Origin of the sequence: Paenibacillus sp. J23TS9 (assembly GCF_018403225.1) — a bacterium.
In the GTDB taxonomy this organism is placed as follows: domain Bacteria; phylum Bacillota; class Bacilli; order Paenibacillales; family Paenibacillaceae; genus Paenibacillus_AQ.
This window is the reverse complement of the sequence record NZ_BOSG01000002.1, coordinates 115,344-173,014: the sequence shown is the minus strand read 5'-3', so window position 1 is coordinate 173,014 and position 57,671 is coordinate 115,344. Positions and strand designations below refer to the sequence as shown.

The 57,671-nt window shown below is 47.6% G+C and carries 58 protein-coding genes and 1 riboswitch (2 of these 59 cut by a window edge); of the genes, 40 read left to right on the top strand and 18 right to left on the bottom strand.

Features of this window, described 5'->3' with window-relative positions; translation table 11 throughout:
* Positions 1-397: the start of an ATP-dependent helicase gene (locus KJS65_RS16385; RefSeq protein WP_213650976.1), read on the bottom strand. Its footprint begins 1,754 nt before the window's first position; only the first 397 of its 2,151 coding nucleotides appear in the window; its start codon is at positions 395-397; its stop codon lies beyond the left edge, outside the window.
* 307 nt (positions 398-704) lie between these two features.
* Here KJS65_RS16385 and KJS65_RS16380 point away from each other — a divergent pair, with 307 nt between their 5' ends.
* Positions 705-1,520: a zinc ribbon domain-containing protein gene (locus KJS65_RS16380; RefSeq protein ID WP_213650975.1), complete on the top strand. Its 816-nt coding sequence runs from the start codon at positions 705-707 to the stop codon at positions 1,518-1,520.
* Between the two features lie 125 nt (positions 1,521-1,645).
* On the top strand, positions 1,646-2,485 hold the full coding sequence (locus KJS65_RS16375; RefSeq protein ID WP_213651357.1) for a TrmB family transcriptional regulator: 840 nt from the start codon (positions 1,646-1,648) through the stop codon (positions 2,483-2,485).
* 41 nt (positions 2,486-2,526) lie between these two features.
* On the opposite strand, the gene KJS65_RS16370 is transcribed toward KJS65_RS16375, so the two are convergent.
* Positions 2,527-3,162: an NUDIX hydrolase gene (locus KJS65_RS16370; protein ID WP_213650974.1), complete on the bottom strand. Its 636-nt coding sequence runs from the start codon at positions 3,160-3,162 to the stop codon at positions 2,527-2,529.
* Positions 3,163-3,294: 132 nt separating this feature from the next.
* On the opposite strand from KJS65_RS16370, the gene KJS65_RS16365 reads away from it, so the two are divergent.
* The gene (locus KJS65_RS16365; RefSeq protein ID WP_136608055.1) at positions 3,295-3,600 is read left to right on the top strand and encodes a hypothetical protein; all 306 of its coding nucleotides are present in this window, start codon (positions 3,295-3,297) and stop codon (positions 3,598-3,600) included.
* Between the two features lie 44 nt (positions 3,601-3,644).
* Here KJS65_RS16365 and mscL read toward each other — a convergent pair whose 3' ends face one another.
* A complete protein-coding gene (gene mscL / locus KJS65_RS16360) occupies positions 3,645-4,115 on the bottom strand; it encodes a large-conductance mechanosensitive channel protein MscL (RefSeq protein WP_213650973.1) in 471 nt (156 codons plus the stop codon).
* Between the two features lie 263 nt (positions 4,116-4,378).
* Positions 4,379-4,479, top strand: a riboswitch (purine riboswitch).
* Positions 4,480-4,623: 144 nt separating this feature from the next.
* Between mscL and KJS65_RS16355 the strand changes: the two genes are divergently transcribed.
* Both KJS65_RS16355 and KJS65_RS16350 read left to right on the top strand, forming a co-directional pair.
* Entirely contained in the window at positions 4,624-5,196 is a 573-nt protein-coding gene (locus tag KJS65_RS16355) for a xanthine phosphoribosyltransferase (RefSeq protein WP_213650972.1), read from the top strand.
* Positions 5,197-5,267: 71 nt separating this feature from the next.
* Positions 5,268-6,635, top strand: coding sequence for a nucleobase:cation symporter-2 family protein (locus KJS65_RS16350; RefSeq protein WP_280531331.1), 1,368 nt, complete (start codon positions 5,268-5,270; stop codon positions 6,633-6,635).
* A gap of 68 nt (positions 6,636-6,703) precedes the next feature.
* On the opposite strand, the gene KJS65_RS16345 is transcribed toward KJS65_RS16350, so the two are convergent.
* The 4 genes from KJS65_RS16345 to KJS65_RS16330 all read right to left on the bottom strand — a co-directional run bounded on the left by KJS65_RS16345 (position 6,704) and on the right by KJS65_RS16330 (position 9,697).
* Positions 6,704-7,600, bottom strand: a complete 897-nt coding sequence (locus KJS65_RS16345) for a diacylglycerol/lipid kinase family protein (protein ID WP_213650971.1) — start codon at positions 7,598-7,600, stop codon at positions 6,704-6,706.
* A 96-nt stretch (positions 7,601-7,696) separates the two neighbouring features.
* A complete protein-coding gene (locus tag KJS65_RS16340; RefSeq protein WP_136608060.1) occupies positions 7,697-8,038 on the bottom strand; it encodes a DUF4870 domain-containing protein in 342 nt (113 codons plus the stop codon).
* 245 nt (positions 8,039-8,283) lie between these two features.
* Positions 8,284-8,568 (bottom strand): transposase, encoded by a 285-nt coding sequence (locus KJS65_RS16335; protein ID WP_136608061.1) that lies wholly within the window; start codon positions 8,566-8,568, stop codon positions 8,284-8,286.
* Positions 8,569-8,674: 106 nt separating this feature from the next.
* The gene (locus KJS65_RS16330) at positions 8,675-9,697 is read right to left on the bottom strand and encodes a serine hydrolase domain-containing protein (protein WP_244864596.1); all 1,023 of its coding nucleotides are present in this window, start codon (positions 9,695-9,697) and stop codon (positions 8,675-8,677) included.
* A gap of 358 nt (positions 9,698-10,055) precedes the next feature.
* On the opposite strand from KJS65_RS16330, the gene KJS65_RS16325 reads away from it, so the two are divergent.
* The 14 genes from KJS65_RS16325 to KJS65_RS16260 all read left to right on the top strand — a co-directional run bounded on the left by KJS65_RS16325 (position 10,056) and on the right by KJS65_RS16260 (position 22,766).
* Positions 10,056-10,244: a hypothetical protein gene (locus tag KJS65_RS16325; RefSeq protein WP_036651115.1), complete on the top strand. Its 189-nt coding sequence runs from the start codon at positions 10,056-10,058 to the stop codon at positions 10,242-10,244.
* Positions 10,245-10,434: 190 nt separating this feature from the next.
* On the top strand, positions 10,435-11,184 hold the full coding sequence (gene map, locus KJS65_RS16320) for a type I methionyl aminopeptidase (protein WP_213650970.1): 750 nt from the start codon (positions 10,435-10,437) through the stop codon (positions 11,182-11,184).
* Positions 11,185-11,552: 368 nt separating this feature from the next.
* Entirely contained in the window at positions 11,553-12,596 is a 1,044-nt protein-coding gene (coxB, locus tag KJS65_RS16315; RefSeq protein ID WP_213650969.1) for a cytochrome c oxidase subunit II, read from the top strand.
* An 81-nt stretch (positions 12,597-12,677) separates the two neighbouring features.
* On the top strand, positions 12,678-14,528 hold the full coding sequence (gene ctaD, locus KJS65_RS16310) for a cytochrome c oxidase subunit I (protein WP_213651354.1): 1,851 nt from the start codon (positions 12,678-12,680) through the stop codon (positions 14,526-14,528).
* Positions 14,525-15,151, top strand: a complete 627-nt coding sequence (locus KJS65_RS16305) for a cytochrome c oxidase subunit 3 (protein WP_136608065.1) — start codon at positions 14,525-14,527, stop codon at positions 15,149-15,151. The genes ctaD and KJS65_RS16305 overlap by 4 nt, the downstream gene beginning before the upstream one ends.
* Before the next feature lie 3 nt (positions 15,152-15,154).
* Positions 15,155-15,478 carry a cytochrome C oxidase subunit IV family protein gene (locus KJS65_RS16300; protein ID WP_136608066.1) on the top strand — a complete coding sequence of 108 codons (324 nt, stop codon included), beginning with the start codon at positions 15,155-15,157 and terminating at the stop codon, positions 15,476-15,478.
* A 99-nt stretch (positions 15,479-15,577) separates the two neighbouring features.
* Entirely contained in the window at positions 15,578-16,489 is a 912-nt protein-coding gene (gene ctaG / locus KJS65_RS16295) for a cytochrome c oxidase assembly factor CtaG (protein WP_213650968.1), read from the top strand.
* A gap of 31 nt (positions 16,490-16,520) precedes the next feature.
* A complete protein-coding gene (locus KJS65_RS16290) occupies positions 16,521-16,985 on the top strand; it encodes a DUF420 domain-containing protein (RefSeq protein WP_213650967.1) in 465 nt (154 codons plus the stop codon).
* A gap of 312 nt (positions 16,986-17,297) precedes the next feature.
* The gene (locus tag KJS65_RS16285; RefSeq protein ID WP_213650966.1) at positions 17,298-18,173 is read left to right on the top strand and encodes a DUF4850 domain-containing protein; all 876 of its coding nucleotides are present in this window, start codon (positions 17,298-17,300) and stop codon (positions 18,171-18,173) included.
* A gap of 230 nt (positions 18,174-18,403) precedes the next feature.
* Complete coding sequence (locus KJS65_RS16280; protein WP_213650965.1) at positions 18,404-19,123, top strand: hypothetical protein; 720 nt, start codon at positions 18,404-18,406, stop codon at positions 19,121-19,123.
* 124 nt (positions 19,124-19,247) lie between these two features.
* The gene (locus KJS65_RS16275) at positions 19,248-19,658 is read left to right on the top strand and encodes a GntR family transcriptional regulator (RefSeq protein ID WP_213651353.1); all 411 of its coding nucleotides are present in this window, start codon (positions 19,248-19,250) and stop codon (positions 19,656-19,658) included.
* Positions 19,659-20,573 (top strand): ABC transporter ATP-binding protein, encoded by a 915-nt coding sequence (locus KJS65_RS16270; protein ID WP_213650964.1) that lies wholly within the window; start codon positions 19,659-19,661, stop codon positions 20,571-20,573.
* A 2-nt stretch (positions 20,574-20,575) separates the two neighbouring features.
* Positions 20,576-21,478 carry an ABC transporter ATP-binding protein gene (locus KJS65_RS16265; RefSeq protein ID WP_213650963.1) on the top strand — a complete coding sequence of 301 codons (903 nt, stop codon included), beginning with the start codon at positions 20,576-20,578 and terminating at the stop codon, positions 21,476-21,478.
* Entirely contained in the window at positions 21,471-22,766 is a 1,296-nt protein-coding gene (locus tag KJS65_RS16260; RefSeq protein ID WP_213650962.1) for an ABC transporter permease, read from the top strand. The genes KJS65_RS16265 and KJS65_RS16260 overlap by 8 nt, the downstream gene beginning before the upstream one ends.
* Before the next feature lie 554 nt (positions 22,767-23,320).
* Here KJS65_RS16260 and KJS65_RS16255 read toward each other — a convergent pair.
* Positions 23,321-23,830 (bottom strand): MarR family winged helix-turn-helix transcriptional regulator, encoded by a 510-nt coding sequence (locus KJS65_RS16255; RefSeq protein WP_213650961.1) that lies wholly within the window; start codon positions 23,828-23,830, stop codon positions 23,321-23,323.
* 158 nt (positions 23,831-23,988) lie between these two features.
* On the opposite strand from KJS65_RS16255, the gene KJS65_RS16250 reads away from it, so the two are divergent.
* The gene (locus KJS65_RS16250) at positions 23,989-25,917 is read left to right on the top strand and encodes an alpha/beta hydrolase family protein (RefSeq protein WP_213650960.1); all 1,929 of its coding nucleotides are present in this window, start codon (positions 23,989-23,991) and stop codon (positions 25,915-25,917) included.
* A 47-nt stretch (positions 25,918-25,964) separates the two neighbouring features.
* Complete coding sequence (locus KJS65_RS16245) at positions 25,965-26,744, top strand: PhzF family phenazine biosynthesis protein (protein WP_213650959.1); 780 nt, start codon at positions 25,965-25,967, stop codon at positions 26,742-26,744.
* A 257-nt stretch (positions 26,745-27,001) separates the two neighbouring features.
* Here KJS65_RS16245 and KJS65_RS16240 read toward each other — a convergent pair whose 3' ends face one another.
* Genes KJS65_RS16240 through KJS65_RS16230 form a run of 3 tightly spaced genes read right to left on the bottom strand, consistent with a single transcriptional unit; the run spans position 27,002 to position 30,281 of the window.
* Complete coding sequence (locus tag KJS65_RS16240; RefSeq protein ID WP_213650958.1) at positions 27,002-28,342, bottom strand: sugar phosphate nucleotidyltransferase; 1,341 nt, start codon at positions 28,340-28,342, stop codon at positions 27,002-27,004.
* A gap of 38 nt (positions 28,343-28,380) precedes the next feature.
* Complete coding sequence (locus KJS65_RS16235; RefSeq protein WP_244864595.1) at positions 28,381-29,475, bottom strand: glycosyltransferase; 1,095 nt, start codon at positions 29,473-29,475, stop codon at positions 28,381-28,383.
* Positions 29,476-29,486: 11 nt separating this feature from the next.
* Positions 29,487-30,281 carry a DUF6492 family protein gene (locus tag KJS65_RS16230; protein WP_213650956.1) on the bottom strand — a complete coding sequence of 265 codons (795 nt, stop codon included), beginning with the start codon at positions 30,279-30,281 and terminating at the stop codon, positions 29,487-29,489.
* Between the two features lie 292 nt (positions 30,282-30,573).
* Here KJS65_RS16230 and KJS65_RS16225 point away from each other — a divergent pair, with 292 nt between their 5' ends.
* The 3 genes from KJS65_RS16225 (at position 30,574) to KJS65_RS16215 (ending at position 33,808) form a co-directional block, all read left to right on the top strand.
* Positions 30,574-31,131: an RNA polymerase sigma factor gene (locus KJS65_RS16225; RefSeq protein ID WP_213650955.1), complete on the top strand. Its 558-nt coding sequence runs from the start codon at positions 30,574-30,576 to the stop codon at positions 31,129-31,131.
* Positions 31,128-32,027 carry a hypothetical protein gene (locus tag KJS65_RS16220; RefSeq protein WP_244864594.1) on the top strand — a complete coding sequence of 300 codons (900 nt, stop codon included), beginning with the start codon at positions 31,128-31,130 and terminating at the stop codon, positions 32,025-32,027. The genes KJS65_RS16225 and KJS65_RS16220 overlap by 4 nt, the downstream gene beginning before the upstream one ends.
* A gap of 206 nt (positions 32,028-32,233) precedes the next feature.
* Positions 32,234-33,808: a sigma-70 family RNA polymerase sigma factor gene (locus KJS65_RS16215; protein WP_213650954.1), complete on the top strand. Its 1,575-nt coding sequence runs from the start codon at positions 32,234-32,236 to the stop codon at positions 33,806-33,808.
* Positions 33,809-33,839: 31 nt separating this feature from the next.
* Here KJS65_RS16215 and KJS65_RS16210 read toward each other — a convergent pair whose 3' ends face one another.
* Positions 33,840-34,718: a LysR family transcriptional regulator gene (locus KJS65_RS16210; protein ID WP_213651351.1), complete on the bottom strand. Its 879-nt coding sequence runs from the start codon at positions 34,716-34,718 to the stop codon at positions 33,840-33,842.
* Positions 34,719-34,865: 147 nt separating this feature from the next.
* Between KJS65_RS16210 and zwf the strand changes: the two genes are divergently transcribed.
* The 3 genes from zwf to gndA all read left to right on the top strand — a co-directional run bounded on the left by zwf (position 34,866) and on the right by gndA (position 38,595).
* A complete protein-coding gene (gene zwf, locus KJS65_RS16205) occupies positions 34,866-36,413 on the top strand; it encodes a glucose-6-phosphate dehydrogenase (RefSeq protein ID WP_213650953.1) in 1,548 nt (515 codons plus the stop codon).
* Between the two features lie 64 nt (positions 36,414-36,477).
* Positions 36,478-37,143 (top strand): fructose-6-phosphate aldolase, encoded by a 666-nt coding sequence (gene fsa, locus KJS65_RS16200; protein ID WP_136608087.1) that lies wholly within the window; start codon positions 36,478-36,480, stop codon positions 37,141-37,143.
* 33 nt (positions 37,144-37,176) lie between these two features.
* The gene (gene gndA, locus KJS65_RS16195; protein ID WP_213650952.1) at positions 37,177-38,595 is read left to right on the top strand and encodes an NADP-dependent phosphogluconate dehydrogenase; all 1,419 of its coding nucleotides are present in this window, start codon (positions 37,177-37,179) and stop codon (positions 38,593-38,595) included.
* 140 nt (positions 38,596-38,735) lie between these two features.
* On the opposite strand, the gene KJS65_RS16190 is transcribed toward gndA, so the two are convergent.
* Complete coding sequence (locus KJS65_RS16190) at positions 38,736-40,115, bottom strand: Nramp family divalent metal transporter (protein ID WP_374706196.1); 1,380 nt, start codon at positions 40,113-40,115, stop codon at positions 38,736-38,738.
* A 356-nt stretch (positions 40,116-40,471) separates the two neighbouring features.
* Positions 40,472-41,146 carry a M50 family metallopeptidase gene (locus KJS65_RS16185; protein ID WP_213650950.1) on the bottom strand — a complete coding sequence of 225 codons (675 nt, stop codon included), beginning with the start codon at positions 41,144-41,146 and terminating at the stop codon, positions 40,472-40,474.
* A gap of 12 nt (positions 41,147-41,158) precedes the next feature.
* Here KJS65_RS16185 and KJS65_RS16180 point away from each other — a divergent pair, with 12 nt between their 5' ends.
* Positions 41,159-41,383, top strand: a complete 225-nt coding sequence (locus KJS65_RS16180; RefSeq protein ID WP_213650949.1) for a hypothetical protein — start codon at positions 41,159-41,161, stop codon at positions 41,381-41,383.
* 21 nt (positions 41,384-41,404) lie between these two features.
* Here KJS65_RS16180 and KJS65_RS16175 read toward each other — a convergent pair whose 3' ends face one another.
* Positions 41,405-42,025, bottom strand: a complete 621-nt coding sequence (locus tag KJS65_RS16175) for a flavin reductase family protein (protein ID WP_213651350.1) — start codon at positions 42,023-42,025, stop codon at positions 41,405-41,407.
* Between the two features lie 413 nt (positions 42,026-42,438).
* On the opposite strand from KJS65_RS16175, the gene KJS65_RS16170 reads away from it, so the two are divergent.
* From KJS65_RS16170 to KJS65_RS16160, 3 genes are all read left to right on the top strand, one after another.
* Complete coding sequence (locus KJS65_RS16170; protein WP_213650948.1) at positions 42,439-44,133, top strand: DUF4127 family protein; 1,695 nt, start codon at positions 42,439-42,441, stop codon at positions 44,131-44,133.
* A 146-nt stretch (positions 44,134-44,279) separates the two neighbouring features.
* Positions 44,280-44,654, top strand: a complete 375-nt coding sequence (locus KJS65_RS16165) for a hypothetical protein (protein ID WP_213650947.1) — start codon at positions 44,280-44,282, stop codon at positions 44,652-44,654.
* 3 nt (positions 44,655-44,657) lie between these two features.
* A complete protein-coding gene (locus KJS65_RS16160) occupies positions 44,658-44,828 on the top strand; it encodes a hypothetical protein (protein ID WP_213650946.1) in 171 nt (56 codons plus the stop codon).
* Here the strand turns inward: KJS65_RS16160 and KJS65_RS16155 are convergent.
* Together KJS65_RS16155 and KJS65_RS16150 are read right to left on the bottom strand one after the other, a co-directional pair.
* Entirely contained in the window at positions 44,815-45,126 is a 312-nt protein-coding gene (locus tag KJS65_RS16155) for a hypothetical protein (RefSeq protein ID WP_213650945.1), read from the bottom strand. The genes KJS65_RS16160 and KJS65_RS16155 overlap by 14 nt on opposite strands.
* 167 nt (positions 45,127-45,293) lie before the next feature.
* Positions 45,294-45,875: a DUF6609 family protein gene (locus tag KJS65_RS16150; RefSeq protein WP_213650944.1), complete on the bottom strand. Its 582-nt coding sequence runs from the start codon at positions 45,873-45,875 to the stop codon at positions 45,294-45,296.
* A gap of 253 nt (positions 45,876-46,128) precedes the next feature.
* Here KJS65_RS16150 and KJS65_RS16145 point away from each other — a divergent pair, with 253 nt between their 5' ends.
* The 9 genes from KJS65_RS16145 (at position 46,129) to KJS65_RS16105 (ending at position 57,263) form a co-directional block, all read left to right on the top strand.
* The gene (locus KJS65_RS16145; protein ID WP_213650943.1) at positions 46,129-46,365 is read left to right on the top strand and encodes an RNA polymerase sigma factor; all 237 of its coding nucleotides are present in this window, start codon (positions 46,129-46,131) and stop codon (positions 46,363-46,365) included.
* A gap of 64 nt (positions 46,366-46,429) precedes the next feature.
* Positions 46,430-46,693 (top strand): hypothetical protein, encoded by a 264-nt coding sequence (locus KJS65_RS16140; protein WP_213650942.1) that lies wholly within the window; start codon positions 46,430-46,432, stop codon positions 46,691-46,693.
* 433 nt (positions 46,694-47,126) lie between these two features.
* Complete coding sequence (gene metG / locus KJS65_RS16135; RefSeq protein ID WP_213650941.1) at positions 47,127-48,761, top strand: methionine--tRNA ligase; 1,635 nt, start codon at positions 47,127-47,129, stop codon at positions 48,759-48,761.
* Positions 48,762-48,988: 227 nt separating this feature from the next.
* Entirely contained in the window at positions 48,989-49,618 is a 630-nt protein-coding gene (locus KJS65_RS16130; RefSeq protein WP_244864630.1) for a TetR/AcrR family transcriptional regulator, read from the top strand.
* A 46-nt stretch (positions 49,619-49,664) separates the two neighbouring features.
* Positions 49,665-51,158, top strand: coding sequence for a DHA2 family efflux MFS transporter permease subunit (locus tag KJS65_RS16125; protein ID WP_213650939.1), 1,494 nt, complete (start codon positions 49,665-49,667; stop codon positions 51,156-51,158).
* 223 nt (positions 51,159-51,381) lie between these two features.
* The gene (locus tag KJS65_RS16120) at positions 51,382-52,575 is read left to right on the top strand and encodes a GGDEF domain-containing protein (RefSeq protein WP_213650938.1); all 1,194 of its coding nucleotides are present in this window, start codon (positions 51,382-51,384) and stop codon (positions 52,573-52,575) included.
* Positions 52,576-52,685: 110 nt separating this feature from the next.
* Positions 52,686-53,996 (top strand): hemolysin family protein, encoded by a 1,311-nt coding sequence (locus KJS65_RS16115; RefSeq protein ID WP_213650937.1) that lies wholly within the window; start codon positions 52,686-52,688, stop codon positions 53,994-53,996.
* A 3-nt stretch (positions 53,997-53,999) separates the two neighbouring features.
* The gene (locus KJS65_RS16110; RefSeq protein ID WP_213650936.1) at positions 54,000-55,157 is read left to right on the top strand and encodes an AI-2E family transporter; all 1,158 of its coding nucleotides are present in this window, start codon (positions 54,000-54,002) and stop codon (positions 55,155-55,157) included.
* A gap of 156 nt (positions 55,158-55,313) precedes the next feature.
* The gene (locus KJS65_RS16105) at positions 55,314-57,263 is read left to right on the top strand and encodes an ATP-dependent DNA helicase (protein WP_213650935.1); all 1,950 of its coding nucleotides are present in this window, start codon (positions 55,314-55,316) and stop codon (positions 57,261-57,263) included.
* 135 nt (positions 57,264-57,398) lie between these two features.
* Here the strand turns inward: KJS65_RS16105 and KJS65_RS16100 are convergent, their stop codons facing one another.
* On the bottom strand, positions 57,399-57,671 hold the 3' portion of the coding sequence (locus KJS65_RS16100; protein WP_213650934.1) for a serpin family protein. It continues 999 nt past the right edge of the window; only the last 273 of its 1,272 coding nucleotides appear in the window; the start codon falls outside the window, past its right edge; it ends in the stop codon at positions 57,399-57,401.

Genomic DNA, 57,671 nt, shown 5'->3' with positions numbered 1-57,671 from the left:
CGGAGCGGGCTGCTGCAGGATTGACACCGGGCATCCGGGCAATCCGTTCCTTGATTTCATGAGCTGCCTTGCTTGTAAAGGTGACCAGCAAAATACTGGATGCCGGTACGCCGCGAACGGCGATCAGATATGCGGTGCGTGCCGCAAGAACGGTTGTTTTGCCGCAGCCGGCACCCGCAAGAATCAGCATGGGGCCTTCGCCGTGGCGGACTGCCTTAATCTGCGGAGCATTGAGCAGTATGCCGTGACGCTCCAACTCCCGGAAGAAGAAAGCATCCGGCGCCTGTTCTTTAACTAGGTCGCGGCTGGTGAGGCCTGGGGCGTCGCTCGCCTTCGGAGGCTTGGCGGAAGCCGGCACATGGGCGGGTACGCTTGTGAGCGTCAGCTGTGTATTCACAATGGCTGCACCCTCCTTATATAAGTCTAAAATGATGTAAGGGATTGCTTTTTTCACAAGTGCCCTATAAATTTGGTATGATATAAACACCCAAACGCATGCAGTCCATTATACCCCGAGAAGGCAGCAAACGAGAAGGCTGAAGCGGAAGCCATGGGTAGATTTCACAGTGAAGGCGTGACATGGTATCTTTGTAACATGAGGATTTGATTTACTAAAACAATATTAAAAACAAACAATACGAATCAGTTTAGGTAGAAATTGATTCTTACATGGGATGATTTTGGGAAATTGGAGGAGAAAATCAATGAATATTTTACAACGAATCAAAGACGGGGCGAACCGCGCAACGGAAAAGGCACAGGGTGCCGTTGAAGTCGGCAAGCTGAATGGGCAGATCGCTGAGGTTGAGAAGGAAATGGAGCTTCATTATGTGGAGATGGGCAGGGCGTTTTATGAAGGATACAGAGCTGAGGATCTGACCCTTGCCGAGCGAGAGATGATCAAGCATTCCAAAGCCTGCGACAGTCTCCAGAAAGAGATCGACGAGATCCGCGGCCGGATCGCCGAGCTGAAAAATGAGAAACTGTGCAGTTGTGGACGCACGGTAGAGCTGGACGCTAATTTCTGTCCTGCCTGCGGCAGAAATTTGAACGAAGAGCAGACAACGAAGAAACGCAGCGAATCTCGTGCAGCTTCTTCGGCAGCTACATTCCAAACCGATGATTATGCGGAGACTAAAATTTATAAAGAACCTGCTCCTCAGGAAGAGGATTACGAAGATTATCAAGAGGATCGTTCGTATGACAGAGAAGAAGCCGGCGCTTCCGCGGAACGCAATTATGAATATGATTACTCAGCAGAACCGAATTGGGAAGAGCCGGAGGAAGAGGAAGCTTACTCCGATGAACGCGAACGCAGGCAGTCCGAGGAGCTGGAGCGTGAACGTGAACGCCAGCTGGAGCTGGACCGCCGTATTCGCTACTGGAAGGAAAACAACGATGGCTCTCCTGAGAAGCCTCCAGTGGAGTCGCAGCGTGATTTGGTGAAATGTCAGATATGCCGGGCAGACCTGCCTAAAGGCTCGAAGTGGTGCCCGCGCTGCGGAGCGGAACAAATCTAAAGAATAGAAATCATAAAGCAAATGAAGTAACCATGTATTCTGCACTTATGCATACGAGGATTGATTGTATACAATCCTGATACAAAAGGAAGACAAGGGTTTCGGCAGCTTGGGAGGACAAAATGATGGAACAATTGCTACAGCATCTGCGGAACTTAAGTTTCACCGAGATGGAAGCGAAGATAATGGTGGAACTGGCCGGTAAGGGCCCATCCTCCGGCTATGAAGTGGCGAAAGGGCTGGGCGTTTCACGGTCAAATGTGTACGCTGCCCTGCAGCGCTTATCGCAGCATGGATTTTTACGGCGCAGTGCCGGGGAGCCCGTACGTTACAGCATGCTGAAGCCTGAGGAATTGACACAGATGATATCGGGACAGGTGAAAGAGTCGCTGTCCTTTATTGAAATGAGAATGCCGCGGGTGGAACCGGATCAGCAGCCTTTCTACAGCGTTGAGGGTGACCGCAACGTCATGGAGACACTGACGCGTGAGCTGGAGCGGGCTGAGCATGAAATTGTGGTTGATGTATGGCGCGAGGAAGCCTCGCTCGTAAGACATGGTTTGGAGGAAGCCGAGCAGCGCGGGGTTAAGCTGCTTTGGTCATGCCTGGGTGCCGATGAATCGGTTAGTAGACTGCTGCCTTGGCCTTCACTCGGACAGGAGGAGAGAGGGGCAGGACCGGGACGGAGATTTTCCTTTGTTATTGACCGCCGCTGGTGCATGCTTGGCATGCGGGGCGAGGACTGTACAACGCAGGGTCTTGTCACCGAGCATCCGGTGATGGTGGAGCTCTTGCTTCATCATTTTACTCAGGAAATGGTGCTGTTCGAGCTCGAACAGGATATCGGAGAAGAACTGACTGAGCGATACGGTCCGCGCTATGAAAGGATTTACCGGAAATATGTTGGACCCGACAGCGCTCAGGCGGAGGAACAGAAGGAGCTTACACAACAAAAGGACGCTTAGGCGCCCTTTTGCTATAAATATACTTGAATTGTCCGTTAACTCTAAAGTTTCTTCAGTTTTTTGAACACATTGAGATAATCATCACTTTTATGAGGCACAAATTGCTGTAAACTTAAAGTGGTATCAAAAATTTGCGGCTCATCATTGCTTTCCTGGCCGGAATGGATACCCGAAGCAGAAATCGTGGATTGGGTACCCTCGAATAACGCGATCACGTCGTTCAGACCTGTTTCATACAATCCGGCAACTTCCTCCTGCTGAAGTCGGTAATCCGTGAGCGGGAGATTCAGAAGGTAACCGAAGACGAAGCATTTTTCACGGTCGATAAAGGCTTTGCCGCCCGCTGTACCGGTTGCGTAATAGTCAATTGTGCCGAAGGATGTCAGCTGATCCATACGGACGGGGATCCCAAGCTCTTCTTCCACCTCGCGGACCGCATCCTCGACGGTTTCTCCGGCGGAAAGATGGCCAGCAGCCGTAATATCATAGAGACCGGGGAAGGTGTCCTTGCTGTCCTGACGTTTTTGAAACAGAATTTTACGTCCTTCCGGCGTGTCCCTTGCGATCCAGCAATGGAAGGAATGATGGAGATAGCCTTTGGCATGCACCTCATCCCGTGGGACGGTACCTATTTTTTGATCATGTTCATCATATATATCAAATAATTCCTGGCTCATAGCTGCCAAAACACCTCCGGGCAAGTCAAATTATGACTATTATCTCTCAGGCCCGGTTCGATGGCAAGCTCGTGCAGGTCAAGGTTTGCAAGACTATACACCAACAACCATAAGGAAAGAGAGAGGATCAACATGGAATGCATCGTTCGTTTTGAAGTAAAATACAGGCAAGAGATCAAGCGGTTACGTGGATTGCTTTTTATTGAAAAGGGGAAAAAGCCAGATACCCAGCAGCTCATTGAGATGTTTAAGGATATGAATTATCATGTGGCGCTGACCGATCCGGATAAACTATTGTTTACACCTGCAGCAGCGGGAGCTGAGTTCGAATATATCCGTGTAACGGAACTGGACACCGGGGAAGCCAAATACACGGAAGACCGTGATTTGAAGAAGGTCATTGGCAGTCTGATGCCGCAAAGACCGCCAGGCCTGTAACCGCGGGTTGCCCCGCGGAATTTTGCCTGACATGCTAGGAAAGCTCAGCCATGCTCCGGTGCTGTTTCCAGCACGGATGTACAGTGTGCACAGCGTGTGGCTGCCGCGGGAATTTCAGACATACAGTATGGGCATTCCTTGGTCGTTTTTTCAGGTTCGGGTTTCTCATGTTCCTTGTTTTTCATCCAATTAATGCCCTTAACCAATAGAAAAATACAAAATGCCACAATCAGAAAATCGAGAACAACGTTGATAAACTGCCCGATTGCAATCACCGGTGCACTAATTTTCTGGGCCTCAGCAAGCGTATGAACATGATCGCCCGGTTTAAGCGGAATGATCAATTCCTTGAAATTGACGCCTCCCAGCAGCAGCCCAATCGGCGGCATAATTATATCGTTAACGATGGACGTAACGATTTTGCCGAAAGCTCCCCCGATAATGACACCGACCGCCAGGTCAATGACGTTGCCGCGAACGGCAAACTCCTTGAATTCATGAATAAAGCCTCTCAATAGATTTCCCTCCTGGAACCTTTCTATGATTCTTTTCTATGATTCTATGAATAGTATGGGACAATTTCATTAAAGTGAATCAATAGTGAATCCATTTCATAATACCATGAGCTGCTTATGAAATGGATTCAATTATAAACGAGATTAGAGCTGAAATCAGTATTTTCCTTTGCATCAGAAGTTTTTATTGGCTGTCTCCATCAAATACCTCTTTCTTTTTATCCCGGTTATGCTGTATACTTCATGCATTGTCTTTACGTTTGAAAAAAATTCATATAGCTTCTCGTATATGTGCAGGAATTGGCCTGCATGTCTCTACCCGATCACCGGAAATGGTCGGACTACGGGAATAACGAATGGTCGGGCTTCTGTCCCGACGTCTTTGAGTTGTTTCCGTGAGTCCGCTCTTTATCCGAAGCACTGCCTGCAAGGCTAGTGCCGGGAAGAGACGGGCTTTTTTCGTGTTTTCGGAAGATACGAAGCAAGGAGATTCTAAGGAGGAAATGTAATGCAGCTGCTAAAACAAAAGGTATTAAATGAAGGAATTGTACTCAGCAATCAGGTACTCAAGGTCGATTCATTCCTGAACCATCAGATGGATCCTGTGCTGATGAAGGAAGTGGGAAAGGAATTCAAGCGTCTTTTCGCAGATCAGTCCATTGACCGCGTACTTACGATAGAATCCTCAGGCATTGCTCCGGGAATCATGACTGCCTTAGAGCTCGAGGTGCCGCTAATTTTTGCTCGCAAGCAGAAATCACTGACACTGCGAGAAGATATTTTTGTAGAGAAGGTATACTCATTTACCAAACAGGAATCGAACGAAATTACGGTTTCCCGCAAGTTTATTCAACCAGGGGAACGTGTTCTTATCATTGATGATTTTCTGGCGAACGGCGAGGCTGCCTTCGGACTTGCCCGCATTGTAGAGCAGGCCGGAGCGGGAGTGGCTGGAATCGGCATCGTGATTGAAAAAGCGTTTCAGCCTGGAGGCCGTTTGCTGAAGGAAGCAGGATACCGCGTAGAGTCGCTGGTCCGCATCGCCGCCCTCGACAACGAAACCGTCACTTTTGCAGAGTAAATATGAATTCGGGACAGCAGTAGTTATAGAGATGATGTGAAAACCAACTTTCTGGGAGGTATGAATTCCGTATGGAACGGACCAATCAAGGGCAGCGCAAAGCTTTTATGAAAAACAGAAATCCCTTCAAAACCTTCTCGCTTGGCATTCAGCATGTCCTGGCCATGTACGCAGGTGCGGTCATCGTGCCGCTTATCGTCGGGGGAGCGCTTGATTTCTCATCCGAGCAGCTGACATATCTCATCGCAATTGACTTGATGGCCTGCGGCCTGGCTACCCTGCTCCAGGTGTGGGGCAACCGCTTCTTCGGCATCGGGCTGCCGGTTATGCTCGGATGTGCGTTCCAGGCTGTATCGCCGATGATTGCCATCGGTATGAAAGACGGCGTGTCCGCTATTTATGGAGCCATTATCGCTTCGGGGTTATTCGTTGTTTTGTTCTCGGGACTGTTCGGTAAATTAATTGCCTTATTCCCGCCCGTCGTTACCGGATCGGTTGTGACGGTCATCGGGGTAACGCTGATTCCAGTAGCGCTCAATGATCTTGGCGGCGGAGACAAAGCGAAGGCGATAGGCGAATTCGGAAGCCTGCTGAATCTCGGACTTGGCTTTGGGGTGCTGGTATTCATTATCCTGATGAACCGTTTTGCTAAAGGATTTATTCGCTCCATCTCCGTTTTGATCGGGCTGATTATCGGAACGTTGGTTGCGGCTGCAGCCGGGCATGTGGACATGACGCCTCTGAAGGAGGCCAGCTGGTTCCATGCGGTCAGACCTTTTTATTTCGGAGCGCCTACATTCCATGTATCCTCCATACTGACCATGATTTTGGTGGCGATTGTCAGCATTGCGGAATCAACGGGGGTATTCATGGCGCTTGGAAAAATCGTCGACAAGGATGTCTCCTCCAAGGACCTTGCTAAGGGATACCGTGCCGAAGGCCTGGCGATCGTACTCGGCGGGTTGTTTAACTCTTTCCCGTATACCACCTACTCGCAAAATGTGGGTCTGGTTCAAATGAGCCGCGTGAAAACGAGAGATGTTATTTTCGTGGCAGGGGGGATCCTGATCGTGATCGGCTTTGTTCCGAAAATCGCTGCCCTGACCCAGCTTGTTCCGACCTCAGTACTCGGGGGCGCGATGGTTGCCCTGTTCGGTATGGTTGTATCGTCCGGCATCCGGATGCTTGGAGGACAAGTGGATCTTAACAAGTTTGAGAATCTGTTTATTATTGCCTGCTCCGTAGGGATGGGGCTTGGCGTCAGCGTAAGTCCGGATCTGTTCAAGGCACTTCCGGATTGGGCCCGCATTCTTGTGGACAACGGCATCGTAGCCGGCAGTGTCACAGCCATCATGCTTAACCTGCTGTTCAACGGGCTCAAGGGGGGAAGGCTCCCGAATACGGAAGATACTTCAATAAAAGAAGGACAAGCCGCTTAAGCGTGCTTGCCCTTTTTTTTATTTATAGTATCGAAATTAGGATTATAAAAGTCCGGGTCATACTATGATTAAACGGCATAAACCTGGAGTGCATTGGGTTCTACCAATATATCAAACGGGCCGGTGGACATGTTCTCGCCATCGCCAAGTGCAAGCCTCTGTTGATCGAAATGAATGGAGATTTCCTTCCCGCGCATGAATTTTACGAAGGGAAGATGAATATGCTTGCCGCTCAGCACGGTTGGAAACAAACGGAGAAGCTGCAGCCGGGAACATCCATGAACGATACATATATCCAGCTCGCCGTCGCCGGGATGAGCCTCGGGACAAATATGCAGCCCGCCGCCGTAGCTCTTTACATTCGAAATGGCGGTAAGCCATGCATTGAGATAGGTGCTTGTCACCCCATCACAGGTTACCGTGACGCTGCAAGGTTTAAAGGTCAGAAGCGTATGTAGAACGCCGACGATGTAGGCGGCCCGGCCGACACGGAAAAAGTTGCAGATCTTTTTATACAGGCTGGCATTCACATTCTCGGCAACCTGGGCATCGAATCCGATAGCAAGAGCCGTAAGCGTCAGACCTCCCGACGTTGCAATGAGGTCGGCAGCCTTGGTCTGTCCGGCTAACATAATATCGAGCGCAGACAGGGGATCATGCGGAATGCCGAATCCGCGGGCGGTATCGTTGCCTGAACCGGCAGGAATAACGGCTAGCGGGACGTTGAATTCCTTCAAGACAGGCAGTACGCTGTGGATCGTGCCGTCTCCACCGATAACGGCTACACCCTGCCAATTTTCCGGCTCGGAGAGGGTATCGGCAATGAGCCTTGCTGCCTGCCCGGCGCTTTCAGTAAACAGATAGCGATAACGAACTGCCTTTGAATCCAGAGCTGTCTTGATTTTGAGCCAGGTACGATAGCCGTGGCCATTGCCCGACTTTTTATTGACTACAAACAAATACATTTGTTTTCCCCCATGTCATTCAAAGAACCCTTTGTCTTTATTGTAAGAAGTATGGAGTCAAAAGGGAACCCTGAAATCATGGACATATGCGGATGATTACAGATGGCGGAGCTGCTTCTCGGCAAAATCGCCGATCCAGGGAAGCTTCAGCCATTTTCCCTGCAGGGAACTGAAGAGAAGAACAATCCACATGATCACGGTCAGAATGGAGAGAAGCCCTGCAATCAGCGGACCGATCAGGGGGATAAAGCCGCAAAGAACATGGGCAATCATGACGGCTCCGAAAGCAAACACGGACTGCAGGGCGTGAAACAGGACGAAGCGGCTGCGTTTTTCGAGTGCGAGAAACACAATGCCGCCGATGAAGGCGAATAGATAGCATAGTGTCGCTGCAATATTTTCAGGCAGGCCTGTAGACGATTTGAAGAAAGGGGACATACTTACCACTCCTTGTCTTACATCGGGATTGTTGTATAAACATATGTCCGGCTGAGACAAGTTATGAAAAGTAAAAAAAGGCATCCTTCGAGTGGACATTTTCGGAAATATCCGAAAGCCTGCTCTTAAGAATGCCTTTTTGCATATGATATCAGAAATCGAAACTACGGAAGCTTCCTGATAACAGATGTTAAACTTCGGTATGAATTTCAGTCCTTGAAAGGATTCGCCTTTGGATGTTCTTCTTAAGAAGGGTCTCCGCCTTGCTGCTGTTTACGCGGATGCGTAATCTTGCCGATCTTGTCCGTATCGTTTTCTTTCGGTACCAGACGGGGGTCTGTCCGGCCTTCAGAATGGGTATCGTAGATAAATTCACTAAGCTGCCATTCTGTGGTTCCCATCATTGGGTCTGCCGGAAAGTCTTGTCCCCTGTGCAGCAATTCCTCACGGCCCCACTCATTGGTGTAGATACCGTCCACCTCAACCTCTTCACGGGAAACAGGCAGCATCGCTTTATCTTTATTTTTCATTAAAAAAGTCCTCCTTCATGGCGCTGTCGGGAAATTCTGCTGAAGACGTAAAGCTGCCTTATTAATGTTCCCTGACTTACGATGGTTTATCCGGATTTTCGGCTGGCTAGTCCATGGATTCCAATATGAATTGCTGCAGCAGCGGCCGGGGATTCTTCCAGCGGCTGACCTTGCTGTCTGCTGTAAACACGATGACTGCTTCAGACTCAGGAAACAGATAGATCTGCTGTCCGCCATGTCCATGTGCGCAGCTGAAGGTCTGCCCATTCATTTTTCCTGTCCACCAGCCAAATCCATAATCGCCGAAAGCAGGGTAGCCTTCTACCTGCGTCTGAAGCGCCTGGTTAAGCCAGTCCGGAGAAATAATCTGCTGCCCCTGCCAGCTTCCACCTGCAAGGCAGCAGACTCCCAGCTTGGCCATATCACGCGAAGTGAGGAAAAGCCCGATATGGCCCATGCTGTGTCCCTCCGGGCTGGAGAGCCAAGCGGCATGCTCTATCCCAATGGGTTCCAAGACATTTTCCCTGGCATAGGTATATGCATCTTGGCCCGTGCATTCTGTAAGAAGGACTGACAACAGATGTGTGTCAATGCTCCTGTATTGAAAACGTCCAACCATCTCCGGCAATACCGGCAGCGATAGTGCAAAGGAGGCCCAATGTCTGCTGCGGTGAAAGCGGTGGATCATCGGCTCTCCAAGCTTCTTGCCGGTTTGCCAGGCAAGCCCTGTGGTCATCGTCAGGAGCCTGCGGAGGGTAAGTGCCTCCTGCAGGAGCGGATCACTCTGCCTCCGCGTGTACCGTTCAAGAATTCCGAAGAGAGGTGCATCCAGATCAGGAAGCTGGCTTCGGCTAGCGGCGATCCCTGTCAGAATGGAGGTGAAGCTTTTCGTGGCAGACCTCAGATCATTGAGCGATCCGCTCTCATGACCATTGTAGTATTTTTCGTATATCAGATGGCCCCGCCGGACAACCAGAAAGCTTCGCATCTTCGGAAAGGATCTCCGGATCTCTGCATCCGCCTTGTCCAGTAGATGCTTGTTACAGCCGGCATGCTCCGGATGCTGATAAGAAAAGGGGGGTGTTCGGAAAGATGGCGATTGATACAGCATCATGCTTTGATTCTCCATGTTCAGATCTCCTCTCAAAGCCGCAAATGCGCCGTGAATATTAAACGTTATTATGAACTTAAACCGATCAACCGATGATCAAAGATAAGAACCTTAAAATTCATTGTAAAAAAACTTAATCTATTCATTTTTTTGGAAAGCTGTTTTCAACAGAAGAATATGATACAATGAAGGGAGTGATTCAGTCTAACCGTCTTGGGGTATGTTATTTCTCAGTACCTTATGCGGCAGCCGGGAGCATTCAAGCCCAAACCTAAATAACTAACTGCAAACGACTAACTTCATAATGTCAGGTAAGGTCTTTTCGGCATTCTCTTAATTGGAGTAATCCATTCAAGTGTTTTGGGAGGGAACTATCATGGCAACTAAAGGTCATAACGAAGTAAAAGAAAGTCTGCGGGAAATGACACGGATATTCCGACCAAAAGATCCAAAGAAATTTGTGAAGGAATATGTCCGGAAGTATCATATTATGGGAGGGTACGAAGAAGAGTTGACCTCGGTTGTGGAGCATGAATTGGGAAGAATGAATTCTTCTGTTTCATAATCACTTCAGTGCAAGCCCAACTTGTTCAATGAAAAATTAAATAATGCCTATGATAAACCGTATTCCGCGGAGATTGTTTTGCGGAACTACGGTTTTTTTTGTTTTTCAAGCTGCTGTACCGGGTTCATGCCGCATATAGTGTAACATTCCCGAGTAAAGGGCAAACCGCGTGAGTGAAAGGGGCAGCAGCATGGAAATAAGCTTGAAAAGCAGGGAAGAGATCGGATATATGCGTGAAGCAGGACGGATTTTGTCTGCATGCCATCAGGAAATCGCCAAAATGATCGCTCCTGGTGTCACACCGCTTGCCATTGATGCGTTTGTTGAAGAGTATCTGGCCAACCACGGTGCATCGCCGGAGCAAAAAGGGTACCGGGGTTTTCCGTTTGCAACCTGTGCTTCTGTGAATGATACCGTCTGCCATGGCTTTCCGAATGATGTGCCATTATCGGAAGGGGATGTGGTAACCATTGATATTGTTGTGAACAAAGATGGGTGGCTTGCCGATTCAGGCTGGAGCTACGGAGTGGGAGTGCTCAGCAAACCGCTGCAAAAGCTGATGCTGAGAACGGAAGAGGCGCTTTATGCAGGAATTGAGCAGGCGGTGGTCGGCAATGCCATTGGCGATATCGGGCATATCATAGAGAAGACAGCCAAACGGGGGCGATTCGGGATTGTTAAGCCTCTGGTAGGTCATGGAATCGGAAGAGCGCTTCATGAATTGCCTGATGTGCCGAGTCACGGCAAACGCGGCGAAGGCATGCGGCTGATTGAAGGAATGGTTATTACGATAGAGCCTATATTCACGCTTGGGTCGACCGGGGCTGTACTATGGAATGATGATGGCTGGAGCATTCAGACGGCGGACGGTACCTGTGGTGTACAGTTTGAGCATACCGTTGCCATAACGAAGGAAGGTCCGTTGATTCTTACCAATTAGAAGCCTGGATAGGCTTCTTTTTTTGTTGGAATTTGACGATTCAAAGCTTGGAAAAAGGGGAAATATGAATGAAAGGGATGAAATGTGGGTATACGAAAGGGGATTGCTAAGGTTGCAAAACGGAGGGCGGAAACGGGTATGAGGGCTCAGTGGAAACGATTGCAAACGCTTATGTGGCGCGACTTTCGAGACTTTTCGAACAATTTGTGAACTAGGTCAGAAACATTGACAAAATAGTACCTTAAACTTATATTAAATAGGTGATTGTTTTAATTGACAGTAGCAATTCATCCGTTATAGCGCAGGTGATTGACCGCCGAATGACTCTTTGGCGGCGCCTGTGAAAATGTACAAAGTGGGGTAGATCAATGATGAAACGGTGGCAGGCTGTAAAGCGACTCCTTCCCTTGCTCGCAGTATTTTCTCTGCTTTTAGCCGGGTGCGGCCGCGAGGACTTGTCGGCATTACGACCACAGGGACCTGTGGCGGAAGGACAGTACGATTTGATGAAGCTATCAATCACGATTATGATCGTGGTCTTGATCATCGTATTTGCAATTGCGGTATACGTTTTAATTAAGTTCCGCAGGAAAAAGGGACAAACTGATGTACCTGAACAAGTAGAAGGAAACTTTAAGCTGGAGATCCTCTGGACTGTGATTCCACTTATTCTGGTATTCATCCTGGCTGTTCCTACCGTACAAAAGATTTTTGCTTTTGGCGATGACCATTACAATGAAAAAGGTTCTGTGCAGGTTAAGGTTACCTCGCATCAATACTGGTGGGAGTTCGAATACCCGCAGTATGGCGTGAAAACCGCGCAGGAACTGATGATGCCGACTGGTAAGAACATTGCTTTCGAACTGAAAACAGCAGACGTTCTTCACTCTTTCTGGGTACCGTCGTTGTCCGGCAAAATGGACACCAACCCGGATGGAACAATTAACAGATTCAGCTTCAGTACGGACAAAGAAGGAGTCTACCGCGGTAAATGTGCCGAGCTTTGCGGCCCTTCGCATGGTCTGATGGAATTCAAGGTTAAGGCTGTAAGTCCGGATGCCTTTGATAAATGGGTAACAGCGATGAAGGCTCCTGCTGTTCTGCCTAAAGATCAGGCTTTGGCCGAAACGTTCAAGAAATCTTGCTTGTCTTGCCATGCTGTAGGTGATCAAGGTGGTCCTGTAGCTCCAAACCTTACAGGCATCGGTTCCCGTGAATCTGTTGCTGGTATCTTGCTGAACGAAGGTCAAGACGGAGGCAAACCGGTTAAGGAAAACCTCAAAACATGGCTTGAGGATCCGCAAGCTGTGAAACCGGGCAATAAAATGCCGGCTCCAAAAGATTTGGGTCTGACAGATGAACAAATCGATGGCATTGCCGATTACTTGGCTAACTACAAGTTGAATTACTAAGCATTAGCAACAGCAAGATCTTTATAAGAGGGGGTACCAACCTTGGCTCATGCTCATAGTGTCAAGCGCCATAAGGGCTTAATGGATTGGCTGACAACAGTCGACCATAAGAAAATAGCCATACTTTATTTACTGGCTGGCGGTTTATTCTTCGGGATTGGCGGTATCGAAGCGGTGTTGATCCGCTTGCAGCTCATCAAGCCGATGAATGATTTCGTATCAGCACAGACCTTTAACGAATTGATTACGATGCACGGTACGACAATGATCTTCCTAGGCGTTATGCCTGTCATTTTTGCCCTGATGAATGCGGTTATTCCACTGCAAATCGGTGCACGCGACGTTGCATTTCCATTCCTGAACTCGCTCGGTTTTTGGACGTTCCTGTTCGGCGGTATCTTGCTGAACCTGAGCTGGATTATGGGCGGCGCTCCAGATGCGGGCTGGACAGCATATACTCCGCTATCGACAACTACTTACAGTACGACGCACGGTGTCGACTTTTATACGGTCGGCCTTCAGATTGCCGGTCTCGGTACGCTGATCGGGGGCATCAACTTCCTGGCAACGATCATTACGATGCGTGCGCCGGGAATGTCCTTTATGAGAATGCCGATGTTTACATGGACATCCTTCATTACTTCTGCGATGATCCTGTTCGCATTCCCTGCCATTACGGTAGGTCTGGTATTGCTTTCGTTTGACCGGATTTTGGGAGCTAATTTCTTCGAAGTCGCCAATGGCGGTAACCCCGTACTTTGGCAGCATATCTTCTGGATATTTGGTCACCCTGAAGTGTATATCCTCATCCTGCCGGCTTTCGGCGTTATTTCCGAGGTTATACCGACATTTGCACGAAAACGTCTTTTCGGTTACAGCTCCATGGTGTTTGCAACGATCCTGATTGCCTTCCTGGGCTTCATGGTTTGGGCTCACCACATGTTCACAACAGGCCTCGGTCCCGTTGCGAACGCATTGTTCTCGATTGCAACAATGCTCATTGCCGTACCAACAGGTATCAAAATTTTCAACTGGTTGTTCACCATGTGGGGCGGACAGATTCGCTTTACAAGCCCGAATCTGTTTGCGATCGGATTTATCCCTACATTCGTTATGGGCGGTGTAACAGGGGTTATGCTCGCATCGGCTCCTGCCGACTTCCAGTTCCATGACACCTATTTCGTTGTAGCCCACTTCCACTATGTTATCGTTGGTGGTCTGGTATCCGGTCTTCTCTCGGGTCTGCATTACTGGTGGCCTAAGATGTTTGGCCGTATGCTGAACGAAAGTCTGGGCAAATTATCTTTCTGGTTCTTCATCATCGGTTTCCATCTGACCTTCTTCGTACAGCATTTCCTGGGTCTGATGGGTATGCAGCGCCGCGTATTTACGTATCTGCCTAACCAAGGCTTCGATACGCTGAATATGGTAAGTACCATCGGTGCTATTCTGATGGGTATCGGTATTCTCTTCTTCCTGATCAACGCAATCGTAACGGCTACGAAGCCTAAAGGCGTTGCAGACGATCCTTGGGAAGACGGACGTACACTGGAATGGGCGATTCCATCCCCTCCACCAGAGTACAACTTCAAGCAAATTCCGCTTGTTCGTGGTATCGATGCTTTGTGGAAAGAAAAAATGGCTGGCAATAAAGGAATGACACCTGCAGAACCACTGGGTCCAATCCATATGCCTTCGCCAACGATTCTGCCATTTGTAATGTCTGTCGGCATTTTCATTGCCGGTTTGGGATTCATGTTCAGTAAAGAACAATTCTCGAATTCCTTCATGAGCTTAATCTTCAACAACTGGATTGTTGTTATAATTGGTTTGTTAATTACTTTCGGTTCGATGCTGCTGCGTTCCCTGTATGACGATCACGGCTGGCATATCGAAGTGGATGAGCTGGACGAAGAGGGGGTAAAAGCATGAGTACAACGCATGCAGAAACGGTAGACGGCGCTTTGCCTCATGAACCGGAAAAAGCGACGTTGGAAGGCCGCAATAAAGTGCTCAGCTTCTGGCTCTTCCTTGGTGGAGAGGCCGTGCTGTTCGGTACCCTGTTCGCGACATTCCTAGCGCTTCGCAATCAAACGAACGAAGGCCCTACTGCAGGTGAGCTTTTCCAATTGCCGATGACTGCGGCAGCGACCTTGATCCTGCTCGTCAGCAGCTTGACCAGCGTGTTCGCCGTTCAGGCGATGCACCGTCATAAGGTAGCTGCACTTCGCGTATGGTTAATGATTACCGTTCTTTTAGGTCTGGGCTTCCTGGGTCTTGAAATTTATGAGTTTGCTGAATATGTGCGTGCGGAGAAATTCGGCATGACTACAAGTGCATTCAGTTCGGCGTTCTACACGCTGGTAGGCTTCCACGGAGCGCACGTTGCCTTCGGGGTACTGTGGATTTCCGTCCTGATTGGACAGCTCTATAAAAAAGGATTGACGGTCGTAACGGCGCCTAAGGTATATGTGTCGGCGATGTATTGGCACTTTATCGACGTCGTATGGGTATTCATCTTTACGGTCGTTTACCTGCTCGGAAAGGTGGGCTAAGACATGTCTACTGCAGATCATCAAGCGAATCATGATGTCGTTAAGCATAGTGAACGTCATGAGGGCCCTCAGAAGCATATCATAGTATTCATTTTCTCCATCATTCTGACAGCCATTGCTTTTGCGGCAGTCTCTGCCGGCGGAGTGAATGCAGCCTTTACGGTTATTTTGCTCCTGGTTATGGCAGTGCTTCAGGTTCTGGTTCAATTAGGTTACTGGATGCACTTAAAGGATCGGGGACATTTGATGCCCATCCTGTTTATGATTGGTGGATTCTTCGTAGCTGGTACTGCGATCGTAACAGCTTTGTATTGGGTTTGGTGGTAAAATAGAGAAAGAGGCGGGCTTTGGCCCCCTCTTTTTTTCAATGAGGGCAAGCTGTCACAATTTCGACAGATATGACGCTGCTTGAGAGGAGGTTTTAACATGCTGGGGTTAGAATATTTTAGCTTTAGCGCTTTGTTCAGTCCGTTATTTCTCGCATTTATGCTGCTCGTGACGGCTGCTTATTTTGTTGTAATCGGACCGCTCAGTGAGAGGTTTGCCGGTGCTGAGCCCGTATCGTTAAGCAAAAAGATCAGCTTCGTCAGCGGTATGTTTATCCTGTACCTTGCTCAAGGCGGGCCGATCAGTCTGCTCGGACATATCATGTTTACGTTTCACATGACGACGATGGCACTGTCATATCTGGTGGCGCCGCCGCTGCTTATGATGGGCTTACCGGCATGGCTGTGGAGAGCGATCCTGAAGGTGAATCCATTCAAGAAACTGGGTTTCTTGGCCCGGCCCGTTGTGGCTGCGGTGGTGTTTAACGGATTATTCTCTTTCTATCACTTTCCGGCGGTCCATGACTATGTGATGCTGCATTTTGCTCTTCACCGGATCTATTATCTGGTGCTGTTTATTGCGTCCATCCTAATGTGGTGGACACTGATTAATCCGCTGCCGGAAAAAGACAAGGCTTCAGGACTCACTAAGATCGGCTTCATTTTCCTGAACATGGTGCTGTTGACACCGGCCTGTGGTCTGATCATTTTCTCAACCAAGCCGATGTATGCTACATACAGCGATCCGAATACATGGGCACAGGCAATGGGATACTGCGTATCCGGAGATCCGTCGAAGCTGCTTCAGGCGTTTGGCGGTCCAACCTTTTTCAACATCATGAGCACAAAGGTAGATCAGCAGGTTGGCGGAATCGTGATGAAGTTTATTCAGGAATTTATTTTCGCATCTATGCTGGGAAAAGTATTTTTCCAATGGTATAAGACTGAAAATAAAGAAGAAGACGATATTACGCCAGCTGAGTTTAACGAAGGTTCATTGAATCGGGCATAAGAGCTGATTTCTCGAAGTAAGGGGGATATCCATGGATTTATACATGCTAATGCCAACCGTCAGCACATCGTTTATTGTCATTAGTGCGATTTTGGTGGCAATTGGCTGGGCGCTCATTATTCAAGGAAAGCGTGAAGCCCACAAAAAAGTAATGATTTGCGGTGCGATTGCCGCGCTTCTGTTCTTTATCATCTACGTGTCCAGAACCGCATTCGTAGGGAATACGTCCTGGGGCGGTTCGGATGAAATGAAAATATACTATCAGATATTCCTGATCTTCCACATTACGCTGGCTACCATAGCTGCTGTATTTGGAATAACAACGCTGGTGCTCGCTTTCAAGGAGAAATTCTCGAAGCACCGGAAATGGGGAAGAGTCACGGCAACCATCTGGTTTATTACGGCCATCACCGGGGTAGCGGTATATGTGCTGCTGTACGTGCTGTATCCAGGCGGACATACCAAGCCGGTATGGGAAGTTATTTTGGGGGCTTAAGACGGTTACCCACATATTCACAGATAAGTACAAAAGACCTTTTCAGGTGTCCGTAAGGGGCATCGCGGGAAGGTCTTTTTGTTCTTGTTGTCACATATTAGTATCTGGGCGGATTTCGTTTGTCTGCGATACCATTTGATAAGGAGTGGATGGAAAATATAGCATGTTTACATGCTTACATTGTTCTTGGACCTGGAATGTGGGTATTTATTAAGGAACGCCAAAAAATAAACGGTAACTTTATGGTTCCTAATCACGTTTAAAGTTTATAAGGGTGAACCTCAAAATCACTGAAAAGGTCCGGGATTCCACATGAAACGTATCGGCTTTTTGAAACAGGGGAGTCAGAAGAGCAAACGTTATATTCTGGTTGTAGCAGCAATCGTGACATTGCTGTTTACGACCTCGCTTTCGAACCCCAAAGCGCTGTTGGCAGAACAACAGCATGAGACAGGACAGCAAAATCAGACCACAGCGCCGCCCGCATCCGGGAAGTCGTCTGATTCAGATCCAGACATAAGTGAGGGCAGGCGGCCCGCGGTACAATGCGGTGTGCTTAAGCTGAAGCAGTCGACGGAAGAAAGCATCAGGCAAATTCCGCTCTACTGTGTATCCGGTAAATTCTATGGTGAGGAAGTTCCAACCAATCTTCCGCATAAGGAGCTGCCGGTACTGCAGGATCTTCCCATTCCGGATTCGGAATTAACACGATGGGGTGCATTCTTCTTGAATGAGAGCAGCAGCCATGGCTATCTCATGCTTGCTCCTCGCAACTGGGAGGTTACCACAGCGGAGACGGGAATGAATGGCTCGGTTAAAATTGAAATGCGCGATCCTTCGAATCCGGATATCCATATGACTTATCTGGATGTCGGGGCCTGTCAGGGATGCGCCATCGGAATGATTGGGAGCTATTTTCCGAAAATGGAGAAGTGGGCAGATGAACAAGGGTTTATGGCAGACCCGCCCGTGTTTGAGAGCAGAACGCAGCTGAATGAACATATGGTTCAATTTAAGTTGAAAAAGCCTGCGGAAACCTTCAAGACCTACGGGATGGCCTACCGGTTTGTTGAACAGAATAACAATCAATTTACATTGCTGGAGATTGGAGCACCTGAAGAAAAGGCACAGTTAGCACAAACCATGCTTGATTTTTTTGCCAGATATCCAGCGGCTTTTGCTTATTAGAATGAACCATAAATCGTTGTTGGATAAGGCTTGAAGCTCTTAGGGGGCTTCAAGCCTTTTTTGTTTTATTAAAGAGGTATTTATAAAATTTCCCAATTAAATTTTAATCTGCCTATTGCGGGAATGAAAAACACACTATATACTGTGTATAAAGATATACACAGTAAGCACAGTGATGAGGTGTATATACACACCTGACAGATATTTAAGATTGAGCGGGGGAGAGCCGTTTGGAAAACACAAAGAAAGCTTGGTCCATGATACTGAAGGATTTGAAGGGTGAGAAGAAATATTTTGTGTGGGCCTTCGTATATGCTGCTTACATGGCTTTTACATTTGGGATGGCAGTCAAAGGTCAGATGGAGGCTCCAGAGTATGTGAGCCCGGTGATTGACGGATTGTTTTTACTGTTGATGCCCATGCTTGGCTTTTACTTCTGCAGAAGATCCTTCAAATATTTAAGTGAGGATTCTTACACACAGATGTTGGCCTATTTCAGAGCACTGCCGATATCCGACCATGTCGTGATCGCCTACAGGCTGATGCAGATTTTCCTGGCCTTTATCATGAACGGAATCGTCTTCTTCGGCCTGATGTACTGGTTTGCCGAGCCGATGCGCAGCGAAATGTCTCTGGCAGGATATTTTGCTTTAGCGCTCACATGGATCGGTTATGGAATCATGATGTCAGGGCCGTATATGTATTTGGAATTCTCGAATCATGGCAAAGCGTACCTGAGATCAACCTTAATGCTGTTAGCAGCGGCTGTGATCGCAGCTGTGGTCATTAAAATATGCGGTGGCAACATGCTGTTATACTCTATTGAACTGGCATCGCGCTGGAGTCTGCTGTCTCCTCTGATGTGGGCAATGCTGGCTGCAGCAGCCGCAAGTCTGATGTTCTTTTCAAAAATAACATTGCGCAAGCTTAGAAGCAGAGATCTGGTGTGACCAAATAGAACGAACTAAAAATACAACAAACTGTACGGCTTAAGATAAATATTGGCTCCTTCGTCTACAGAACTGCCGCATCGGGCAGCAGCCTGTTCGAGAAGCAAGAGGTGAGGTGCGAAAGGTGTGGATTCCTATACAACTGAATGAAAACAGCGCTGAACCGCTTTACCATCAGATCGAATCCCAGTTAAGATCGCTGATCATCAGCGGACAAGTCAAGGAGGGGACTCTATTGCCATCCATCAGGGAATTTGCCGGAGGGTTAAATTGCAGCGTCATTACGGTCCGCCGGGTTTATCAGGACCTGGAGAGCGAGGGACTGCTGCGGACCAAGCAGGGAACCGGAACATTTGTCGCCAAGGTTGGTGATTCACAGCGTGAAGTATTCAGAAGGGAAGCGGTGGAAGAGGCGCTGAATTCCGCAGTCGATGTCGGCATTTCCGTCAAGTGCGAAGAGGATGAACTGAAGCAGCTTTTCTTAACCATATTGCACAGCAAGTACCATCCGGATAAGAGAGAAGGTGAAGCATAAGTGGAACAGCTCGCCATAGAGATGAAAGGGATCGAGAAAAGGATGCGGCAGAAGACAATCGGCCCCATAGATCTGCAGCTGCCCCAAGGTTATGTGATTGGACTGATCGGAGAAAACGGCTCGGGCAAAAGCACACTCATTCATATGATGCTGAAAATTGTTTTCCCCGACCGAGGCAGTATCTCCTGGTTCGGCGAGAATTACAAGCAGGAAATTCCGCAGCATATCCGGCGCCAGATCGGCTTCGTATCGGAGAAATCGAGCAGGGAAGAGGACAATCTGACTGCGGAAGAGGCGGCAGAATTTCGGGCACAGTGGTATCCGGAATGGGATCAGACTTATTTTGAAGAGCTGCTCGGGAAATTCAAGGTTCCACGGAACATCAAGCTCAAGAATATGTCTAAGGGGGAAAGGCGTAAATATGAGATATCTGCCGCGCTCGCACCGCGTCCCAAACTGCTGCTGCTGGATGAACCCTCGTCGGGACTTGATCCCTTTGCATGGAAGCTGATGATCGATGAGCTACGGAGCTACATGGAATCGGGAGAAGCCACAATCCTGCTGTCGACCCATATTGTGGACGAAGTCAAAAGGCTGGCCGACTATGTGATGCTGTTGCATCATGGTAAAATGCATGGCATGGTGGAGAAGGACAGTCTGATGGATAACTGGAAAGAGATTTGGGTGAGCGGCGGCACCGATCTTGCCGGGGATTTGCCCGGAATCATCCAGGTTCAACAGGATGCGCAAGGTGTGGTCCGGATGATTACGACAGAATGCCGAAGTACAGAACAGATTTTACAAGACTCGGGCATACCGGTTCTGAAGACAAGAACGCTCGAGCTTGATGAAATACTAAGCCTATGGTTAAAAGGCCATCTGCCTGCAGGAACGCAGACAGGGAAAGGGGATTAAACATGGTAGCGTTGCAATTAGATCATGTATTTAAACAGTACGGGGAAAAGACGGCGGTAAATAACATTTCACTGCAGGTGGAGCAAGGCGAGATTTACGGACTTTTGGGAGCAAACGGTGCCGGTAAGACGACAACCATGCGGATGGTGCTGGGACTGATTTACCCGGATGGAGGCGATATCCGCTACCACGGCAAGCCTTACAGCAATGAACTGACACGTGTGATGGGGTATCTGCCGGAGGAACGCGGATTGTATCCGAAGGTAAAGATCAGTGATCAAATCGTTTACCTGGCCCAATTACGCGGCATGTCCAAACAGGATGCGGATAAAAGCCTGCGTTACTGGCTCGACCAGTTCGAGGTTCCGGAGTATTACGATAAGCGGATTGAAGAGTTGTCCAAGGGTAATCAGCAAAAAATGGGATTTATTGCCGCAATCGTTCACAAGCCGCAAATCTTGATTTTAGATGAAGCCTTCAGCGGCTTGGATCCGGTCAATGTGGAACTGCTCAAGGCTACAGTCAAGGAACTGCGGAACGATGGAACGAGCATTTTGTTCTCGACGCACCGCATGGAGCATGTTGAAGAGCTGTGCCGGCGGATCACCATCCTTCACCGGTCAAATACGGTAGTGCAAGGAGATATTAAAGAAATTAAAGGACGTTATCCGCGTGAAGAAGTAATTCTGTACACCCAGGGTCAAGTGAGCCGTCTGGATTCCATTCCTGGAGTCAAAGCGGTGGAAAGCGTGGAGCAAGGATACCATATCCATATCAACACACCGGATACAGCTCAGCTGATCCTGCAGCATGCTATGGCTGAAACGACAGTGGAGCGCTTTGAGATCAAGGAGCCAACGCTGAACCAAATCTTCATTCAAGAGGTGGGTGAATCCAATGAATAGCAATTTGGGAACCATTATCGGGTTTACATTTAAAAATAAGGTCAAAACAAAATCTTTTCTGATTACGACGCTGGTGCTGGCGATTTTGATTACGATCGGCATGAACCTTCCATACCTGATCAAGCAGTTCAGCGGTGGAGATGACGGCCAGGCGAAGCAAATCGGGCTGTTGGCTGGTAGTCAGCAGGCGGCCGTGGTAGAGCTTCAGAAATACGCGGAAGCTGCCGGCAATAAGGATTATGCGTTCGTCCCGTATGAGGGAAGCAGCGAGGATGCGCTGAAGCAGGACGTCAAGGACGGCAAGCTCGAGGGCTACCTTAAGTTCGAAGAGGACCCGGCCGACAAGTCGTTTCCTAAGGTGGTCTACGCAGGCAAAGGGGACATGGGACAAAGCCTCGGTACCTACCTGCAAGGGGCACTGCAAAACGTTAAAACGACGATGATCACGAAGGATTCATTGACGGCAGAGCAAATCGCCGCTCTCAATCAGCCGGTGTCCTTCCGTTCGATGGATATATCCGACGACGCTAAAGCAAGTTCGGGTGGAGACACGGAAAAGAACCGGAATCAGAAAATCATGAATTACGTGACCGTCTACTTCCTGATGATCTTGTTCTTTAGCTCCAACATGATGACAGGCAATATGATCGCAGCGGAAATTACCGCCGAGAAAAGCTCGCGTATTATGGAAATCCTCATTACAAGCGTGAAACCTCTGCACCAGATGTTTGGCAAAATCATCGGAATTTTCCTGGTGGGACTCGTTCAGATTGCAGCCTTTGGCGTCGTGATCGGTGCCAACCTAATGCTGCCGAATAACGTTGGGATGCTGGAAGAATTCCATTTGAGCTTGTCGGATCTCAATATGGAGGTGCTGCTGTACGGCTTGGCTTTCTACATCTTCGGTTACTTCTTGTTCGCGGTGCTTTACGCAGCCATCGGTTCCATGGTCAGCCGTACCGAGGAGCTGGGGCAAGCGGTCATGCCGATTACGATGCTTGGACTGGCCGCGTTCTACATCGGTATTTTCAGCATTAATACTCCGGGCAGCATGCTGATCAAGGTGACGAGCTTCATTCCGTTCACGGCGCCGACCGCGATGCTGGTTCGCATCGGCATGGGCGAGGCACCGGTATGGCAAATCCTTATCTCCCTGGCGCTCCTGATCGTGTCGATTCTCGTGTTCGGCTGGCTGTCCGCCAAGATCTACCGCACCGGTGTCCTGATGTACGGCAAACGTCCATCATTAAAAGAGCTTCGCAAGGCGATGAAGGCGTATAAGATCTAGTGAAATGCATAAGGAAATATTGTGTGTGTCGTCATAACTAATGAAAATTTTTTGCGAATTAGTGAGAAAATGAATGGGATTTTGGTATTGAGTCTTTAAATAGAAATAAAATATACCGCCAATAGGCGGTATATTTTGTTTCTACCAGATCACCAAATAGACAAAGATTTATTTATTCCATATATTCGACTGGAGCACAACCATAAGGTTGGCAAACCTGAATTGTCGAAACAGTCCGAATTATTTTCCAGTTGTAGGTCCGCCTATAAAGGAAGCAAGTACACCTGCTACTAGAGAGTTTGCAGGTTTTCATACTTTACTTTATATCATCAACTTTTGTGATTTTGAACTCTTCTGTTCTATTTGAATCTGCTGCAATATAGTAATTGTCGTATTCATTCACTCTTTTTGAAGAAATCATACTTGATCACAAAATCAAAGAGAACCGTAATTGCAATTGCTCCAAGTGGAAGCATTAAGTATGCCCATGGCCACTACAAATACCTGTTACGTTTCTATTTTTCTTAGCTGTTTTTCACTTCAAATCCACTCACTTATTCCTCGATACGAATGAGATTAACCTCTTTCTTTTGCTTTGTTTTTTCAGTTGTAGCGCTAGCTGAGATATCTAGAATAGCTTCCATTTTCTCAACATATTGCTCAGGGATTTCATCCAGCAGGGAAAATATTTTTTTGAGGGATTTTTCATAAGCGTATTGTACATAGTGGCGATATACTTCTTCGCCTGTTGTGGAAACCTTAATGATTATGTTTTTCTTATTATCAGAAGTATGGTACTTTTCGAGCAACCCTTTTTCCACCATTTTTTTTACATGTTTTGAAAATGCGCTCTTAGATATTCCCAGCCGTTTTGCAATTTCCAGCATGTTTTGGTTTTTATCTTCATTCTCCAATAGATATTCCAGCACTTGAATTTGTGCAGCCGAAAATAAAAAGGCAGTATTATAGGAGTATTCTTTTTTGTAGGAATCTGCATATGAATTCCCGAATTTCACAAGCTTCTCCATGAATATTCTATATTTGCCCATCCATTCTAGTGACATAGAAATCACTCATTTCTCTTCAATTTAGCTACTAAAAATTATATCAAAAAAAATAATTTTAACATAGCTAGAGACTCGCTATTGCTATCAATTAAAAAGTGTAGTATAAACACTATATAGTTTACGATGGAAACTATATAATTAAAAGGGGTGTTTATATGGAGAAAAAGATTATAAGAAGATTGCTTGTCGTTTCTGTGTTGATGATCTTTGTAAGCGCTTGTTTATCAGGTTTATTGCAAACTTCTTTTGGAAAGGTAGAAATTATTAATTTTAAGCTGCCAACTGAAAAGGGGCAGTGGCTGTCCGGGCAAATTTTTAAACCTGAACAATCGAGCGCGGAGCACAAGGTTCCTTTAGTTATTACCGAACATGGTTATCTAAACAATGAGCATATGCAAGATTTAAACGCTATTGAATTATCACGTAGAGGAATTGCAGTAATGACATTCGATGCCTACTATCATGGAAAATCAAGTTCGGCGAGCGAGCCAGTCATGAAGGCAGTAGCAGCAAATGGTGAGGGAATGATACCTCTAGTGGAATTTGCCTATCAAAGTCTCGATTACATTGACAATCATAGGATCGGTGTTATGGGGCATTCCATGGGTGGAATGTCAGCATGGTTGACGTTAATGCACTATGGTTCACAATATCAAACAGCAATTGAAAAAGCGATGACGAAGGATTCAGAAGGCGGCGAGACAATAACAGACAGCGAACAAGAATATGCTAATTCTTTAAATAAGGTCGCAGCAGGATTGCCGGTGGGAAATATCCGTTTATCGAGTGAAAAGGTATTCAGTCAAATTCACGCTAATATGGGAGTTATTTATGGTCAATATGATGAGGGGAATTATGATTTGTCTCAAGGCAATGGCGATCTCTCCAACAACGCTGATGAGGGCTTAGTCGCAGTAAACTCGATTTTTTCAGAAGATGAGCAGCAGTCGGGTTTTAATGTAGGTCAATATTATGGAGATGCAGAAAATCAAACGCTGAGAGTAGTGTATAATCCAAAGCAAACGCATGAATGGGCACATTTTTCAAAGAAAACCGCTGCTTACACAGTCGACTTTTTCAGCCATGCCTTTGAAATTTCACCACAAATAAAAAATACAAATCAAATATGGATCTGGAAAGAGCTAGTTAGCTTTATTGGATTATTAGGTATTTTTCTATTGATTTTCCCAGCAGCCTATTACTTGTTGGAAATTCCGTTCTTTAAGCAATTAAAATCAGCAAAAGAACAAAGTACTTCTATAGCTAATGCACTGCAAACGGAAAAGAGCACAAAGAAAACTAGAGTTTTTTGGATCAGCTGGACGCTTAATTGGATATTTTCTGCTGTTGGGGTAATTGTAGCTTTAAATCTAGATAAAGTAATTTTTAAAAGTACGTCCAATTTCATGTCTGTAAAATGGTTTACGCAGCCCATTACAAACTATATCTTGATATGGGCAATGTTTAGCAGCCTTATTGGAGCGGCACTATTTGTATGGAAGTACAAATTGGAGAAAAGAAATAACGCGGAGCTTTCTTTGGATCAATTAGGAATAAAAATCGGTCTGAGGAACACGGGAAAGACTTTTATTCTTGCTTTATGTATCTACGGAATCTTTTTCGGTATTGTATATGCGGCGGAATATCTCTTAAATGCTGATTTTAAATTTTGGATACTCGGAGTTTTTACATTTAATGCAGATAAGTTATTGGTATGGTTGAACTATTTGCCGTTCTTCTTCATCTTCTATCTAATAAATGCGCTCTTAATAAATAAATTAAGTTATAGCAATATCAAGTCTGAAAAAGCCAATATGATTGTCGCTGGACTGGGAAGCGTGCTTGGCATTATGCTTATTAACGGAATCCAGTATGCTGTATTATTTACGACAGGCAATGCATTTTGGCAAGAAACGAGACTTTATCCGATGGTGCTGCTTCCGTTTATTTTCTTACTATTTACAGCCGCAATCATTAGCCGCAGCCTATACAAATTGACAGGGAACGTTTGGCTTGGTGCTATGGTGAATACCTTGATCATCACGATGATTGGAGTTGCCAATACTGCTACCTTGGCGCTTTAAGAAAGTTTAGAACAAAGCATTTCTGAATAAGCAAGGAGGAACCAAGTTTGAAGTATTACGTGGTCGATGCGTTCGCCCAGCACGTATTTGAAGGAAATCCGGCTGGTGTTTGTATTTTGGAAAATTGGCTTCCGGACGAAGTCATGCAAAACATTTCAACTGAAAACAATCTTTCCGAAACTGCCTTCGCGGTGAAAGAAGGAGAGGATTACCGGCTAAGGTGGTTTACTCCAGCCGCAGAGATCGAACTTTGCGGACATGCTACGCTAGCGACTGCCTATGTACTCGCCCAATTTTATGAACCCGATGCAGAGCAGTTTACTTTTCATACCCTTGGCGGGATATTAACGGTTTTGAGAAAAGGTACCCTGTATGAGATGGACTTTCCGAGTCGTCTTCCCGAACCGTTCATTTTAACTCATGATATGATTGAGGCGCTTGGCGTGAAGCCTGTGGAGACCTATCTTAGCCGGGATCTTATGTTTGTGCTGGAAAATGAAGATCAGGTTCGGAGGTTGACACCGGACTTCTCGAAGCTTAAGCAATTACCGGATGGACTTGGTGTCAGTGTTACGGCAAAAGGAACAACCTTTGATTTTGTGTCCAGAAGCTTCTTTCCCAAATTGAATGTGAATGAGGACCCCGTATGCGGGTCTGCACATTGCAACTTTATTCCCTTTTGGGCAGAGCGATTGGGCAAAAACAAACTAGTAGCCCGCCAATTGTCCAAGCGGGGAGGTACTCTGTACTGCCTTCTGGAAGGGGATCGCGTGAAAATTGGCGGAACCGCCGTGCTGTATGCCGAAGCTGAATTGAAAATTGATTAAGTAAAACATGAAACCATGAATCGTGAAATAAAAGAATTTAGTTAATAATGTCTTCGGCTATCGAAATGGAAAACCGTAATATGTTTCCTTTCCTTTAACTCTAACTCGAATGACATACGAATAAGCTATAATGCGCTTGAATCTGCTAAGGCGGAATAACCATCACATCAAAAGAAGTATCTCCCGACAAGGAGATACTTCTTTGAGCAATAGAACATATATACTTAAACGTAATGAACCATGGTCAAGAAAACACTCTACCAATCTAATTCAAATCGAGTGATATCTTCTTGGGCGAGATCCTTACCGAGCAGGACTTCCATCAGCTCAAGATGGGTAACTGCCTTTATTCCATGCTTGATGCCGGCCGGAATTTGTAAAACTTCGCCTGCCTGCAGCTTATATAGTTTATCTTCCATGAGAATCTCTGCGCTGCCCGTCACAATCGTGACGATTTCTTGCCTTTCGAGATGCTGGTGATAGCTCGTATATTTTCCTCGGGTGAGCTGCACTTTCTTGATCATGGCTTCCATTCCCGTTTCATCTTTCCAATAATTCAGAACTTGATAGGAGCCCCATCTTTTCTCTTCATACATTGGAATCTGCGGCACTTGTGAGAGCACTTCCTTGATTCGATTGGCTTTATCCTTGTTCGCGATCAGAATGCCATCGGAACTTGCCGCAGCAATGATATCCGGGACGCCGATAATTTCAATGGGGTAGGGCAGTTCGTTTATGAGATGGGTATTCGGGGAATCGTCCGATATCCGACCTGGTCCGACCACTTGATCCTCCAAATGACCGCTTAGCGCCATCCAGCTCCCCAGATCATTCCAATATCCATCATACCCCATGACAACAGCAGGCATGGTGTGTTCAACGACTTCCTGGTCAAAACTGGTATTCGGAAGTTGTTCGTAATGAGCCAGCCAATGCTCCACTTGGACAGGATGCCCCTTGTCTTTCAAATACGTCAGCATGAATCTTAAGGGGAATGCGAATACACCGCAGTTCCACATCGCGTGACGCTCGATTAAGCGACTGGCCGTCTGCTCATTAGGTTTTTCGATGAACTGGTGGATGAAAGAATATTCGCCATTCTCCTGAGCCATAACGGGAACAATATAACCGAACTGATCGGAAGGATGAGTAGGCTTTGTTCCGAGGAGAGCGAGATTTGCCTTCGAATGTAGCAGGACATCGGGAAAACGATGGAGCAGCCGAAAAAACTCGGTATCCACGTAAGTGTCCACGGGAAGAATGCAAATCGTTTCATTCGGATCTACCAGCAGCTTCTCGTGAAGATAACTTACAGCATAAGCGATGGCTGTGAATGTTCCTCTTTTATAGGGTTCCCCTAGGATAGGGAGGTGCTCGCCAACATAGCTGCGCGTAATTTCCACTTGGCTCTGGTGCGTGACGATACACGTGGATGGAAGCAGCCCCACCTCATCCAGTTGTCTGCATATCCGTTCAATCATCGATTCTCTGACCCCATCCTCGGATGTCAAAAGCTTAAGAAATACCTTGGAGCGAATCTCGTTGGATAAAGGCCACAGCCTTTTTCCCGATCCCCCGCATAATAGTACAATACGCAAGCTAATTCCTCCTTCCTTGGGGAATATCACCTTCATCCTTATGACTTGGATCGGAGGGTCTCTTCAATCGCATTTTTCATTAACTTTCCCGCCCGATCCCAGGATATCTGAAGCATATCCCGTCGGCCTTGGCGTCCTTTCCGTTCACAAAGATCGGGATTCTCGTACGCTTTCCTCATGAGCTTTTTGAGGCTGTTCAGATTCGGTTCGGCCCAGCGTTGTCCCATTTGCGCAAACAGGTTGCTGAACTTTCTGGATATGGCTCGGTTCATGCTGCTTGACGGGCTCTTCAGCTGATACGGAACCAGGAATGAGTTGCTGTGCGTAAGGAAATCCATTTGCCCGCCCCAACCTGTTGCGATGACCGGCACGCCGCTCGCCAGCGCTTCTAAAAAAGGCAGTCCAACACCCTCGCCGCGAGTGGGGAGGACGAAGGCATCACCGAGCGTATATAAGCCTTTGAGCTGGCTTTCACTGAGCTGGCGGCCGATAATGACAACAGGGGCGGTATCTTTTTGAATCCCCAGTCTCTTTTTGTATTGCATGACTTTCTGTTGAATCCACTTCTCGTTCTCATTCGCTGCATATCCGTTCGTTTTGATCACCAGAATCACGTTATCTTTAGAGGAAAATTCCTCCCAGTATGCCCTTAGCAGACCCTCTGGATTTTTGCGATGCTGGAAGCCGAAGACCGACACGAAGGTAAACTTCCCTGCTGCAGCCGGCAAAGACATCTTCTTATTGTTCGGATGAAACTCCTTGGTGTCTACGCCATGAGGAACGATGAAAATCGGGACTTTCACCCCGCTGTTCCTTAGTGTCCTTTTATTATGCTGGGTGGGTACACACACCGCGTCAAATTTGTTCATATGGGAAAGCCAGCCTGTGGGGATCCTGCTTGTTTCCCACACGGTATTCAAAATCATGGAATCATACACGCTGCGCTCTTTTTTCCATTGCATGTGACTCGGAATATGGTGATAAATGAGTACCTTTTTGCCTTGGATGCCGTTTTTACGCTGGCTTGTTGCACCTAATCTAACGGTTACGCCCTGCCGCTTCAGTGATCTTACATAGGCTCTGCTGGCACGGCCAAGACCGCTTGTTTTGTGTACGGGCCCCTTCCAGACCACTTCATAGGGCCTCATTTGGCCATCGTTTTGGAAGATTTATGATACCCTTTACGTTTGTGAAAAGAAATGGAACGGTAGCTTTTGGTCAGGGAAGACATCTTGGAAGGTGAGATTTGAGGGGAACTCAAATGTAAGCTCTTATTCTGTGCCTGCTTCAATATCATCTTCCCGGGCTCAGACGAGTAAAGGAAATTACCATACGTTTCAAATTCCGAGAAAGCAAATTGCTTGGATTTATTCATGCTTCTCATAATGGCCGAGTGCCAGCTCGTGTTATGTTTGGACTCAATCGCTTGTTTTAACTGCTTCACTTTTGCTTTCTCGAACAGCATGTAATGGGTAACGAAGGATAATTTAGCGGAGCGGCTTTTTCCCATCAGTTTTTTATACGTATGGAAGTATTCGGGCTGACTCCAGTTTCGACAGTAAAACACGGTCTTGTCGCCTGTCTTGAAGACGTGGGGACGAATGAGCACGGTGTCGGCATCCATCACCAAATAGTATTTGGATGAGCACAACTTATCGCCGCCCAGCTTAAGCAGCTGCTGATAAAGCCAACCTGAACGATCCCATGTTCTGGACTGATAATGAATGTTCTTCTTCGTTATGGGCAGAACCGTATCCTCATGAACGAATCGACACCCCTTTTTCGCGCACAGATCCAGAATTCTTTGCTTCCGCGGAGCCACGATGATGATTTCATGAATAGGGTGCTTCACATATTTTCTTACGGCATCGATAACATGGGGGAGTGTCGCCAGATCCTTCTCAATCGCTGGGATTAACACATCAATTGGTGTTGTCATTTGCTCATCTCCATATATCAAATATATGGGATTATCATATGCCTCGAAGAATGTAAGGGAATGGGTATAGTGAGGTTGCAAAACACACAAAAGTAAGGGGTCGGGTCTAAAACTATGAATGGGTTCACTTTCACTTTGCGAGAAGTTACGCATCATATTATCCGCAGCACATGCCAAAGCTTATGAAGATATATGCCGTCTTTAATTACATGAAAAATATTTTTGCAACCAAAACGCTTCGTTTCCTACTTTATAAGTGAAGGCCTTAATCAAACTGAACGGAAGTGATGGAGTGGAAGATAGAGAAATCATAAAATTGTACTTTGCGCGCAATGAAACAGCAATAGAAGAAACATCCAAAAAATATAGAAATTATTGTACCCGGATTGCCCATAACATTCTATCCAATGAAGAAGATTCAGAAGAATGTGTGAACGATGCCTTTTTGGGAGCATGGGAAGCGATCCCACCGAAGTCTCCTGACAAGCTGTCGTCTTATCTGGGGAGGATCACGCGGAATATCGCATTGAATCGATTTGATTATTACACGGCCAAAAAGCGCAATAGAGAATTCGAGACGGTCCTTGATGAATTAAACGATTGTTTATCCTCCTCGGACAACGTTGAAAGCAAGTACGAGGAAGAGCAAATGGCCGGAGCCATAAGCAGGTTTCTGCAGAGTATTCATGAAGATCATCGGAATATTTTTTTGCGGCGATACTGGTACTCTGATTCTTTGGCGGATATCGCCTCGCGATTCTCGATAAGCGAAAGCAAAACCAAATCAGTCCTGTTCAGAACACGGAAAAAACTCCAAATATATCTGAAGAAAGAGGGATATGTCCTATGAATAATAGAGATCTCTTTAAAGCGATCGGCGGCGTAGACGGCGATCTGATCGAAAAAGCCAATGCAGCGACGCGCATGAAAAGAAACTATGCCAGATGGGGATCCATCGCAGCCTGCTTTGCACTTGTTTTAGGTTTTGCTATTTATAAATTTCCTCATACGCCGCTTCCTGCATTAACGCAAATATCACAGCAGACGCCGGCAGCATCCCCAACCGGAATCCGTAAATTTCTAAATTACAACGGATATCGTTACGCATTTGTAAGTGATGGTGCACAGTTTAAGTTTACGGGAGCAGAGCCAGTGAAATCGCTCGGAACACTAAAGTTTGATATCCGTGACATCGCGAATCATGATAAAAACCAATACGCGGAAAAGGATTATGCTGCGACGTTCGCCGTTGGCGGAGAGCTGTATGAAATCCCGACATCTCCATCTCATTTTCGCATTGCGGTAAAGTATGAGCAAAACTATTATCTGGCGGAAATCGTGGCGAAGGTAAACGACTCCGCGATCACTGCAAAGGATTATCTGGATATGTCTAACCTGAAGGAGCATGTACAAGACATGCATGTTATGAATCATGCGGGGGATGATGTGCTGAAGAAAGTTACGGATCATGCTTCTGTAGAGTCTATCGTTAAAGGGCTGTACGATGCCAAAACGGCAGACTTAAGCAACAAAGAATACGAGGCCATTGCCGAGGCGCAATCCCAAGGGAAATCGTATCAACTCAAGTTCAACCTCAAGGACGGGACCAGCATGTCCATGTATATCATTCCTGAGTTAAAGGTCGTGTCGATGGGAGATGATTATTATCAATTGCCCGACACCTTCCTGGAGCAGTCTGGCGATATTTTCACCGGCCTGAAACAAGAAGCGCTGCCGCTTTACTAAGGTATGAGCCTGAAGAGGTTAATCAAGTTGGATGTTAAAGCCGTGAAATGTTAATAGGGGAGTAAAAAGGGGGCGAGGAGTCCCCTTTTTTTTGTATACTATCGTATATCGGGATCTGCTCGAATGAATGATTGTGATACATTCAGGTAACCTTTGTGGACTCCATGGGCACTTTGTTGTAATACGGAAGAAGGGAGGGAAGGGGCATGCTTCAATATATTGAAGAGGCAAGGCAAGGGGACAGGCAGGCTTTTGAACGTATCGTTAGGCATTATGCAGCGATGGCGAATGCGGTTGCGTACGAAAAGCTGCATGATTTTCAATTAGCGGAAGATGCCGTCCAGGAAGCTTTCACGGAAGCCTTTCTGCATTTGAATAAACTACGATCCATTGAAGCTTTTCCAGGATGGTTTAAAGCTATTGTAGTGCGGCAATGTTTTCGTATTATCCGCCGTAAGCAGCACCTGGCAATACCCTATGATGAAGTAGCGGAATCAGCAGAGTCCCCCATATGTGTATCAGACATTGTTGAGAAAAGGGAGGCGCAGCAGCTGGTTCACGATTCTATAGCACAATTAACGCCCAATATGCGAATTGCCGTTCAATTATTTTATTTTCAGGGCTACTCCCTTCAAGAGATTTCCGGGTTTCTGGGAGCTTCGGTACCGGTACTGAAAAAGCGGTTGTTTGATGCACGCCGCAAGCTGAAAGTTGCACTTCCCGTGACTGATTTCATTTCCGTGTTCAACCATTTGTACGAAGGAGGAAAAGATGTGCTTCATATCGTAAACGGAGATTCGGTAGCGCAGAAGCTGCGTAATGGCATTGTGCAAGGGGATGTTTTAGTGTGGAGAGAGGTGTATCCCCATGGTCCTGTAACATTGAATTCTACTTCATTGGACAACCGCTTTGACAGGGCGCAATACCTTGAACAAACCTTGGGGGTTCCGCAAAAGGAATATATACAGAATGTGGATATGCAAGAAAAGGCTTTGGCTGATTCGGCTCGATACGACGAAATTATATTATGGTTTGAGCATGATCTATTCGATCAGACGATGCTGTGCTTCCTGCTTCATTGGTTTTCGGAGCATCCTTTGCCAAGCACGAAGCTGAGCTTATTGTGCATCGGAGAGTATCCGGGGATTGAACTCTTTCGAGGACTGGGGCAGCTCTCTGAGGCTCAAATGGAAACATTGTCGGGCACATGGAAAACGATTGGAGCAGCGGAACTGGATTTAGGCCGATTGTTTTGGCAAGCCTACACATCGCAAGATCCAGGACGACTGCAGCAATTGTTACGGGAAGATACGTCCGCGCTGCCGTTTGCCCATGATGCATTTCAAATGCATTTATCGCGCTTTCCTTCCACCTATAATGGACTAGGCATTGTAGAACAAACTACGCTGGAAATGATTCATGCGGGAATAAATTCTCCGCAAACATTATTTCAGCAGATAGGGAATAAGCTCCATAGATTAGGTATGGGAGATTTGGAATACTGGCATATTTTAAAGGAAATGTCACAGGATCCGTACCCTTTGCTGCAAATCAGCGGCATGAAGCCGCTCCCAACGTATAACGATTCATCCATATCGCTTCAAGATCGAGTAGTTGCTTTAACGAAGCATGGCAGGGACATCATGGATGGAAAGGAGGATTGGGCCGAGAAGAAAGGAATCGATGCATGGTACGGCGGGGTGCATCTGCAGGGGCAATTGCCAAGGTGGCGTTGGGATTGCTCCATGCAAACGATCCGTGAGATGGGCACTAAGGCGTAAATTCTTCCCGCTCATACGAAAAGAATACCTATTACCGAACCAACTCCATGAACTTCGTGGCTGCCGTAGAGATCGGCAGATTGCGCATAATCATGACCCCTACCTTGGAGGGAGGGATCTCAATATCAAGCTCTATCTCGAACAGGGATCCTTCCTTCAATTCCTTGGATACGAATTCGCGCGTCACAAAGGAAATGCCGAGACCCCTCCGTGCAAATTCAATAAGCAGGTCAACGCTCCCTACTTCAATGTCCGGCTTCAGCTCATGTCCGTATTTTTGGAAAAGTTCCGTAATCGCCATCCTTACCCGGCTGTTGCGCGAGAACAGAATTACCGGGTACTCCATCAGCTGCTCCATGGACAGGGCTTGTCCCTTCAGCTCCGCATAACGCTCACCCGCCACGAAACAATCCTGAAGCTGGATGCTTTCGCTGACTTCAAGCTGGGAATCCACGATCGGCATCCGCACCACCCCCAGATCAATCCGCCCTTCCTTAAGGTAAGAAATCACTTCCGGTGTCGTGCCATGATTCAGGTGCAGCTTAACCCCCGGATATTGAACATGGAAATCTTCCAAAAACGGAAGCAGATAATGTTTAAACAATGAATCGCTGCCGCCGATCCTCAGCTCACCACTGTCCAGGTTTTTCAGCGCCACCATTTTTTCTTCTGCCAAGGTAATGAGAATTTGAGATTGCTCAATATATGAAAAAAGAATCTTACCTTCCTGAGTAAGGGCTACCCCTTTGGCATTGCGGTAAAAAAGGGTTACGCCAACCCGTTCTTCAAGCTGCTTAATTGCGTGACTGACGCTGGGTTGGGTGAGGTACAATGCCTTTGCTGCCTGCGTTAAACTACCCATTTTGGCGGCCCAGTAGAATACTTTATACAGTTCGTAATTATTGGTCATAGACACGGTCTATAGCTCCTCAGAAATATATTGATTACATGTATGCCACATATTTGTATTATAGTGAATCCAAGAAAAAGAAACCAGAGTTTTGCGGGCGGAAATGACCAAGCTCGCTATAAAACCCTGATGGAAGGAGCAATTGAAATGAATCCTATAACTTTTGTATTGTTTGGAGCAACCGGGGATTTGGCCAAACGGAAAATATACCCCGCCTTGTATCATTTATATATGAATGGAAAGCTGCCGAAATTTTTCTCCGTGATCGGTCTCGGACGAAAGGAACTTTCGGACGAAACTTTTCAAGCTCATGTGAAGCAGTCTCTTCATGATTTTTACCGATTGGAAGTCCAAGAAAATGATACCCTGCAAGCTTTTCTAGGCTTGTTCGGCTTTAATGTTCTTCATATCGATCAGCAATCGCACTTTGTCCAGTTAAACGAACGGGTGGGAAAATGGGAACAGGAGGTAGGAGGAACGGCAAACCGTTTGTTCTACTTGTCCGTTGCCCCGAACTTCTTCGGCACGATTGCATCCCAAATCGAGGAAAGCGGACTCGGCAGCACAGCAGGCTGGAAGCGACTCGTGATCGAGAAGCCCTTCGGTCATGACCTTGCTTCCGCGCGGGAACTGAACAGCCAGCTCAGTCAGGCATTTACCGAAGAGGAGATCTACCGGATCGACCATTATCTCGGCAAGCCTATGGTACAGCAGCTGGAGGCGCTGAAGGAAGCGAACCCCGTCATTCAGGCGCTGTGGAACAACCGTTATATCGCTAACGTCCAGATTACCGCAGACGAAACCGTAGGTGTGGAAGAGCGGGCAGGTTACTACGATCAGGCCGGAGCCGTTCGGGATATGTTCCAGAACCATATGCTCCAGCTGCTCATGATGCTGACCATCCATTCACCCCATAACATCGCCTCGCCAGAGGATGTCAGACTCAAGAAAAGAAAAGTTCTCGAAGCGCTGGATCCTCTCCAAAGACAGGATGTACACAGCCGGATCGTACGCGGGCAATACGCTTCAGGAACGATTCAAGAAAAAACGGTTCAAGGTTATACCTCCGAACCCGGCATTTCACCCGAGTCGATGAACGATACGTTTATCGCCGCCAAGCTGCACATCGATAATTACCACTGGCGCGGGGTTCCGTTTTATATCCGGACGGGCAAACGCATGCAATCCAAACATACGCGGATCGTGATCGAATTCAAAGAACCGCTAAGCTCTTCCCTGCATCCGGATAAGACGACGGTCCCGAATATGCTTGTCATTGAGATTGGCCCAAATGAAGGGATTACGCTTCAATTGAATACGCGGGATCCGCATCACAAAGAGAAGTTTAAGCCGGTACATATCGATATGTACCCGGATCGGGAAGAAGCTCCGGAGGCTTACGAAACGCTGATTCATGACGCGCTAAACGGTGATTCTACATTCTTCGTACACTGGAATGAAGTCGAGCTTTCCTGGCAATGGGTTCAGCCGATCCTTGAAGCCTTTGCTGCGAATGAGGTGCCGCTGTACCCGTATGAAGCGGGTTCTCACGGACCGGCAGCCGCCGCTGCGCTGCTAGCTGATGACGGATTTCACTGGTGGTTTGACGAACTGTCCGAACCTGCTGCTCCTGCAGCGGTGAACCAAGTAGATCAAGTACAGGATCAACATATAGAACCCGTGCCTGTCAATTAATTTTCCTATTCAGTGATCCCTACCATGCAATCAAAATCGAATTCATTTACTGGAGGTTTTTTAAATGAAATTTTTTATTGATACCGCTAATGTACAGGACATTCAATCGGCATACAAAATTGGGGTTTTGTCCGGCGTGACAACGAATCCTTCCCTGGTAGCCAAAGAAGGTGTGAAATTTGAGGATCGTATCGCTGAAATTTTGCAGCTGGTTCCCGAAGTGGAATCGGTCTCCGCTGAAGTCACCCCGGATGCGGAAACGGCAGAAGAAATGATTGCCCAGGCCAATGAACTGATCAAAATTAACAATCATGATCCTAATATTACGATCAAGCTGCCAATGACTCTCGCGGGTCTGGAAGCCTGCCGTTATTTGTCCGCCAAAGGCGTCAAAACCAACGTAACGCTGATCTTTACCGTCAACCAGGCACTCCTTGCGGCCCGCGCCGGTGCAACGTACGTATCGCCTTTTCTGGGCCGTCTGGATGATATTTCGGAGGACGGGGTACTACTGGTGGACAAAATCGCGCAGCTGTTCCGCACGCATCAACTGGACGCGCAAATTATCGCCGCATCCGTCCGTCATCCGGATCATGTGACCCGCGTCGCAATGGCAGGTGCTCATATCGCGACGGTTCCATTTGCTGTCATTGAACAAATCGCGAAACACCCGCTAACGGATCAAGGACTTGCGAAATTTGCAGCCGACTGGAAGAATAGCGTCAAATAATCAGCAAAGAGACTTAGGAGGAGAAAAGAAACGATGAGCAAACAACAGATCGGAGTGGCTGGACTCGCCGTCATGGGGAAAAATCTGGCCTTAAATATGGAAAGTAAGGGCTTCTCGGTCGCTTTATATAACCGTTCACCTGAAAAGACGAGAGAACTCCTGGCCGAGGCTGAAGGCAAAAACGTCGTCGGCGCGTTCAGTATCGAGGAATTTGTACAGTCTCTTAAAACGCCGCGTAAAATCATGATGATGGTCAAAGCGGGTCAGCCAACCGATGCGCTGATTGAGCAGCTTGTGCCGCATTTGCAAGAAGGGGATATTCTGATTGATGGCGGCAACGCCTACTTCCCTGACACGGAGCGGAGATACAAGGAGCTTCAAGCCAAAGGACTCCGGTTTATCGGAGCTGGAGTTTCCGGTGGTGAAGAAGGGGCACTTAAGGGTCCTGCCATTATGCCGGGCGGGCAGAAGGATGCCTATGAATTGGTGGAACCGATCCTGACGGCCATTTCCGCGAAAGTGAACGGAGATCCTTGTTCGACTTATATCGGAGAGGGCGGATCAGGCCACTACGTTAAAATGGTGCATAACGGCATTGAATACGGCGATATGCAGCTTATCGGGGAAGCCTATCATCTGCTGAAGGATGTGCTGAATCTCAGCACAGAAGAGCTGCATGACATTTTTACAGAGTGGAACCGGGGCGAGCTGGACAGCTATCTGATCGAGATCACGGCGGATATTTTCTCCAAAAAGGATCCCGAAACCGGCAAAGCGATGGTCGATGTCATTCTGGATGCCGCAGGACAAAAGGGGACAGGCAAATGGACGAGCCAAAGCTCCCTGGATCTCGGGGTACCGCTTTCCATCGTGACCGAATCGGTATTTTCCCGGTTTTTGTCCGCGATGAAAGAAGAACGTGTGCAGGCCAGCCGAGTTCTGAGCGGACCTAAGACGACTCCGTATACAGGCGATTCAAGAGAGTTCGTTGAAGCGGTACGCAAAGCGCTCTATGCCAGCAAAATCGCTTCGTATGCCCAAGGGTTCGCCCAGCTCCGTTCCGCCTCTGAGGAGTACAACTGGAATTTGAACTTTGGCAGCATCGCGATGATTTTTAGAGGGGGCTGCATCATTCGTGCCCGTTTCCTCCAAAATATCAAGGAAGCCTATGACAAAAATCCGGGTCTGAAAAACCTGCTGCTCGACGATTATTTCGGCTGGGTCGTGAACAACTATCAGGAAGCCTGGAGAAATGTCGTGTCCATCGCGATGCAGCGCGGCATCCCGGTACCGGCATTTGCATCGGCTTTGGCTTACTTCGACAGCTATCGTACGGAGCGGCTGCCAGCCAACCTGCTGCAGGCCCAGCGCGACTACTTCGGAGCGCATACGTTCCAGCGTGTCGACAAAGAAGGCGTCTTCCATTTCCAATGGATGGAGTCTGGTGAATAAGAATTAGGAGCCAAATCAAAAAGGCAATCTCTATACGGTTCTGTCCATGACAGGGCCAAGAGATTGCCTTTTTTTATTTGATGTGAATGATTCCCGTCATGTGCAGGAGAACAAGAGCCGGCAGCAGGATGTTCAACGGCTCAACCTAACCCTGCAAAAGTGCCGTAGATCAGGAATACGTTTAGCAGGGACAAAATAATAGCGATGGTCCAAGACAGATACTTGATCCAAGGGGGATTGGCGAATTCCCCCATCCGTTTCTTGTCGCTGGTGAATATGGTCAAAGGAATGATGGCAAACGGCAGCTGTACGCTAAGAAATACTTGAGTGTAAAGAAGCAGTTGTTCAACCGCATTCTCACGGCCGCCGTATACAACGACGCAAATGATGACCGGAATCACGGCGATGATCCGTGTGATCATTCTGCGCAGCCAAGTTGGGATTTTCATTCGGATGAAGCCTTCCATGACGATCTGACCGGACAAGGTCCCCGTAATGGTGGAATTTTGGCCGGAGGCAAGCAGGGCTACGGCAAACAAAGTGCTTAATAATGGACTTGCAATCGCACCGACAATGGCGTTATCGGCCAGAGCGTTGTACAAATCCGTGAACCGGCCCAAATCACTCGTTGTCCCGAAGAACATCGCAGCCCCGAGCACCAGCAGCAGGCAGTTAATGACGAATGCGACACTGAGCTGAAGGTTTGAATCGATGGTCGAGAAGCGAACAGCTTCCTTTTTGCCTTCAAGGTTACGTTCGAATTGACGCGTTTGTACCAAGGAAGAGTGCAAATACAAATTATGAGGCATGACGGTCGCACCGACGATGCCAAGCGCGATCAGCAGCATTCCGTTATTGGTCGCGATCTCAGGGCTTGGAATGAAGCCTTGAAGCAGAGGTCCGATACTTGGATTCGATAAAATAACCTCATATAAGAAAACGATAAATATGGTCGCTATGAGCGTGGCTACAATAGCTTCAATTTTCCGGAAGCCGACTTTAGCCAGCAGCAGCAGTAGAAGCACATCCAATGTTGTGATCAGCACGCCGATCAAAAGTGGAATTTTGAACAGAAGCTGCAGTGCTACCGCGCCCCCGATGACCTCTGCAATGTCCGTCGCCATAATGGCAAGCTCGGTCAGTATCCAAAGGATGGTGGCAACCGGTTTACTGGTAGCCTGGCGTGTAGCCTGAGCCAGATCCATTCCGGTAACAATTCCAAGCTTGGCGCACATGCCTTGAAGCAGCATGGCAATCAGGCTGGACAGCAGAATGATGCTGAGAAGCGTATAACCAAATTGTGCCCCGCCTTGTATGGATGTAATCCAATTTCCCGGATCCATATATCCGACGGCGACCAAAGCACCCGGGCCACTATAGGCAGCAAGCTTTTTCCAGAATCCTGCATTTTTTGGAAGTGATACCGTGTTATTAACTTCTTCAAGGCTCAGACCATTTGCGGAGCTAAGTATTTGATGTTTACGTGGTTGTGTTTGTTTAAGTGGAGTTGGGTTTTCCATCATTATCCCTTCAATCATCTTTAGATTTGATTTCCGAATCGTACTTTAATCACATTTTGCCCTAGGTAAACATTTTTGTCAATGGCTAATATATTTTTATTGATAAAAATTAATTGCCATAGAGCAAACCTTGTCCGTTGTACATGTCAGGTAATCATGCAAAAACAGCAGCAATAACAAGAAAAGGGTAGTCATGGATGCGCTTGGCCATCCATGACTACCCTATAAAAGTTAAAGCATATCAAGCCCGATGGAATATTCATCCGTAAATTTAACGATGCGAGCATTTACAAATTCCATACATGAACAAAGGCAGCAAAGAACCTTATATAGAGGTTCGTTGCTGCCTATTTAGATCACCGTCCTGAGGTCTGCGGCTTGCCGCCGAAGCCCCGCTTGAACAGCAGTGATGTGGAGAGCTTCGCGGTCCATAAGGAGATGGCGGCAAAGATCAGACACCAGATCAAAGCCGGGATATGCGAGACTTGAGCCAGATTCGCTGCGTCTCCCGCAGCGCCCGGATTGTAGAGGGATAAAGATAAGATCACGAATGGACTGACAACGGACTCGACCAGGCAAATAAAAGCAATAAGCATATAATAGCCGTTTCGCAGCCAGGGTGGAGCCATATATGCAACGAGGGCAGTCAAAACGGCAAAGCCCGCGCACCAGAATATGCCGTAGCCGTTACGGACAAACAGTGCTGCGGCGATGGCTGCAAGCACCGTCACCAGGATAAGTCCGGCGCGTTCTTTTCTTTTGGCATAGAGGAAAAACAGCAGCAGGGCAAACAGGGCAGAGCCGATGTATCCGGCAAGAGAAATCGGGATCGACATCCAGTTCTCGGCAAAAGAGGAAAGCGTGACTCCGCTCTGATTGCCATACAGATAAATGACCATGACCTTACCCGACAATACGAGTGTAACCAGCGCATGCGACAGTTCATGAACAAGTGTGTCCACATTGCGGAAAAACGCGGAGAATGGCAGAAAACGAGTCAAAATGCTGGTCAGCACCACAACCAGGATCATTTTTAACCAAGCTTGAATAGCTTCCCCCTCATTTCTGTTGGTTTTGATTTATATCTTACCTGCCGCCACCAGAAAATACCAGACGGATTCGGAGATTACGGTATTTGTGAACCAGGGCAGTGGACCTTGGGTATTCTTGGAGCTGTCGGTCTTATATTGACGTTATGCTCGGTCTTGAAACAGTCCAAACCTAAGCAGCAGGCAGCTGCAGATTTAGCCCAGCCTAACGGGGTGTAATGCCTGTCGTATGAATAACAATTAAGTCTCGCTACGAAAGGTCTTTCCCAGTGATTCGCCTAATGCAAAATAGTGGCGGAAGTTATATATCAGCGGGCTCCACTTATCGGGATCGATATGATTTTCACTGTGCAGAATGTTCTTATGGGCATGAACCTGAATGGCCTCTGTCTCCACAATTGCAAAAAAGGGATCGTAGGCTGGAATCCGTACATTCATCACCTTCGCTTCGATCTGCAAAGGGCATTCCTTAATTCGGCTTGGCTGCACGGTGGCAGATTGGATAGGGGTTAGCCCGCTGATCTTATACTTGTCCTTGCCTAACGCGAAGCCTTGGCTTTTCTTGTTATCCGGTACAGGTTCTTTGCCTGTATAAGGGGCGAGATTCTCAACATTTTCCCACAAGGATGGATCAGGGATATTGATGACGCATTCCGGATGACGGTTTAGATTTTCATATGCCTTGCCGCCTATGCTAATGCCGAGGATGATGTACTCACCCAGTGCCCATGAGGAAGAAATCGGACTGATATTAACCGTCCCATCTTCATTTAGCGTGTTGAGCAGTATGACGGGAGTGCCGTAATATAGAATTTTGGGTTTGATCATTTCGATTTCATAAGCAGCTTTTTCACTATTCATATGTGTCAAGTTGAACATTCCTTTCGGTAATAGGTTTCTCTTGTTTATAGTAAGTGAATATTATTTAAAATTTCATCGAAGTATGAATGTAATGCTACAAACAATAAATACTTTCGCCCAATACTGTCGTCCGTAACAGAGCAGTGTTGGGTTTTTTATCATCAAAAATAAGAACATAAGTTCCTATTTTTATATTGCGTATCCATACGGTATATGGTACTATTGTTTTCAAGAAGGATAACCAAATATTGCCTGAGCCTTCGTATTTAGCGGTACCGGATGTCCGGAAATCTGGTAATGCATCCCGTCAAATAGGCAGCATGCATGTTCTGATGAGATTATATATTTTTTTGATCAATAGTATAGCGTTACGTAACGGAGTATAATATTCCAATTAAAAAGGAGTTAATGACATGAAAAAAGTTCTGTATGTACCACTCGATGACCGCCCGGTGAATCTGGATGATGTAATTGTGCAAGGGAGAGCAGCAGGAATCCACGTCATTACACCGAATGCGGAGGATGTGAAGAACCGTCTGGATACAGAGGCCACTTCTACGGGATCTACACTGGTGGATACTTATGCACCGGTCTTTGGCAACACAGCGAAACTTCGGCAGTTCATTCTGAATCATATGTCCTCGGTAGACGGATTTATCATTTCAACCGATATGCTCGCTTACGGAGGACTGATTGGAAGCAGGCGCTTTCGTTCTAACGGCGGCGGAGCTTATCCTGACTATGATCCAGCTACAACAGAATTGCTGGACGTCATTCGGGAAATCAAGCAATCTTGTCCACATAAGCCCGTTTATGTGCTGGATACGATTATGCGATTAGCTACGACGGTTTTTGTTGAGGGTCTGACCCAAAGCGCTTATGACGAGGCGCGAGCTTTTGCGCAGCAGCCGCGGTTGGCAGTTTCGGATTTCGAAGCCATTTTGGAAGGGTATGACACAAAGCCTGACGGCACGAATTTCGGAATCCCGATCCATTTTGACAAGGAACAGTATTACAACGCACGGCGCCATAAATTCAAATCGAACTATTACATTCTGGACCAGCTTCTCCATGCAGGCTGCATTGACTTCCTTGCCATTGGTGTCGATGATTCTTACACGCAAGGGGTACAGGCGAATGAAATTGCATTTCTTGAAGGTTATGTGAATGAACATCTCGGCGGAAGCGACGGACAAAATCCCGACCGTGTGATTATTCTTCCCGACGCAGACGGACTGGGGTATTCCCTTATGGGCCGGATGGCGAGCCATTTACACCGCTGCGGTTCCAAGCCGAGATACAGCGTGAAATACTTCGGCCCGGATGGCTCAACGATTATTAATCCCTATGAGTATATGAGCGTGCATGAAAATATCCAGCATCATGTCGATATGATCGGCGGCCGTTTTGTCACTTCCGGTCCGTATGACGTGGAGATTGTTGCGATTACAAGCGCAAGCCAGGCAGCAGACGGAGTCAGTCATGTCGAAGCGAATGATATGAATCATATGCCTACCATCGTAATTGATTTTGTTGGCGGCGGTGCGGCTGATGAAACGGTCACGCAGGCATTGCTGAACAGCAAATCGACCGGGGGACTCCTGGGGTACAGCGGCTGGAATACGGCCGGGAATAAGATCGGTTTGGCACTGGGGATGGCCCATTCCCGCTATACCTTTTTGATAACAGAGAATCGGCCGCCGTCCCTTGCCGCTGCCGTTAACGCTCATGGCTCGCTGCTGTTCAAACGATTCCTGAAGGATTACTACTATAAAAAGTTAACGATTGCTGAAGTCCGGACTTATTCAAGAGCACATGCTCTGTTTACGAATGTTCCATATGCAGACCAGAATATGCGACTTTTCAACACGCCGGAGGACTATGAAGCTCTGGAGAAGCTTTTGCGGGACCGGATGCAAACCAATACACAGACCCTTGCAGAGAAAGATGCCTTTCTGATGGGCACATCCCGCAGCATACGCCAAATCAAACGGTCAGGATGGAACTATTCGAAATATGCCAGCGCCGCGCTGGATTACGAGAATCCGGACTTCATCTGGAACCGTGCTTTTGAAATTACGCTTGGACCCGGCGTGACTTTACATTAAATGGAGAACCGTGGAAATTGAATAAGAGCAGCCCGTGCATACTTGGTGGGCTGCTCTTATTTTTGCGTTTATCAAATCTGCTGATGTTATATTGCGTAACGGTACAAGGCATACTATAATACATACCGGAAGAGAGGAGTTGTATCATGAAATATAATCTCAATTTATTTGGATATACCATTGACTGCGATGTTACTTTTCCGGACGGGAAAATGCATATTGAAGTAGCAGAAGAAGACCAGATTTCACTACGTGCCTACCTGCTGCGTGTTTTGGTGAAGTATGGACGAGAGCCCGGTCCGAGGGATCGTCTGGAGAGCCTGATCCAGGATGCGATTGAGATTGAGAAGGGGATGAGCGGTCATCTTAGTGAACCTAAGCTGAAGCTGCCCTATGAATTTCAGCCGGATATTAAAGAAAAGCTTATAGAAGCCGCTGAGCTGCAGGAGATGTCTGCTACCCAGCTGCTTATTCGTCTGATTGAAAGAAAGCATCAAAGTGTGTTTGGGAAGGAAGGTTAAATCATGGCATACGGCAATAAGGTGAAGTTTCATTATGATGTTCCGGTTTATATTAAACAGATGCTTGCAGATACCGCTAAAAAATTGAATATGACGGCTACTGAGCTGCTTTCCAAGACGATTGAAGAAGAATACGAGCGTGTGAAGGCAAAGAAGGACGTTAAGTCATCTTAAGCTCCTGTGCCATTTTGCAAAACATCTGGATACTGGAGAGTGACAAGCTTTCATAAGCATAGTCACGATCCCATTGATCTGTAGAAAAGCAGTGGCATACGGTGAAATTCTCATTGGCATTTTCCTCAATCAGCAAAAGCTGAATTTGATCGTCATCCATACACAGCTTGTAGAAATAATCCGAGCTGGAATCGGCTTCCATCAGCATGATGGCAGCTTGTCTGATTTGGTGAGGAAGCTGGTAGCTCAGTTCAGCAAGTCCTGCGGCAGAGCTTATTTTTGGATACATCATCGTCAATCCGATACCCTCCAGTCATTCGCTCGACATTCGTTTTCCGAAAAAGGGCTTCTTTGTTCTTAAATGATTATACCAAACATATGTTCCTATGTTAAGTCGGATTTTTGGCTGATTTTAGAAAAGGGATTCACGAGCGTCAATAAATTAGACGTGCGGAATCCCTTTTACTATTTGTATGGGGCGGCCTGCGCTCCAGGATGATGTTCTGCATAGGCCGGCTTACCTGAGAATAACAGATAGATACCGAAGACCAGCTTAATGCCGATATCAATATAAGCAATCATATGGAAGCTAACACTTTCATCAAGTATTCCGTATAATGCGTCCGCAGTGAGTAGAGCAGCCATCACAATCATCGAAGGGCCATGAACCCAGGACATGGGGATAAAATGAATGCCTATCGCAAGAAAAGCTCCAAGCCAGATCAGGCGGTAGTTACCGTTGCCGAAATGGGGTCCACCAATCAGCACCATCAATACGAACATCAAAATAATGGAGAAGATCAGCATCCTTTTTTGCAGGACGCTGGGTCTGCCGTAAGACAGTTTGCGGTTCACCATTTTATTGCCCAGAATGCCAAATATCCCGATGACATATCCAAAAGAAAAGACGGGCATTAAGATCAACTGTTGTCCGCCTGCCATTAGACCCGCAAAAATGACCAGCGCTACCCATATCAACCACGCCCCGCAAACCCTTTTGTTTAGAAACTCGATTTTCCTGTTTTGCATATGTATCTGCTGCTCCATATCGGCCTCCTTTAATGAAATGAAAATATCATCGTTACCTTTATATTGAATTAGACTTTTTTGTATTATATCTCATTTATTCCATAATAATGAAGAGGGTACCCGGCCATAGCCCCATTATTTTGTTGTAACCTTTTGGAGCATCAATGTTATCTAACCAGTATAAAGGAAACCACAACGGTCACTGATCGTGTGAGAATAAGGATTGATATAGAAACCGGGCAGAAACTGTACCTGAAAGGAGAAACAAGAATTGGACCTGCAATCTTGCGTAAGAAAAGCCCAGCAAGGGGATCGCCAAGCCTTCGTCGCTGCCATGAGACATGTTGAAGGAGATTTATACGGCATGGCGCGTTCCATCCTCCGCAGCAATGAGGAATGTGCAGATGCCATGCAGGAGGCGATGCTCCATGCATATAAGTCTCTGCCGTCGCTCCGGGAACCGGCTTATTTCAAAACCTGGCTGGACGCGTCTTGCCTTGGCCCTTGAACGCGAGGGGAGCGATGGACACAGGCCTCCGCTGCATTCGAGTTCTATGGATGGTCAAAACCTAATGGTTGATGACCTCCTGAAGAGTGTGGATGTTATGATCAACGGAAAGTCGGCCTTGGCCAGTCAAGATGCGTTTTCAATGCTGACATCGGGTCCTGGTAAAGACGATCAATCTATCATTATTCAATATTCCGTGAAGCTAATTGGCGAGGCACGCTCTAACCAGGACCAACTGCAAATAAGGGTACAACCTGTATTGGATCAAGACGGCAATTGGCAGAAGGACTATGTCCCGGAGCTGGAAGTGGTTATCCCGGTTAAATAGGAACAATAGAAGATATGATATACAGTATAGGTTTTTATCTCAAATGGTTTATCGGCTCACCCTATTGACTGGGGAATTGCAGCCGTGTATAATTTCCAATAACTTCAAACGCGAACTAAAAGCGATGAAAAGAAGAGTACCGCGGCGACGCCTTTGAACAGAGAGCTCCGGAAGCTGAAAAGGAGCAAAGGAAAACCCACGGGAACATGGTCTTGGAGCTGCGCACCGAATCCGGTTACGGATGTAGGCTGTGCCGGAAACCCGCATCCGTTAACGTGCTAAGGTATAACCGCGGCTTTACTGCGGCGTACCTGATAAGGTGAGTGCCGCGAGGCATGAATGAATTTGGGTGGTAACACGTGAGCTTGATGCTCTCGTCCCTTTTGGGGATGAGGGCTTTTTTGCGTTTCTACTGAAAAAGGGAGGTTTTAAAATGGCACATATTTTTATCGGCGGGGCATGGCCCTATGCCAATGGTTCGCTTCATTTAGGCAGACTCGCGAGCTTGTTGCCCGGTGATGTACTGGCGCGCTATTACCGTTCTAAGGGTGAGGATGTGCTGTATGTTTCCGGCAGTGATTGCCATGGGACGCCTGTTGCCGTTCAGGCGGCGCAGGAAGGGATAGCGCCGGGAGATTTTGCCGGGCGGTATCACCAGGAGTTTAGCGAATGCTTCAAACAGCTTGGATTCAGCTATGACCTGTATACGCGCACGGATCAGCCGCAGCATCATGAGACGGTTCAGGATTTGTTTGTAAAGCTGCTGGAGCAAGGATATTTGTATCCAAAGACGGTTCTGCAAACCTACTGCGAAGTAGACCAGCGCTTTTTGCCAGACCGATATGTGGAAGGTATTTGTCCGGTCTGCGGCGAGCATGCCCGGGGAGATCAATGCGATTACTGCTCTACGCTGCTGGACCCATCAGACCTGAAGGAACGGACCTGCAAGCTCTGCGGGAATACACCAGTAGAACGGCCTACAGAGCATTATTATCTGGCATTGTCTAAGTTTCAAGAGAAATTGTCCCACTATGCGGATCAGGCTGGGGGGTGGCGGGATAATGCCGTTCAAATGACAAGGCGTTATCTGCAGGAAGGTCTTCAGGACCGGGCGGCTACGCGGGATTTGACATGGGGAGTCGATGTGCCACTGCCGGACTACGAGGAGAAGAAAATATACGTCTGGATTGAGGCCGTCAGCGGCTATCTTTCTGCGAGCAAGCAGTGGGCAGCGCAAACGGGGAGGAAGTGGGAGCCTTTCTGGCTGGAGGATGAGGGGGATATCACCGCGTATTATGTACACGGCAAGGATAATATACCGTTTCACACGCTAATTTGGCCAGCGATCCTGCTCGGGGTCCAGGGTTTGCACCTGCCGGACCATATTGTTTCCTGCGAATATCTGACCCTTGAAGGCAGGAAGTTCTCGACCAGCCGTAACTGGGCCGTATGGGTTCCCGACCTGCTTGCCAGGTATCATCCGGATTCTATCCGCTATTTTCTGATTGCAAACGGACCGGAGAACCGGGACGCCGATTTTTCCTGGAGAGAGTTTATCTACAGCCATAACGGCGAGCTGCTGGGTGCCTTCGGCAATTTTGTGCAGCGGACGCTTGCTTTTATCAACAAATCGTTTGATGGTAAGGTACCGGAAGGGGAGCTCCCGGATGAATGGAAAGAAACGATATCTGCGCTGTACCAAAGTTCGGGAAGACGGATCGAAGCGGGCCGTTTTAAAGAGGCGATTGAGGGGATATTTTCTTTTGTACGCCAGGCCAACAAGTATTTTGACGACATGAAGCCATGGCTCCAGATCAAGGAAAACCGAGAGGTATGCGGAGCCATCCTCTACAACTGCGTGCAGATCATTGCGAATCTAAGCAACCTGTTGGAACCGTTTATTCCTTTCTCCTGCCAAAAGATCCGGGGCTTCTTATCCATGACCGAGCCATCTTGGGAGCTTGTAACCATTCCGGCAGGACGTGAGATCCGCGATCTGGAGCTGTTGTTCGAACGAATTGATGTGGCCCGGATCTCAGAGGAGACTGAGCGGCTGCGTAAGGAGTAGGTATTACAGGTCCACCACTGTAGCGCCTAGGGTAGAAGCTTTAGATACTGCAGGCCAAGCGGCGCCAAAGATATGCAATCTTTGATCCGCAGCTGATGGACCTGCAGTGTCCTGCTTTTTAACAAAATTTCTTGACAATGAAACCCGCGGCAGTTAAATTAAACGATGTATTAAACGGTGTTTAAATTAAATTTAATATATTTGAAGGGGGGACGAAGGAAACTTTGATGAAGGATGACAGCTCGGTACATACAACAGGAACCGATACGAAAATGGACATATTAAACGCTACCGTCGAGCTGATTCAGGAGGAAGGGGTCGCCTGTGCGACGCTGCGCAGAATTGCAGAGAAGGCGGAGACGAACCTGGCGCTCGTGAACTATCATTTTGGCTCTAAAGATAAGCTGATCACTAAGGCTATCGGCAAGCTGGTCGGTACCTTTGATGATGCCTTTGCGGTGCTGGAGGATGATTCGTTGGAGCCGCTTGAGCGGCTGAAGCAGTTTTTTTACCGTTATCTCAGTCATCTGCAGCAGTATCCCGGTCTTGCCAAGGAAATGATGGATCAAAGCCGTCTGATCCTCTGCTCCCAACATGAATATGCACGCTATAACAAGGTCATGAAGACCGAGAAGCTGCTCAGCACTTTAAGGGAAATCACGCAGGAATCTGACGAAACGGTGTTAGGCGGTATGATGGTACAGCTCTATGGAGCGGTTTTTTACCCGGTTATTATGAATTCCTATATGAATCTGGCCGGAGAAGAGCCTGCACCGGAAATCCATCTGCCAACGCTTGAGCTGCAGATCGAAATGCTGTTTAATCTTTATTTTCACAAATACAGCCAGAGCTCTTAGAACATCATGATTGATAAACTATATATAGAAATGAGTGGAGAAAACTATGTCTAAACCATTGGCGGGTCATACCGCCGCAGAGGAAGCGCCGTTCTCGCTTAAGGCCATTCTTCCGCCGCTTCTGGCGATTATTGTTGGGATGATTATGGTCATTTTGGATGGGACGGTTGTGAATGTCGCCGTTCCGAAGCTTGTGGACATTTTTGGAAGTGATTTGAAAACGATACAATGGGCCATCACCGGCTATACGCTTGCACTGGCGGCAGTTATACCGCTTGCCGGCTGGATGACCGACCGTTTTGGAGCAAAACAGGTATTCGTTACGACTGTCATTATGTTCGTCCTTGGTTCGGCTCTGTGCTCTATTGCCCAAAGCTCAACCCAGCTCATTATCTACCGCGTCATTCAAGGAATTGGGGGAGGTATGGTGGCTCCGATCGGAATGGCGATGGTGTTTAAACTCGCTCCGCCGGAGCGCAGGGGCGCCATCATGGGTATGCTGGGGGTTCCGATGCTGCTTGCTCCGGCCCTGGGACCGGTGCTTTCCGGATGGCTGGTGGAATACGCTTCCTGGCGCTGGATCTTTCTGATCAACGTGCCGATCGGCGTGGTCGCTGTCATCCTGGGTATTGCTTATCTGCCTAAGGCGGACCACCATGCACCCAAGCAATTGGATCTGCTCGGGATCATTTTGGCACCCATCGCTTTCTCGATGCTGGCTTATGGCGTTAATGAAGGCGGCAGTGTTTCCTGGACCTCCAGAGGAGCAGAGCTTGGCCTGATCGTGGGCGGAGTCGCCTTAATTCTGTTTGTATTCGTGGAGCTCATTCATAAGAATCCGCTGCTTGAACTGCGCGTATTCCGCTCATCGGACTTCACGCGCGGGATTATTCTGACGTGGATCATGCAGGCTGCACTGTTCGGCTGTATGCTGTTTGTTCCTCTGTATCTTCAGAATATCCGCCTGTTCACGCCGCTGGAAACCGGGTTGATCCTGCTTCCGCAGGCGCTGTGCTCCGGAATTGGAATGCCGATCGGCGGCAAGTTCTTCGACAAGTACGGCGCGCGACCGGTTTCTTTCATTGGTCTGGTTATCATCGCGGTGGCGCTGTTCCTGCTCGGCCGGATTGATGCGACCACGTCGCTTTATTACATTATGCCGATTCTCGGCGCTATGGGCTTCGGCATGGGCTTATCGATGATGCCGCTGAACACGCATGTGCTGAATGCGGCCCCGCGCCAGTGGGTTAGCCGCGTGACGCCACTGACGGCTGCACTGCAGCAGGTGGTCGTATCCTTCGCCGTAGCGGGCATGACCGGATTCCTGACCAGCCGCGTGACGCATCATATGACCGAAGCGGGCCAAAGCGCCAATCCGCTGACAGCTTCAATCCAGAGCTTCGACGACGTGTTTATTTTGGCTGCCTGGCTGGCCGTGGTAGCCGTTGCCCTCTGTCTGATCCTCCGCAAGCCGAAGGAGATGGAAGTAGGAGCCGGGGAAGAAGGAAGACCGGATCCATCGCTTATGATTGGCCATTAAATTTCAGTCGGGTACAAAAAAGCCTGGAGACGGTTTCGATCGAAACGTTTCCAGGCTTTTTGCTGCTTTTCCATTTCTGAAATGGAAGAAAACAGATCGGAAATTTCGACATTTATTTGCAATATCTTATCTGTAATTTTTTGTAATCTGGTATAATCTTCTCTAACGGAATCAATTTCATAATACCGGCTTATTAATTCTAAGAGATGGTGATCAGAGAAGCATGGTTTTATCATTGGATATGAAAACTGCATTTATTTCTGTCGTGCTCGGGCATCTTTTCACCGTCATATTAATCAGCGCCTACCGATATGGACATAAAAAGGACAGACTGATCAACACATTTTATGCATCCAAATGGCTAGAGGTCATCGGATGGGGATTGGTTATCTTTCGGGGAAGCATTCCTGATTATATTTCCTTGGGTCTTGTGAACTCCATTCTGTTTGTTGGAATCGCTGTGGAAACCGTTGCTCTTTCCATGGTTCAGCATGCTTATAACCGCCAAGTGAAAAGGAGATATATCGCTTTCACTTTATTCAGTATCATCGGTTTTAATCTCCTGGTGTTCCTAGGCAGCACCGAAGATGCGCGGATCGCCTTCGCCTCCTTTTGCACGGGAATGCTTTTGGTATATCCGGTGTACCGGATGATCACGGGGAGCTATACATCCAAGCTTAAGAGACTGATGGGCTATTTGTACGTCATTGTCGTTATCGGTTTGTTAGGCCGGGCCTTGCTTACGCTGTTTACGGATCAGCCCATGGGCTTTTTCACGCCCAGCGTGTACCAGGCACTGTCCTTTTTGTCCTTGTACCTCATTATGATTTTGGAGAATACAGGGTTTATCCTGCTGTATAAGGAGCAGGCAGATGAGCGTTTGATCCGGATGGCTACCTATGATGATCTGACAGCAACGCTTAACCGCAGAACCTTTATCGAGCAGGCAGAAGGCGTACTGATCCAGCTATCGAGAAGCAGGTCAGCCGTATCCTTCATTTTGTTTGACATCGATTATTATAAGACGATTAACGATACATACGGGCATATTGCCGGCGACCGCGTCCTTGCGGGTATGTCCGCGCTGATTCAGGAAAAGCTGAAAGACGTAGGCCTTGTCGGCAGATTCGGGGGCGATGAATTTGCCATCTTGCTGCCGGGCATGAATGAGGAAGAATCCGATGCAGCAGCAGAGGAGCTCCGGCAATCGGTGGAGGATATGCAGCTGCCATCCATTCCGGTACATGTCACGATTAGCATGGGGATCGTAACCCTGAATAGATGTTTCGAACCGAGTGTAAACAAGCTGTACAAGTGGAGCGATAACGCTTTATATGAGGCCAAACACCGGGGGCGAAACTGTGCTGTACGTATCCGGTTTACGGAAGAGCAGCAGGGGGTTATTGAATATGTATAGCATGCTTTGTAAGGGATTACTTCAAATTGGATTGAAACCTAAGCCTCTGAAGTATCGTATAAGCAAGTTAGAAATCATATTTTAATTTTTTATAAGGAGAAGATGCATCAATGGAAAGTGACAGGTATATTTTAAATTTGGTTTTGGTTGTATTTTTGATCGGGTTATCGGCCTTTTTTGTAGCCGTGGAGTTTGCGGTTATCCGCGTCCGTGCGAGCCGGGTGGATCAGATGATTGCAGAGGGGCGTAAGGGTGCTGGAGCGGTGAAGAAGGTGCTGGGGAATTTGGACGGATATCTGTCCGCTTGCCAGTTAGGGATCACCATTACATCACTTATTTTGGGTTTCCTCGGGGAACCGACAGTGGAGAAAATTCTTCATCCTGTGTTTGAAAAATGGCATTTTTCCGAAGGTCTGAGCTCGATCTTGTCTTTGGTGATTGCCTTTGTTGTCATTACCTATTTGCATGTCGTTATAGGGGAGCTTGCCCCAAAGACCGTTGCCATCCGCAAAGCGGAAACGATCGCGGTCTTGTTTGCACCTCCGATTATCTGGTTCAATCGAATTATGTACCCGTTCATCTGGCTGCTCAATGGCTCAGCGAATCAGCTGGTCCGTTTGTTTGGCATCAAGCCGGCCTCGGAGCATGAGGAAGCCCATTCGGAGGAAGAGCTGCAGATTATTTTAAGCGAAAGTCATGAAAGTGGAAAAATTAACGACAATGAATTCGGATATGTAAGCCGGATCTTTGCGTTTGATAATATGCTGGCCAAGGAGATCATGGTTCCGCGCACCGATATGATCTGTCTCGATAAAAACAAGCCGCGGCAAGAAAATGTCGACATTATTAAAGAACAGCAGTATACCCGCTTTCCTCTCATCGACGGCAGTAAGGACAATGTGATCGGCATCATTAATACGAAGCAGTTTTTCCTGGCTTACGAGGATGATCCGCATGTCGATGTGGTAAAGCTAATCCATCCGGTGATGGCCGTCTCGGAAGTGACTCCGGTTAATGTGCTCCTGCAGCGGATGCAGAGTGAAAGCACCCATATGGCTGTTTTGATCGATGAATATGGCGGTACTTCAGGTATCGTGACAATTGAGGATATCATCGAGGAGATCGTTGGAGAGATTCGCGATGAATTCGATGGTGATGAAGAGGAAGAAATTGAGGAACTGGAAAAGAATCATCTTATCGTTGATGGCATGGTGTCTGTTTCGGAAATTAATGATTATTTCAATCTCGACTTGGACACAAAAGAATGGGATACCATTGGCGGCTGGCTATACAGTCAGAGCAATGAGATGGAGGAGAAGGAGTCCTATACGCAGGACGGCGTGACGTTCATCCTTCTGGAAAGGGATCATAACCGTTTCTGCAAGCTGGAAATTATCAAGAAAAGACGAAGCGAGGAATAAAGAATGGACAATTCTTCCGTCAACTGGGCGAGCCGCTTCAAACGGTTTTTCCTGAACAACCGATTTGTATTATTTCTGCTGGTTCTGCTCCTGATTGGCATCAACATTATGGTGCTCAGCAAAATATCATTTATCTTTCATCCGGTCATCGTGTTGTTGAAAACAGTCGTACTGCCAATCATTCTCACGGGAATTGTGTATTACCTGCTGAATCCGATCGTGGATTTTTTGGAAAAGCACAGGGTGGGGCGGCTTCAGTCTATTTTGATGCTGTATGTATTTATTATCGGTATTATTGCTGTGCTGCTCACGCTTGTCATACCGGTGATCCGGGAACAGATTATGGACCTGGTCAGTAATTTCCCGGCATACAGCGAGACGGCCAGAGTACAGTTTGAACATCTGATGGGCAGTAAGCTGGTTAACCAATTCCAGGATTCCATCAGCTTTGATCCGCAGGAAGTCGTTAAGACCATATCCCAAAAGGCAACCTCGTTTTTGAATAAGACGTGGACGGGAATCGGCGGCTTTCTCGGCAATCTGATCGAAATTGTGCTCGCTATTGTGACCGTTCCATTCATTTTGTTCTACCTGTTGAAAGACGGTAAAAAGCTGCCTGGATTCATTCAGGGCTTCGTACCAACGAGGCTGCGCGGTGAAACCAACCGTGTGATGAGCGAAATGAACCATCAGATCAGTTCTTACATCCGTGGGCAAATCATCGTGAGCTTCTGTATCGGTGCGCTGCTTTTCGTTGGCTATATTATCATCGGTCTGAAATATTCGCTCATATTGGCCGTCATTGCTGCCTTTACAAGCGTAGTGCCTTACCTTGGGCCTGTGATTGCAATCACGCCGGCTCTGATCGTGGCGCTGGTGACATCGCCGATCATGCTGCTGAAAATGGTCATTGTGTGGACGGTCGTACAGTTGATCGAAGGGAAGTTCATTTCACCTCAAGTCATGGGCAAAAGCCTCAAAATTCATCCGATTACGATTATTTTCGTAATTCTGACGAGCGGGAACCTGTTTGGCATCGTCGGCGTTTTACTGGCGGTTCCGGGATATGCGGTGCTCAAAGTCGTGGTTTCCCATATTTATCAATGGTTCAAAATACGCTCACGCTTATATGAGCATGAGCCGGTGAAGCCGGAAGGTTAATTGCATCAGAATCAAGAGGCCGCAGGGGCAACTGCGGTCTTTTTTTCTATATTATCCATTGTAATTCCGCGCAGGAAGTGTGATAATGGGATGTTAGTCTTCATGGGACAAGTGAAGAGAATAGATTTTTAAGTGAAAGCTGGAGGTAATATAAACGTGGAACGGTACCCTTTTACGTATGATCCTGCACGGCCTTTTATTCAGCAAGCGGGTGAATGGGTGGCGGATGTATTTTACGAATTGCTGCCTGAGGCGGGCTTTGAGGTCCGTGATGAGCAGATATATATGGCGTTTCAACTGGAAAAGGCTTTTGCCGAGAAAAAAACGATTTTTGCCGAGGCAGGAGTAGGGACGGGGAAGACGCTGGTGTATCTTTTATACGCTGTGTGCTATGCGCGTTACACGCGCAAACCGGCGGTTATTGCCTGCGCTGATGAATCTCTGATTGAACAGCTGGTGAAGCCCGAAGGAGATATTGCGAAGCTGGCCCGGCATCTGGATCTGGTCATTGACGCGCGTCTGGGTAAATCGCCGGATCAGTATCTTTGCCTGAGAAAGCTGGACGATGCGCGCATGAAAGGTGACGAAGAGATGCTGTGGGACGGCATTGCTGCCGGCTTGCCGGATTTTGTGTACTCCCATGCTCCAATGCAGTCCTTTCATGCATACGGTGACCGGAGAGACTATCCGCAGCTTACCGACGAACAGTGGCAGCAGATCAACTGGGATTCCTTCCAGGACTGCTTCACCTGCGACCGGCGTCACCGCTGCGGGCAGACCCTGTCACGGGACCATTACCGGCGTTCCGCTGATTTAATCATATGTTCACATGATTATTATCTGGAGCATGTATGGACGTATGATGGCCGCAAACGCGAAGGCCAGCTGCCTCTTTTGCCTGAGCACTCTTCCGTTGTATTTGACGAGGGGCATCTGCTGGAATCTGCGGCCATGAAGGCCCTCGGATATAAAATGAAGCATGTCGTGTTTGAAGAACTCATTACCCGGCTGCTGCAGAATGAAATCCGTGAGACACTTGCAGTGCTCATTGATAATGCGATCGTGCAGAGTGAAGCGATGTTCGCTGCTTTCGGGCGTTCGAGCCGCTTGATTCCGGGCTCGGACCGGAAAGAAATTCTGCTGAGCGAGGAGCTGCTTCGAGAGGTGCATCAATTCCGGAGTTTACTGACTGCGATTGAGGAAGAGCTGGTGTTTGAAAGCGAGCTGTATACGCTTGATGATTACCAGCTCCGCATCGTGGAAGAACATCTGGAAATGATGCAGAAGGCGCTGATGCTGTTCGAGCGTTCGGAAGCGTTGATCTGCTGGGTTACAGACAGCCCGGAAGGGCTGACGCTCTCCATAATGCCGAAAAGCGTTAAGGAAGTGCTGGAAGAGCATGTATTTGGCCTCAAAATGCCGATTGTGTTCTCATCGGCTACTCTCTCCGTGGATGGATCTTTTCGTTATGTGGCTGACAGCCTCGGGATCGGCAGTTTCCTGTCCTTCTCGGTTGCCTCACCCTATGAATACGAGGAGCAAATGGAGGCTATGGCGCCGGCGTGGAATCTTGAGGATGGATTTGACGGTAAAATGAAGGAAGCAGTGCGGCTGCTGCAAAAAACCGGGGGTAGAGCCCTGATCCTCTTCAAAACCCGTGAAGAGCTGCGCCTGTTTAAGCAAAGGGCTGCGGAAGAGCCTGCATTTACTGGCATGCAGTTTTATTTCGAGGGCGACGGGGAAATCAGTCATCTGATTTCGGCCTTCCAGCGTGAGGAAGAAAGTGTGCTCTGCGCAGTCAGCCTATGGGAGGGCCTGGATGTACCGGGACCATCGCTTTCGAACGTCATCATATGGTCGCTGCCGTTTCCTCCGCATGATCCGGTGTTCATCGCCAAGAGGAACGCAGCGAAAGATCCGTTCGAGGAAGTAGATTTGCCGCATATGCTGCTGCGGTTCAGACAGGGCATCGGTCGGTTGATCCGTTCCCGTGATGACCGTGGGATCGCCGTTATTCTGGGCGAAGAGATGCGCACCAATCCTACGGCTAGAGAGCGGGTATTGGCGGTCCTTCCGGAAGGCGTTGAGCTGCAGGAGCAGGCCTGAATTCTGCGGCGTTAAATCATTCATTAGATCAATAACTCATGATATAAATAAGTAGAAAAAGAACTTCAATATCGCTGCTCCATGCAGCAGATATTGAAGTTCTTTTTCTTTTATCGCATATATAATATTTTGTTCTTAAGAAGGATTCACAATGGTACCAAGGAACAACCATAGACTGGTCTGACTGTCTTCAATGCAGAAGAAGAAGGGATGATCCACAATCATCTGGAACCTTTCTTTCGGCGGGGCCGAACCAGCCATGCCTATTTCGGTGACAGCTGCAGCCTCTGTTCCCTTTTCGTTCACATCAAGCACCGTCTTGTGCAGGATGGAAGATATAAAAAGCGGCTTGGTATCAGAGATGGCGGTAAAATCAGCCGCTGCCGGATCAAAGACCTGCTTCATGCC

What these genes read in the sequence shown, in the direction of transcription:
- KJS65_RS16110 (WP_213650936.1), top strand. Translation starts at nt 54,000, where the DNA reads ATGGACAATTCTTCCGTCAACTGGGCGAGCCGCTTCAAACGGTTTTTC.
- zwf (WP_213650953.1), top strand. Translation starts at nt 34,866, where the DNA reads ATGAATCCTATAACTTTTGTATTGTTTGGAGCAACCGGGGATTTGGCC.
- KJS65_RS16255 (WP_213650961.1), bottom strand. Translation starts at nt 23,830, where the DNA reads ATGTCACTAGAATGGATGGGCAAATATAGAATATTCATGGAGAAGCTT.
- KJS65_RS16290 (WP_213650967.1), top strand. Translation starts at nt 16,521, where the DNA reads ATGGATTTATACATGCTAATGCCAACCGTCAGCACATCGTTTATTGTC.
- KJS65_RS16355 (WP_213650972.1), top strand. Translation starts at nt 4,624, where the DNA reads ATGCAGCTGCTAAAACAAAAGGTATTAAATGAAGGAATTGTACTCAGC.
- coxB (WP_213650969.1), top strand. Translation starts at nt 11,553, where the DNA reads ATGATGAAACGGTGGCAGGCTGTAAAGCGACTCCTTCCCTTGCTCGCA.
- KJS65_RS16150 (WP_213650944.1), bottom strand. Translation starts at nt 45,875, where the DNA reads ATGGAGCAGCAGATACATATGCAAAACAGGAAAATCGAGTTTCTAAAC.
- KJS65_RS16215 (WP_213650954.1), top strand. Translation starts at nt 32,234, where the DNA reads ATGCTTCAATATATTGAAGAGGCAAGGCAAGGGGACAGGCAGGCTTTT.
- KJS65_RS16335 (WP_136608061.1), bottom strand. Translation starts at nt 8,568, where the DNA reads ATGAAAAATAAAGATAAAGCGATGCTGCCTGTTTCCCGTGAAGAGGTT.
- KJS65_RS16345 (WP_213650971.1), bottom strand. Translation starts at nt 7,600, where the DNA reads ATGTATTTGTTTGTAGTCAATAAAAAGTCGGGCAATGGCCACGGCTAT.
- KJS65_RS16125 (WP_213650939.1), top strand. Translation starts at nt 49,665, where the DNA reads ATGTCTAAACCATTGGCGGGTCATACCGCCGCAGAGGAAGCGCCGTTC.
- KJS65_RS16380 (WP_213650975.1), top strand. Translation starts at nt 705, where the DNA reads ATGAATATTTTACAACGAATCAAAGACGGGGCGAACCGCGCAACGGAA.
- KJS65_RS16210 (WP_213651351.1), bottom strand. Translation starts at nt 34,718, where the DNA reads ATGACCAATAATTACGAACTGTATAAAGTATTCTACTGGGCCGCCAAA.
- KJS65_RS16120 (WP_213650938.1), top strand. Translation starts at nt 51,382, where the DNA reads ATGGTTTTATCATTGGATATGAAAACTGCATTTATTTCTGTCGTGCTC.
- KJS65_RS16250 (WP_213650960.1), top strand. Translation starts at nt 23,989, where the DNA reads ATGGAGAAAAAGATTATAAGAAGATTGCTTGTCGTTTCTGTGTTGATG.
- KJS65_RS16170 (WP_213650948.1), top strand. Translation starts at nt 42,439, where the DNA reads ATGAAAAAAGTTCTGTATGTACCACTCGATGACCGCCCGGTGAATCTG.
- KJS65_RS16300 (WP_136608066.1), top strand. Translation starts at nt 15,155, where the DNA reads ATGTCTACTGCAGATCATCAAGCGAATCATGATGTCGTTAAGCATAGT.
- metG (WP_213650941.1), top strand. Translation starts at nt 47,127, where the DNA reads ATGGCACATATTTTTATCGGCGGGGCATGGCCCTATGCCAATGGTTCG.
- KJS65_RS16165 (WP_213650947.1), top strand. Translation starts at nt 44,280, where the DNA reads ATGAAATATAATCTCAATTTATTTGGATATACCATTGACTGCGATGTT.
- KJS65_RS16130 (WP_244864630.1), top strand. Translation starts at nt 48,989, where the DNA reads ATGAAGGATGACAGCTCGGTACATACAACAGGAACCGATACGAAAATG.
- KJS65_RS16185 (WP_213650950.1), bottom strand. Translation starts at nt 41,146, where the DNA reads ATGATCCTGGTTGTGGTGCTGACCAGCATTTTGACTCGTTTTCTGCCA.
- KJS65_RS16220 (WP_244864594.1), top strand. Translation starts at nt 31,128, where the DNA reads ATGAATAATAGAGATCTCTTTAAAGCGATCGGCGGCGTAGACGGCGAT.
- KJS65_RS16305 (WP_136608065.1), top strand. Translation starts at nt 14,525, where the DNA reads ATGAGTACAACGCATGCAGAAACGGTAGACGGCGCTTTGCCTCATGAA.
- ctaD (WP_213651354.1), top strand. Translation starts at nt 12,678, where the DNA reads ATGGATTGGCTGACAACAGTCGACCATAAGAAAATAGCCATACTTTAT.
- KJS65_RS16330 (WP_244864596.1), bottom strand. Translation starts at nt 9,697, where the DNA reads ATGGAGAATCAAAGCATGATGCTGTATCAATCGCCATCTTTCCGAACA.
- KJS65_RS16325 (WP_036651115.1), top strand. Translation starts at nt 10,056, where the DNA reads ATGGCAACTAAAGGTCATAACGAAGTAAAAGAAAGTCTGCGGGAAATG.
- KJS65_RS16375 (WP_213651357.1), top strand. Translation starts at nt 1,646, where the DNA reads ATGGAACAATTGCTACAGCATCTGCGGAACTTAAGTTTCACCGAGATG.
- KJS65_RS16140 (WP_213650942.1), top strand. Translation starts at nt 46,430, where the DNA reads ATGGTTGATGACCTCCTGAAGAGTGTGGATGTTATGATCAACGGAAAG.
- ctaG (WP_213650968.1), top strand. Translation starts at nt 15,578, where the DNA reads ATGCTGGGGTTAGAATATTTTAGCTTTAGCGCTTTGTTCAGTCCGTTA.
- fsa (WP_136608087.1), top strand. Translation starts at nt 36,478, where the DNA reads ATGAAATTTTTTATTGATACCGCTAATGTACAGGACATTCAATCGGCA.
- KJS65_RS16265 (WP_213650963.1), top strand. Translation starts at nt 20,576, where the DNA reads ATGGTAGCGTTGCAATTAGATCATGTATTTAAACAGTACGGGGAAAAG.
- KJS65_RS16160 (WP_213650946.1), top strand. Translation starts at nt 44,658, where the DNA reads ATGGCATACGGCAATAAGGTGAAGTTTCATTATGATGTTCCGGTTTAT.
- KJS65_RS16260 (WP_213650962.1), top strand. Translation starts at nt 21,471, where the DNA reads ATGAATAGCAATTTGGGAACCATTATCGGGTTTACATTTAAAAATAAG.
- map (WP_213650970.1), top strand. Translation starts at nt 10,435, where the DNA reads ATGGAAATAAGCTTGAAAAGCAGGGAAGAGATCGGATATATGCGTGAA.
- KJS65_RS16115 (WP_213650937.1), top strand. Translation starts at nt 52,686, where the DNA reads ATGGAAAGTGACAGGTATATTTTAAATTTGGTTTTGGTTGTATTTTTG.
- KJS65_RS16370 (WP_213650974.1), bottom strand. Translation starts at nt 3,162, where the DNA reads ATGAGCCAGGAATTATTTGATATATATGATGAACATGATCAAAAAATA.
- KJS65_RS16230 (WP_213650956.1), bottom strand. Translation starts at nt 30,281, where the DNA reads ATGACAACACCAATTGATGTGTTAATCCCAGCGATTGAGAAGGATCTG.
- KJS65_RS16350 (WP_280531331.1), top strand. Translation starts at nt 5,268, where the DNA reads ATGGAACGGACCAATCAAGGGCAGCGCAAAGCTTTTATGAAAAACAGA.
- KJS65_RS16285 (WP_213650966.1), top strand. Translation starts at nt 17,298, where the DNA reads ATGAAACGTATCGGCTTTTTGAAACAGGGGAGTCAGAAGAGCAAACGT.
- gndA (WP_213650952.1), top strand. Translation starts at nt 37,177, where the DNA reads ATGAGCAAACAACAGATCGGAGTGGCTGGACTCGCCGTCATGGGGAAA.
- KJS65_RS16190 (WP_374706196.1), bottom strand. Translation starts at nt 40,115, where the DNA reads ATGGAAAACCCAACTCCACTTAAACAAACACAACCACGTAAACATCAA.
- KJS65_RS16340 (WP_136608060.1), bottom strand. Translation starts at nt 8,038, where the DNA reads ATGTCCCCTTTCTTCAAATCGTCTACAGGCCTGCCTGAAAATATTGCA.
- KJS65_RS16365 (WP_136608055.1), top strand. Translation starts at nt 3,295, where the DNA reads ATGGAATGCATCGTTCGTTTTGAAGTAAAATACAGGCAAGAGATCAAG.
- KJS65_RS16175 (WP_213651350.1), bottom strand. Translation starts at nt 42,025, where the DNA reads ATGAATAGTGAAAAAGCTGCTTATGAAATCGAAATGATCAAACCCAAA.